Origin of the sequence: Pseudobutyrivibrio sp. MD2005 (genome assembly GCF_000621865.1) — a bacterium.
In the GTDB taxonomy this organism is placed as follows: Bacteria; Bacillota; Clostridia; order Lachnospirales; family Lachnospiraceae; genus Pseudobutyrivibrio.
In genome coordinates this window covers 57,672-115,342 of record NZ_JHXE01000001.1, presented here as the reverse complement: position 1 = coordinate 115,342, position 57,671 = coordinate 57,672, and the positions used below count along the sequence as shown (strand labels likewise).

Sequence of the window (57,671 nt, the reverse complement as noted above, 5' to 3'; positions counted from 1 at the left end):
TTCACTCCTATCTGCTTTTTTCTTATGAAAGCGCCTCTGCACCAGCGATAATCTCGGTCAATTCCTGAGTAATTGATCCCTGGCGGGCACGATTGTATTTTAATGATAGATCACTAATGATTTCCTCAGCATTATTTGTAGCTGAATCCATTGCCTGCATACGAGCACCGTTTTCTGAAGCAACCGCTTCAACAAGTGCGCCGTAAACAAGTGAGGTAACATATTTTGGAATGATTAACTCCAATGCCTCTTCTTCATTTGGCTCGAAATTCATCATAGCCTCTGCAGAAGTAGACTTTACAGCTGCAACATCCTCTTCTGAAACCTCTGCTGGAAGTAGCTTCATCATCTTTGGAATCTGGCTTACTGTATTTTTGAAGTGTGTGTACACAAGGTAAATCTGTCCGATTTCCCCGCTTGAATATGCTTCAAGGACATCCTTGCAAATAGCCATAGCATCTGCATAGGTTGGCGCTTCCATAACTGGAGAGTAATCCTTTTCCACAGTGTAACCCTTGTGGGCAAGGCTATCGCCACCTTTATGTCCTATTACGTAAAGCTTTACATCCTCGGCCTTCATTTCAGAACCAGTTATCATCTTTACAATATTTGAATTGTAACCACCTGCAAGACCACGGTTAGATGTGATGACGATTACGCCAATCTTATCTGAACCATTGTCTCTAAGGTATTTATTGTTAACTGCTCCGGCCTTGGCAAGCATGCTACAAATCGTATTGTACATTGCGTCAAAATACGGTGTAGTCTGCTCTGCCTTGGAACGAGCCTTCTGGAGCTTTACTGTAGATACAAGCTTCATGGCCTTAGTGATCTGCTGAGTGCTACTAACACTCTGTTTTCTTCTTTTTATGTCTCTCATTGAGGCCATAACAGATCACCCTCCTTACTTGTATGTCTTTTTACACTCCTCAATAGCTTCGATAAGCTTCTTCTCCATATCATCCTCGAGAACTTTTGTTGTCTTAATAGACTCTGGGATTTCTGGATACTTTGTATCAACAAGATCAAACAGTGCCTTTTCAAAAGCCTGAATATCTGCTGTAGGAATATCAAGCAAGTACTTCTTTGTTGCTGCGTAGATAATCATAATCTGATACTCTACTGGCATTGGTGCGTACTGTGGCTGCTTTAACATTTCCTTGATACGCTCACCTTGTGCAAGCTTTTCAGCTGTATCAGCATCAAGTTCTGAACCGAACTGTGCGAAAGCTGCAAGCTCTCGATACTGAGCAAGCTCTACACGGATAGGAGCTGCGATTTTCTTCATAGCCTTAATCTGAGCAGAACCACCTACACGGGATACTGAAAGACCTGCGTTAACGGCTGGTCTGAAACCTGCGTTGAAAGCTTCTGTCTCAAGATAAATCTGACCATCAGTGATTGAGATAACGTTTGTAGGGATGTATGCAGATACATCGCCTGCCTGTGTCTCAATGATTGGAAGTGCTGTAAGAGAACCTCCGCCCAGCTTATCTGATAATCTAGCTGCACGCTCAAGAAGTCTTGAGTGTAAGTAGAATACATCACCTGGGTAAGCCTCACGTCCTGGTGGACGACGAAGAAGTAATGAGAGTGTACGGTATGCAGTAGCATGCTTACTCAAATCATCATAGATGATGAGAACGTCCTCTCCATTCTCCATCCACTCCTCACCGATAGCACATCCTGAGTAAGGAGCGATATACTGAAGTGGTGCAAGCTCTGATGCTGTAGCTGCAACTACTGTTGTCCAGCTCATAGCACCATATTCTTCTAATGTCTTAACAAGGGCTGCAACTGTAGAAGCCTTCTGGCCAATTGCAACGTAAATACATTTTACGCCCTGTCCCTTCTGGTTAATGATTGTATCGATTGCGATAGCAGTCTTACCTGTCTGTCTATCACCGATAATAAGCTCACGCTGTCCACGTCCGATAGGAATCATGGAATCGATAGCTTTAATACCTGTCTGCAATGGTGTATCAACGGATTTACGTGAGATAACGCCTGATGCGACACGCTCGATTGGACGGAACTTTGTAGTATCGATTGGTCCCTTGCCATCGATAGGCTGACCAAGTGCATTTACTACACGTCCGAGCATTGCGTCTCCTACTGGAACCTCAACAACACGACCAGTTGTCTTAACTGTATCGCCTTCATTGATGTTTTTATCGTTACCTAAAAGAACGCAACCAACGTTGTCCTCCTCAAGGTTAAGGACCATGCCGTAAACTTCGCCAGGGAACTCTAAAAGTTCACCCTGCATAGCATTCTGTAATCCGTGAATACGTGCAATTCCATCGGCAACCTGAATGACGGTTCCAACGTCCGACACATCAAGCTGCGCTGCATAGCGTTTCATCTGCTCTTTAATAACCGAGCTAATCTCTTCTGGTTTTAAATTCATGGAGCGCATTCACCTACTTTCAATTGAATATTTGATAACTCGTGAGTTAACTTAGTAATCTGAGTTTTGATAGAACTATCAACAACTCTGTCCTTAATGCGAATTACCATACCCCCGATTAATTCAGGGTCTACCTTATATGTCATTACAAATGAACTATAATCGGTAGTTTGAAGTAAACGCTTCTCGACGTCTGCTTTCTGTGCGTCGGTAAGCTCTATTGGAGTTGAAACAGTAGCTTTACCGATTTTCTTGAAATCGTAAACTCTTTCGATGAAGTAGCTTAGCACTGCTTCGATATCCTTTACATGGTCTTTCTCCTCCAGCATTCGAAGGAGTCCTACCATCTCATCACTTACACGACCTTTGAATACGTCGTCGATGATTTGAAGCTTTTCTTCTTTATTAATTTTTGGATGATTCATCATCTGAGAAAAGCCATCATTATTTTTGACTGTATCAATGACGCCTTCAGCCTCATTTAAAAAGTCATCAACTTTTCCTGATTCCACGGCTAGCTCAAACAATGCATCACCATATACGTTTGAGACTAATTTAGCCATGTTCCTTCACCCATTTCCTTAAGAGTCTGCTCAACTAAGGTATTCTGGATTGTTGTGTCGATATTAGCAGCAACGACCTTGCTAGCCATAACAGCTGCAACACTAATCATTTCCTGCTTAACCTCATCAGCAACCTTCTTCTTCTCAAGCTCAGCTTCCTCGTTAGCACGAGCGATAATAGCTGCCGCTTCTTCCTTAGCGTCGCTAATAATCTTGGTTTCATTCTTCAAGGCCTTTTGTCTTGCTTCAGCTAGGATTTCATCACGCTCTTTGTTGATATCCTTAAGCTTTGCTTCGTACTCTGCCTTTAGCTTTTCTGCCTCTTCCTTATCATTCTTTGCATCTGCGATGTCCCTTGCAATGCCATCTTTTCTATCCTGTAAGAGCTTTCTCGCAGGATTGAATAACATGTTTGACATTATAAGGAATAGGAAGAATACTGCTATGGCTAAAAGTACAGCATCATTTAGCAATTGAAAGTCCAAGTCAAATAGTCTTTCCAACTTTTAGCCCCTCCTTTATTTTTTATTTCTTCCTAGTGTCAATTAACCAACCAGTGGCTGTACAAAGAGTAACAGAAGGGCGATAACTAAGCCGTAAAGACCTGTTGTCTCGGCAACGGCCTGTCCAAGTAACATAGTAGACATGATCTGTCCCTGTGCTCCTGGGTTACGTCCAACGGCTGCTGCACCGTGACCTGCTGCAATACCCTGGCCGATACCAGGACCAATACCAGCGATAACTGCAAGACCAGCACCAATTGCTGAACAAGCTTTAATTAAATCTGTACCTGAAATGTTCATAGAATGTTTCCTCCTAAAAGTAAATTTTGATTTGGATAACCGTTAGCTATCCCCATAACTCTGAGTAATGTACGTCATTGTCAACATACAGAATACGTAGGTCTGGATTGCACCTGAGAAAATATCGAAATATACATGCAATGCTGCAGGCCATATGAGGGCGAACTTTCCTAGCAATCCATATACAAGACCCATAATGATTGTTCCTGAAAGAACGTTTGCAAATAAACGTAGTGACATTGAAATAGGCACCGCAATATCAGAAATAACATTGATAGGTAGCCAAATTGGCAACCATGGTGGCAATGGAGAACACTTGTCAATCCAAATGTCTTTTGCACTCTGATGCCTTACCTTTACTACATGAATGCAAACAAAGGTAATTAATGCTAACGCCAGTGTCGTACCGTAATCGGCTGTTGGTGGTCTTAGGCCAACTAAACCAGATAAGTTCGATACCAAGATGAAACAGAATATGGTACATATCCAGTTTGCAAACACTGGTGCGTGCTTACCCATACTTCCTTCCACGATTCCATCTAACAGCCCAACAATAAGCTCTAAGATGTTTTGGAAGGTATCAGGAACTTCAGTGGCATGTTTCAGCTTGCGATTGGCAATGATCGAAAAGATCACCAATGAAAGCCACACGATTAATATGCAAACATGAGATGTGGTGAGCCACACTTCCTGTCCAAACACTTCGTATTTGTACAAGCCTTTTATCATGTCCACAGTATCGCTAGAGGCCAGCAAAATTCCTTCTGTCACATTTTCACCTCCTTTAAAGTATTTAGTTTTCTTCTTTTACCTCGGTTATATGTGAAACGTTATTACCGAGAAATTTATTTAGCAAAGGCTGTGCATACGCACTAACCTTGAGCCCAAAGATACCGATGAGTGCTGTAAACATGTTTCCAAGTTTAAACACCATCATTAAAATCATTACTGTACATACGATTAGATACCGCATTACAGATTTGAAGGACAGATATTTCTCATGTCCTTGTCCAATTCGAACTGATTCCTCAATTATCATAGCGATATGTATCGCCGTGAAAATCGCGCAGCCTACACCAAAAAGTAGACCACTGGTGTACCGTATCTTATCCGCCACGAACCAGACACCAATCAGCTCTACTAAAAAACCGTATATAATTATTCCTAAAACCAAGCCTGGCAAAGCTTGATTTAATCTTTTCATCCAATTAATCATGCTTTTCCTTTGACTCGAATCGTTTGAGATATCCTTTAAGATAGCGATAAGCCCCATTGCAAGCTGCAACTACACCTATAAGAATGCCTCCTATAGTGAACCCCTTCGAACCAAAATGATTGGCCAGTGCAGCTCCTACCACTGTGCATAAAAGAATCGGCACCATTACATTTATTCCGAGTTGTAGCACCATCACTAAGGAATTTGCTACATCTCCTCTCGCCTTTTTCTTGTCCTTCAATGCTTGCTCCTATCTGGCTTTATCTACCTCAGTAGCTTAAACCTCAAATGTAATCTCTCTACCAGTGTGTTTGTACTGATAAAATTCTACTCCAGCTGCTCTAAGCATGCGCTTAGACGCAATAACTGAAGGTGTATTTTCGTATTTATCACTATCATAGATGATAGTTTTAATGCCCGACTGAATAATAGCCTTGGCACATTCATTACATGGAAAAAGTGACACGTAAAGCTTTGAGCCTTCTAATGAACCTCCTCTGTAGTTCAAGATGGCATTCAATTCGCTGTGTGTTGTATAGAAATATTTATTCTCAAGAGGGTCCCCAACTCTTGCCCATGGGAACTCATCGTCCGAACAACCATTTGGAAAACCATTGTAGCCCATTGAAAGTATTTTATTATCCTGGCTAACAATGCAAGCTCCAACTTGTGTGTTTGGGTCTTTAGATCTCATACCCGATAATACTGCAACGCCCATAAAGTATTCATCCCAGCTAATGTAATCAAGTCTCTTGTCACTCATGGTCTTCTCCTCCAATACCTGTGTGTGAATTTATGTTATGCCTGTAATACCCTCATTAACTTTTCAATTGAAGCTTTTAATACCTCGTAACACAAACCATAGGTCTGCACCGAGTTGCCATATGGATCCATCACCTCAAGCTCGTCCCCCACAAGCTCGTTTAAAAGGCGCGTGTTTTGATCATTGGCTGCCTCATATTCATTTATTATCTTTTGCCTTTGGACTTCCTCCATGGTAATCACCAGTGTGTCTTCGGTAAAATCCGATTCCTCCAGCTGTTTGGAAGAATAGTCCTTAAGCTCGATACCATTACTAATAAGAATTGCTTCCGCCTTTTGGTTCAAAGGCTCCGGAAACTGAACAATCAGACCTCTCGCCTCGCAATCTATTGGACGAGAGTGTTCCGTTGTACGGAAGATGGCTGCCGCCATAGGCGCTCTTGATGTGCCACTTCCTGAAGCAAAAATCACCCTATTTATATTTTCCATCTTATTCTCCTAGTCTAGACATTATACCTCGATTGTCTTTTGCCCCGCTGCTTTAAGCAATCTGTTCATAATCGCCTGCCCCATCTTTGGTGTTGCAAAGCTTTCTGAAAAAATAATGTCGACATCTAATTCATCAAACTGTCGTAGTATATCATAAAGATTATGTGCAATGCTACCCTCGTCTGATCTATTTCCAATGATAAGCACCTCTCCAGCCGTGTATTTACCTGCTGTTTCAGATGTAGAAATAATGCCTACCTTAGAACCTTTTTCAATTGCTTCGGCTGCCATTTTATTGATAGTCGAAATAACTGCATCCTCATCACCGGAGATAATTGTCAAATCTCCTTTTGGTGCGTAATGCTTGTAGCGCATACCCGGCGCTTTAGGCTTTGCACCTGAAGTGGTGCCTTTGTCGTTGTAGACAATGCCTGGGTCCATTCTGACTTCACCAACTACCTCTTTTAGCATATCCATGTTGATGTAGCCTGGACGTAGAATAGTAACAACATCTTCTGTAAGGTCTACGATGGTGGATTCCAATCCGATATCTACTGGGCCTCCATCAAGTATTGCCTCTATCTTGCCTGACAAATCCTCGTACACGTGGCTTGCTTTTGTAGGGCTAGGCCTACCTGATGTATTAGCACTAGGTGCTGCAATCATGCATCCACTTTCGTTAATAAGCGCTAGTGCTACGGGATTGTTTGGCATTCTGACTGCCACTGTATCAAGACCACCGGTGGTCTCGTATGGCACGACTTCGTTTTTGTTAACCACCATTGTCAGTGGTCCTGGCCAAAAGGCATCCGCTAGCTTTTTGGCTGTCTCAGGTAATCCTGAGGATATGGCTTCTAACTGAGAAAATTCAGAAATATGCACTATCAGCGGATTATCTGATGGTCGCCCCTTTGCTGCATAAATCTTTCGTGAAGCTTCTTTATCAGTTGCATCACCGCCAAGTCCATAAACTGTTTCCGTAGGAAAGGCTACCAAACCGCCTTTCTTTAGTATCTCTGAAGCCTCCTTGATACATTCCTCATCAAGTGGCTCGCTGGATACATCCAAAATCCTAGTAATCATACTCAAAATTATATCACTTTTGCTTTATAACACAATGACTTTGAACTGTTACAAAACCCATAAAACCGTGATTTTTTTGTGTCTTACAGGCCCTTTCACCTAATTAAAGGTACTTTGCAATTACATTCCAAGCAGCTGTGTTATCAAACCCTTTCTTCCAAAATGCTGCCCCAGCCAATCCATAATTATCCATAACCTTTAACTTCTCCTCGAGAGACTGTTCATCTTCAACCCATACTTTGTATGTTGTGTTGCCCTTGATTGTCTCACCGTAATTCTGTCCTAATGTCTTATCCCATGAAACTGTGATTTCATTTGTCTTAAGGAATGTCTGAATAGCATCAAGACCGTATGCACTACTTGAAATGCTACCATCTTCAGCTATCTCCCAAGCTCTGCAATAAAATGGCATTCCAAGGATTACCTGCTCTGCTGGAACCTCCTCAAGCGTATCCTTTACACCCTGCTCAACCCAGCCGATTGATGCCACAGAGCCAGCTTCTTCGCTTCCTGCATAGTGCTCATCATATCCCATGATGATGACATAATCAGCATATTTTGCTTGCTCTGTTCTGTTATATCCAACCGATGATGCAGTTGGAACGTAGTTATCTACTGAAAGAATGATGTCATTCTTTTCGCATTTGATTGAAAGCTCCTTGATGAACTGTATATAACCATCAGAAGCTTCGCCTGAAAGCTGTTCAATATCTACGTTAATTCCGTCTAAACCATAAGTGATTGCCTGTGCAATCAGGTTGTTAACAAGTGCATCACGTGATGATGTTGTGTTAAGTACTGCAGTTGTATCTGCGTTTTCATCCTCTAAATTGCTAACAAGACCCCATACCTGAACCCCTGCTGCATGACATGTGTTTACATAATTGCTGCTTGCAATTGAAGCGATTCCACCCTTGCTATCATTAAGATAGAACCATGTTGGTGAAATAACATCGATTCCATTTGAGCTAGAAAGTACATTTGCAATATCAGCATTTGCAGCCTGAGCTGTCACCTGATGCCAAATAAGCGAAATATCTGAACCTGCTGAAATATGGTTGTAGGTACGCTCTGGCAATGTAGCCTCAACTGTCTGGGCTGTCTGGTCCGAAATCTTGTTGTTCTTCATGTAGCCCATTACGCCGTTTTCAGAAACAACAAAGCTCCATTTACCTGTATCTCTTACAACTGTAATGGCCTCACCCTTTGTAACATCCTCTAAAATAGGGCTCTTTGGGCCATTCAATACTCTAATCTGAGTCTTACCCTTTGCTGTGGCAGTCTGCTTTTCAAATCCAGCTGTCTCAATAAATACGCGGTCAGGCTCAGGATAATAATTATACTGAAAATCTGTAAGGAGCTGTAGGTATTCTACCGAAACATAAATAGCGTCATCCTCTGCAATTACCACATTAGAAGACAGTGAATTGTTGGACTTATCTATGAGATAAGTGTTGCTTCCAAGGTTTGCTGTGTAAATCTCGGTATCAGTTGCATATCTAAGGGTAATCTCAGATGGGTCGTAAACATATCCATCATCAATATATTCCTTAACAAAACCAAGCTCCAAATATACCTGGCCATTGTTTATAGTGGCATAGCCATGGCCTTCATCAGCAAGAGGCTCGATGTATTCGCAGTTAAGCACCACCGCCGCCTGATTGTCGTATGTATATGTAAAATAGTCTGTAAGCTCTGCATGCTCTTTTGTAGGCTTGTACTTCTTGATTGCAACAATCGTGATAATTAGTAGCGCAAGAAGTATTAATCCCACCCCGATGTATATATAGCCTCTAGGTATTCTGTATCTCTTTTTTCTTTTTCTATGTCTAGTGTAGCTCATAAGCTTCTCCCTTTTTTATCTATATTCCGTTAAAGTATAACAAAAGCCTACTGTAAATTCCACTTTGTACCCGAAAAAGAGAGCGTTTCCGCTCTCTTAATCAATATAAATTCCTTTATTTTTTGTCTTTTTTAATCAATAGATAATACAAGATGTCCAATTGACAACACTGGCATCTCTTACAATCTTAACTTTTTCGCAGCTACAAAATCATTTTCGCAAGAGGTTCAAAGTCCTCTTCCTTAATAGAAAATGGATTTTCTATGATAGGCAATGATTCGATGTTGCACTTGTAGGCCTTCATAAAGTCTGTTTTTTCGTTTTTTAAATTTCCAATATTATAATATTTTTGACTATCATGCATCCCCGAATGCATGCCTTCCCCTCCTTTCAATTTATTCATTAAATTATAATAGTCCACGCGGCACCAGGGCTTCATTGAACCTATCACTATTTGTCTGTCACATCGGTTGAAAATCTCACTTGTTTTCCCAGAATAATTTTGTATGTCCACGATGATATATGCGTCTCGCTCATTTAATAGCTTCATTGCATCCTCTACGCTACATGCAAGCACATAGGTAACACCCATATATTTAAATGCAAGCATGTCATGTATGTAGATTTGCTTTTCACCTACTAATTCAAGCAAACTGCTTTCCTCTGCGAGTTCAATGTAAATAACCTTTTTCTTCAAAGCAGAGTGCAAAAAATTAGCTAAACACAAACTCATATGTGTCACACCGAGCTTTCTGGAAGCTCCAATAAAAGAAATGTTCTTTGTTGTGTTTTTCAAATTTTTAAATTGTTTTGTTGACATTCTCTTCCAATGTTTAAAACTAAAAATCCTTTTCATTTTGCAATATAGTTGAAAAAATCCTTTCTTCCTCTTTTTGTAATCTTTTGATGCTTTTCAATATTGGATACATATAAACTTTCTTGTGTAAGGACTTTGAAAGCTTTATGCATTCCAATTTAGATGTGAAATTGCTGATTAGATAAACAGATTCGCTGGCTATCCAATCTGGAATTATCTTTTCCTTAAATGGTGCACTGCTTGTAACAAAGATTACTATGTCGCTTTCTAGCGCCATATCTAAATTAGTTCCACAATCATTTATTTGTATCCCCTTAGGAGGCATGTATTTTTCAATGGCTTCTCCATAATCTATGATGCCCTTGAAGTATTCGTGGTATAAAACACCTTCCTTTATTTTTGCATCTTTGAGGTTACTAATCAGATTTTGTACGGTATCTCCTTCAACATCCTTGTAATATGCGTCCATTTTCCTTTTATTCAGATATCTACACATATTAATTGCAATCAAGGTAGTTCCAGCTGAATGGCTGCTTCCAACCACAGCTATCTTTTTATCGAGATTACCTTTTTCCGAGATATTATTAAGTTTGACATTTTGTAAGTCACACAATTGTTTTTTCAGATTTGTAATAGAATCTATTCTTTTATTTACATCTGTATTTATAGCCTGACTCACTAGCTTCTTAAGTCTAAAATCATCTTTTGCATAACTGTTATTCTGCATAAACTCTATAATCTTACCAACGCTATAAATATCACAGCGCTCGTCCAAAAAGCTTCCATTCAATTGCTCTGGTGCAGCCCAATTTTTTGTGCCTAGGGGCCTCGCCTTTGCTGCTTCAGATTTCCTAATAGATATGCCAAAGTCAATCAGTCTTACCACATCACCTTGCAAAATAATATGCTCAGGTTTCATATCTCTATAAATCACTGGTCCGTCTTTTGCATTATGCAGTGCTTCTACGACTTCGCACAGACTTATGGCTAGCTTTAAAAGCTCTGTTTTCGTTAGTTTAGTGTCTAGCAGATACTCCCGTAGAGTTTGTCCCTCTACAAATTCCTCAACTAGGTAGTACATCTCATTTGTATCTTCTACACTATAAATGGTGGGTATTTGGGATGATTGAATCCCTTGTAAAAGATGTGCTTCGGATAGGATGCTGAACGCATCAGGATGGGCTCTGTGAATTGCCTTAAGAATCCTTAATGCTCCTATCGTTTTGTAATTGACAAGTAATACTGCTGTAGCTGCTGTCTCTCGCAGTACCGAAACGATGTCGTACCTGTCTTCAATACCATCAGGTATCATATTACATCAGCTCCTTCCTTTCGGAAAGGCATCTCGCAGATAAGTTTATAACACAGATAAAATTATATTGCAACCCCTATTTTGAAATTCATTAAAAATCTATAACGCACAAATTTAGAAAAATTTAATACTTTTATCACGATTTATATGGTATCTTTCCTTTACTTTCCGATATAATATATATATAATAGTCGAACAAGAAATGTTCTAGCATCTTTTTCGATTCGGGAGGTGATTTTATGAAGATTGAAAAAATCAACGAGAACCAGATCAGATGCACTCTATCAAGAGAAGATTTAATCAGCCGTCACATCAAGCTTTCTGAACTAGCTTACGGCTCTGCCAAGGCTAGAGAGTTATTTAGAGAACTTATGGAGCAGGCTTCATACCAATACGGATTCGAAGCAGAAGATATTCCGCTTATGATAGAAGCTATACCACTTTCATCAGAGTCAATTGTCCTTTTAGTTACAAAGGTTGAAAGTCCAGATGAACTAGACACTAGATTTTCTAGATTTTCTGAGGAGGACGATGAATACGATGATGACGACATGGATATGAACGAAGCACCTGTAAAGCCATTCAACGAATCGGCTGCAGATGACATTCTAAACATATTCAACAGTTTACTTGAAAAAGCTCAGAAGGCTATCGAAGCATCTCCTGAGGATGCAGCGAAAAAGGGATTACCTGTAGACATCACAAAGATGTTTGTATTTGATAATCTCGATGATGTGCTTAGATTATCAGGAATTCTTGCCACATTCTACAATGGAAAGAATTCTCTCTATAAGAGTCCATTTGATGACAAATACTATTTAGTAGTCAGCAAATCAAACGATTCTGCTGAAACATACAACAAGGTTTGCAATATTCTTTCAGAATACAGCAATCAGCAGAACTACGTAGTTGGCACTGATCAATACATGTCAGAGCACTACGAAATAATGGCTGAGGGTGATGCAATCCAAAAGTTGGCCACAATTTAATTTAAAGCAAATAAAAAGAACCAGAAAAATCTGGTTCTTTTTATTTGCATATTAAGCCTTTGAATCTAAGAATGTGTTGATTTCTTCTACAAGATCGTCAGCATCGATACCGTGTACCATAGCCGCCTCCTCGATAGTTTCCATCTGAGATGATGGACATCCGAGACAGTGCATGCCGATATTAAGTAAAATAGGAGCTACATCAGCATCAATCTGAAGAAGCTCGCCAATCATAGTTGCCTTTGATACTCTTGCCATTGCAAATTCCTTCCTTTCATTAAACTGCTTCTGATAATAACACGGTTTTTGGTTTTGCGCAACCATTTTGCTTTTCACAATAATATTCACTTTATATAATAAAAATTGATAATTATTATTAAGCGATTTGTGTACACAATTCTAATTCATGTTAGCCTAAATCAACAGGAGTTAGTTTGTGTGAACCGCGGTAAGCCTTGATTTTACATGGTTTTCAAAAAATACAATATTTGTTCTTGCTTTAGACACAATTTAGGTGTATTATACATTCATCAGTTATGATATTGATAAATATTATTAATAAGATTTTAAGGAGGAATTTATTATGGCATACGTAATTTCTGATTCATGCGTTTCTTGTGGAACATGCGAGCCTGAGTGTCCAGTAGGAGCTATCTCACAGGGCGATTCACAGTTCAACATCGACGCTGACGCTTGTGTTGAGTGTGGTACATGTGCAGGTGTTTGCCCAACAGGAGCAATCGCTCAGGGCTAATAGCTTTTTTAAGAAAACCGGTTAAAAAGAGCATCGCTTTCGCGATGCTCTTTTTTTATTCTTCTCTATTTGAATATTGACTATGATCTCTATTGGCAAATCTGGTGTATTCTGGTAACCATGTAAGCTCAATAGTTCCGATAGGACCGTTACGTTGCTTAGCAACGATAATCTCTGATACGCCCTTAAGTTCAGTATCGTGATTGTAATAATCGTCACGGTAGATAAACATTACAACGTCGGCATCCTGCTCGATGGCTCCCGACTCACGCAAATCGGACATCATAGGTCTGTGGTCTGGACGCTGCTCAACGGCTCGGGAAAGCTGTGACAGTGCAATAACAGGAACATTTAGCTCACGGGCCAAAGCCTTAAGAGAACGTGAAATTTCTGAAATTTCCTGCTGTCTACTTTCTGATTTTCCAGAACCGGTCATCAACTGTAAGTAGTCAATGATGATAATATTAAGTCCAAATTCCATCTTGAACTTTCTACATTTACTTCTCATCTGGCTGATTGAAATACCCGGCGTATCATCAATGATAAGCTTTGATTCTCCGATTCTGCCGGCACCTTCAATAAGACTTTCCCAGTCAGCTTCCTGAAGGTTACCTGTACGAAGCTTCTGGGCATCTACTCTGGCTTCAAGAGCAAATAGACGGTTTACTAATTGCTCCTTTGACATTTCCAGTGAGAATATAGCTGCACATAAATGTTCATGAATGGTAATATGCTGTGCAAGGTTAAGTACAAAGGCTGTTTTACCCATTGATGGACGGGCTGCAATCAGAATAAGATCTGATGGCTGTAAACCTGCTGTCTGCCTATCCAAATCAATAAAGCCCGTTGGGATACCTGTAACTGCTCCCTTCTGCTTGGATGCCTGGTCGATTTTGGCGATGGCATTCATAACAACCTGCTTGATTGGCACGTAATCAGTCTCACCTCTATTTTGAACCAGTGAAAATATATCCTTTTCTGTCTGATTCAAAATGGTATCGACTTCTTCAGTGCCTTCAAAGCACATGTTTTCAATATTTTGGTTTACTTTGATTATGTTTCTAAGTAATGCCTTATCTTTTACGATATTGGCATAACTTTTAGCGTTGACTGTGGTTGGTACCCCAAGTACCAATTCCTGAATAAACTCAAGTGATGCAAATTCCGGTGGAACGCCTTTTTCTTTAAGTTTATTCTGCAATGTAACCTCATCCACGGGATCGCCGGCATTGTAAAGCTCTACTATAGCTTCAAAAAGCATGCCATATTGCTGATGATAGAAATCTTCTTTTAGAAGAATTTCAGAACATTCAACTATGACATCTCTATCTACTATCATGGAACCTATAACAGACTGCTCAGCTTCCAACGAGTTAGGCATTTGTCTTTTAATAACGTCTTCCATTAATAACTCTTCCCCTAAATTACTGTTCTGAAACATGAACCCTTAAAGTAGCTGTTACCTTTGGGTGAAGCTTTACCTTAACTTCGTATGTGCCAAGGGCTCTGATTGGATCTTCAAGTACAATTTTCTTTTTATCGATTTCCTTGCCATACTGCTTCTTTGCTGCTTCTGCAATTTCTTTAGTAGAAACGGAACCAAATGTACGTCCGCCTTCACCAGTCTTTATCTTAGTTTCAACTTTCCACTCTTCTAATTCTTTAGCGAATGCCTGAGCTGCTTCTAAGTTTTCCTGAGCAACCTTTTCGTCATGTTTATTCTGAAGCTTGAGGTCGTTGAGGGCAGCATTTGTTGCCTCCTTACCAAGCTTCTTTTTGAAAAGCATGTTTCTAGCATATCCCTCGCTAACTTCTACAATCTCGCCCTTCTTTCCAAGGGATTTAACATCTGCAAGTAAAATTACTTTCATAGCTTTATTTCTCCTTCTTCTAGCATTATATCTATTATGTTTTCAAGGTCCTCGCGAACCTCATCTAATGTTCTGTTTTGAACCTGTGCGCCTGCAATATTTACATGACCACCACCGCCAAGGCGTGTCATGATGCTCTGTACATCGATTTCATCGATAGAACGAGAGCTAATGTAAATTCTATCGTTGTATTTTGTAAGGACAAATGAAGCCTTGATTCCAACGATATTAAGAAGCTCGTTTGCTGCCTGTGCACCTACTACTGTAGGGCTTTCGATTGTGCCATCTGACTCGCATTCAGAAATCGCAAATGCATCGCGATATACTCTGGCATTTCTAACGATTTCAGCACGTGCTTTATATGTCTCCATGTTTTCACGAAGCATCTTACGAACTCTTGTAACCTCTGCTCCGTTTCTACGCAAGAAGGCTGCCGCCTCAAATGTACGGACACCTGTCTTTGTCATAAAGTTGTTTGTATCAATTAATATTCCGGCATAAATACAATCCGCTTCTGTAGGATTGATATTAATCTTATCAGCGAAGTACTGAAGCACCTCTGCTATCATTTCGCTGGCAGATGATGCATAAGGCTCGATGTAGGAAAGAATTGGATTCTCAATAATCTCCTCCACCTGTCTGTGGTGATCGATAACGACAATATTTTTATTCTTGTAAAGAAGACCTGGACACTCAACGTAGCTTGGCCTATTTGTATCAACAACCATGATAAGTGTATTGTCGTTGCAAAGGTTAAGTGCCTGCTCACTTGTGATAAACATATCGTCAGGATACTCTGACTTTTCTGTAAAGGATTCAACCACTGGTCGCATAGAGCTTGTGATTGTATCGATTACGATATTAACTGGCTTGCCAATCTCTCGGCCTGCACAGTAAACACCAACAGATGCGCCGAGACAATCGGCATCTGAAAGGTTGTGTCCCATTACGATAATTCGGTCCCTTGTCTCCATGATTTCGCGGAGGGCCTGGGCCTTAACTCTGGCTTTAACTCGTGTGGTACGCTCCACTTCCTTACCGTGTGTTCCGTAGTAGGAAACGTGCTGCCCATTCTTAACAACTGTCTGGCAACCGCCACGGGCGAGGGCAAGGTCGATAGCCATGTGTGAATATTCAGCCTTCTGTGTATAGCTTTCACTTCCTAGACCGATACCAAGACTGACTGTGATATCCTTATCATTTCCCATCTTTATAGTAGTAATGTCTTCCACTATAGAGAATTTGTCATCCTCAAACTGAGAAAGGAACTTCTTCTGGAACATAATAAGGTATTTATCTTTTTCAAGACGTCTAACGATTGCATCAGCTTCACCAAAGTATTTATTAATCTTTCTATCAAGTAATGCAAGAAGCATTGAGCGCTTTGCGTTTTCTACCTGGTCGAAAACTTCATCGTAGTTATCAATATAAAGAAGGGCCATAACCATCGCCTGGTCGTTGATTTTGGCTTTGGTTGCCTGAATGTCTGTCTCATCGAAAAGAATGATTGCAACTAAACCATCTGATGTGTCGTCCATTTCTGCAACAAGAGGGCTGCCGGTAAGTGGCTCAGTCACATCTAATCTCTGTAAGCATGCTAAATATTTTCTTTCATTATATTCAACATGGATGTCAAAGTTATCTTCTTTTGCGTGTTCTATGCCTTCACGTGTAATTTCAGAAAAGATACTGGTGATAGACTTATTGAGAATCTTGCTCTTATCAACAATAGTGCTGAATTCTTCGTTCATCCACATGATTCTTCCAGTGGAATCCAAAAGAACATATGGCAATCTGAAGTTCTTGATGAGCTCCTTTTGAACTGTTCCATAATGAATAGCATATTCAATTATAGTGTTTTTGAAGGATTTGAGATTCACTCTGTAATAAGCGAAACATAAGATTCCATACAAGGCAACGAAGCCCGTCATAATCCCCGCAACTCTTTTATCGACGAAGCTTACTGCGATACATCCTATTAAAAAAATAATAAGCATGTACAGTGGAAACCTGAGATATCTCCTCAAGCGATTTCTATACTTTACTGCTTCCATAATCTAAATCTCCCAATTATAAATAATAGTAAGAACACTATCCCATTTGGACATCATTATAACACATGACAAGTACTTTATTAATGTTTTCTAGCAAACTCTGTTTTGTTGTAGAATAACTGCTCAAAAACTATTTCTGTTTTTTGTGCACCTTTAACATAGGGTTGTCAAAATACCGAAAGGTTTTTGTATTTTTTGGTTATTCTAACATTGTTCACAATTAGGTCATTTTCTATAATCGTAGATAGTTAAGGGAGATTCCCAAATAGATAATAAAGAGAGGATTTTTACAATGGCAGACATTCAATTAAAAAACATTAACAAAAAGTATCCTAATGGCTTCCACGCTGTTAAGGATTTCAATCTTGATATCAAAGATCAGGAATTCATCATCTTCGTAGGACCTTCTGGTTGTGGTAAATCTACAACACTTCGTATGATCGCTGGTCTTGAAGAGATTTCATCTGGTGAGCTTCTCATCGATGGAAAGCTTATGAACGACGTAGAGCCAAAGGACAGAGATATCGCAATGGTATTCCAGAACTACGCTCTTTATCCACACATGACAGTTTACGATAACATGGCATTCGGTCTTAAGTTACGTAAGGTACCAAAGGACGAAATCGATAAGAAGGTTCGCGAGGCAGCTAGAATCCTTGATCTTGAGAAGCTTCTTGACAGAAAGCCAAAGGCTCTTTCAGGTGGTCAGAGACAGCGTGTTGCTATGGGTCGTGCAATCGTTCGTAATCCTAAGGTATTCCTTATGGATGAGCCTCTTTCAAACCTTGATGCAAAGCTTCGTGTTCAGATGAGAACAGAGATTTCTAAGCTTCATGATTCACTTGGAGCAACAATGATCTACGTTACACACGATCAGACAGAGGCTATGACACTTGGTACTCGTATCGTAGTTATGAAGGACGGTGTTGTTCAGCAGATCGATACACCAGCTAACCTTTACCAGAAGCCATGCAACCTCTTCGTTGCTGGATTCATTGGTTCACCACAGATGAACTTCCTTGATGGTACACTTAATGCTGATTGCACAGCTATCCAGGTTAATGGCGCTAGCCTTCAGATTCCACCAGCTAAGACAAAGGCTCTTATGGAAGCTGGATATGCTTCAAAGCAGGTTATCCTTGGTATCCGTCCAGAAGATATTCATGATTCACAGATCTTCGTTGATACACAGGCTTCATCAGTTATCGAAGCTACAATCTCTGTATACGAGCTTCTCGGTGCTGAAGTTTACTTATACTTCGATTATGCTGGAACTCAGGTTACAGCTAGAGTTGATCCTCGTACAACAGCAAGAGGCGGCGACACAGTTAAGTTCGCTCTTGATATGGAGAAGGCTCACTTCTTTGATAAGGACACAGAGGTTACAATTGCAAACTAATACTTATCTAAATTACTTAAACTGGATGCACTTCGCATCCAGTTTTTTTATGCCTAAAAGCAATGCCTGTGCTATAATGGGAATATCTTTTTGTGAGGTATGATTTATGAACTACGATGAGAAAAAAGAAAAATTACTAGAACAGTTATCAAAAGCTACTGGTATCAACTTTCAAATATCAGATTCCGAGCTATCCGATGAAGAAACTATAAATAAACTTAAAGAAATGGTTGTGAGATTCAATGTGCTTGATTCAAAAAGCTCATTTTACAGGGCCTTTCTAATAAAAGAGCTTTCTTATTCTGATGCTGCAGGCTACATTCACCGTTTTCACATCAACGAAGATATGCCTCGCATGCTTTTCTATCTAGAAAGTCAGGGAGATTATTCAAAAGAGGTTGTCTCTCTTTTAAAAAGCCTTCTTCCAGATTCTCAAGATGCTCTAGTGCAAATTGATTCTAAGCATATAGCACTAATTGTACATTTTGAAACTATTCCTACTGAAGAAGAAATCATCCAAACTGCCAATGAATATTTGGACATGCTAGAATCAGAAGCATTCATTTCATTTAAGGTGGCTTACGATTTACCAGTGCACAGATTCACTGATTTACCTAAGGCCTACAAGGATACGGTTCTTGCTATGCACATAGGAAATATTTTCAAAGGGACTGATCACATTTATTCCTACAGCACCTTAGGCTTAGGCAGATTGCTCTACAATATCCCTGCAGATGAAGTAGAAACATACCTAAATAACCATATTAATATCGACCTTTTAGCTGGACTTGACGCGGAAACATTAAACCTTTTAGAAGCATTTTTCGACAACGATTTGTCACTTGCCGAAACTAGTCGAAAGATGTTTATCCATCGTAATACTCTTATCTATCGATTGGATAAATTCGCCGATTTGACTGGATATGACGTTAGAAAATTCTCAGATGCAATTACGGTAAAGCTATCGCTTATGCTTTACAATTACATAAGAGCCACCAAATAATGGTGGCTCTTTGCTTACATAAACATCAGCATGAAGATTGGCATAGAAATAATTTTTCCTGCCTGCCCTATATTAACTGATGCCATTTTATAGCCTTTATTTAATTGTTTGTTATTCTCTAGTATATTTTTTAAAGAATTTGCCTGCTTTCTTCCGGCTTTAATCTCTATAGGGAGAATTTCATCGCTTCTCATAATGACAAATTCAATTTCACTTGTATTCTTTTCATGTTTGTAAAAAAACAGTTTATCATAGCCTCTTTTGTGCAGCATATCAGCAGCTAACGCTTCATATAAAGCTCCTTTTGCTGTTCCTAATATTAAACCATTTGCTTTCTCTTCTATGTTATTATCTTCAAGTAAAGCTTTCTTTAATCCTTCATCAAACATTCCTACTAAAATTCCAATGTCTGTAGGATAAATCCTAAAATTAGTCTCATCTGCAAATGATTCTAGAGGAAACTCTATTCTTTTTAAATTCTGAACTTCTATTGTCAGCAACTGATTATTTAGCCATGCAATACTTGTACCAAATTTAGTGGCTGTTGCTTTTGACTCTACATATGAGTACTGAAATTTATGATTTTCTTTTGTCAATTGATATGGTATTGATTCATAGCATTTCTGTGCCTTAATTCTCATGTTTGCATCTGCAAACCTGGCTATATCAGTTTTATAATCCCTAATTAATCTTCTTTGTATTTCATCTACAGCATGCAAATCATCTGTCTCTATATAGGTAGATACAACCTCTGGCATTCCACCTACTACCATATATTTACGAAGATATTTGGTCATAGTCTCAATTAATGAGGCCGGCATTTTTTCTATATTTTCAAAGTATTTCCTTACGCCTTCAATTACGTCCTTATCCATTCCTAATGCCCATAGAAATTCTTCAAAATCAAGGGAATGCATAGATAGATATTCTACTTTTCCTACTGGATATGATATATCACTCATATAATTCATACCAAGCGATGAGCCCATACCTATAACATCATATCTTCCATCCTCAGTCCAAAACTTAAGTGATGCGATAGCATTAGGACATTCCTGTATTTCATCCAGTAATATCAATGTATTACCTTCTAAAAATTTTGTTCCTGGCCTTCTTGCGGAAATATTTAACTTTAATGTGTTTACATCTAAATCACCCGCAAACTCGCCTATCATAGATGGCTCTTCAATGAAATTTATATAAATATAAGACTCATAATCCTTTGAAAACATCTGATCTACAGCATAGGTCTTTCCTACCTGACGCTGGCCTGTGACTATCAAACTCTTATGGCCTTTTCTTTTTCTCCACTCTCTCAGATTGTAAAGTATCTTTCTTTCTAACATATCGATACCTCCTCTGATATTATTCTATAGAAAAATATACTCGTTGTAAATATTTTTCTATAGAGAAATCGTTATGCAGTAGATATTTTTCCATAGTAATTCAAAAGAAATAGAAGCCGAAGCTTCTATTTCTTATTATTGTGCTTTATTAATTTCACGATACCAAATGTTACCAACACAAAAGGTGTGATGTATCCTAATGTATATGCCATAGATACCTCCTATGCAATTCTTTTTGCGCCGTCGCCTATGTCTACAACATAGAACTCAGCGTCTAAATTATACTTTTCTTTGTATGCCTTGCCAACAACTTCTTTGAAGTTTTCTACAGCGTCGTTTTCTACTATGGCTACTGTGCAGCCTCCGAAACCGCCACCTGTGATGCGGGCACCGATAACGCCTGGTACTGACCACTCTTTCTCTACAAGGAAATCTACCTCTTCACAAGATACTTCATAATCATCACGAAGTGATACGTGGCTAGCGTTCATGAGCTTACCGAAAGTTTCTATGTCATTTGCATTAAGAGCTTCCACAGCTTTGATAGTGCGTTGATTCTCTGCTACAGCATGCTTTGCTCTTCGATAACATACCTCATCCTTGATGGCCGAACCGTATTTTTCGAATTCCTCATCGGTAAGCTCTCCAAGTGTGCTGATACCACATACTGTCTGAAGATCTGCAAGTGCCTGAGCACTTTCTTTTCTTCTATCGTTGTATGCGCTGTCTACAAGTGAGTGCTTTACCTTTGAATTTGTGATTACAATCTTGGCATTTGGCAATTTTACGCTGGCATATTTATAGGATAAATCTGCACAGTCAAGGAAAATGGCGTGGTCTTTTTGTCCCATTGCAACCGCAAATTGGTCCATTATGCCACAGTTACAACCATTGAAATTGTTCTCTGAATACTGTCCAATAAGGGCTAATTCTGTCATTGTCTTTCCTAAATCAAACATATCTGTGAGAACTGTGCCTGTAAGCACCTCAAGTGATGCTGATGATGAAAGGCCAGAACCGTTGGGAATATTGCCCCAAACACACATTTCAAATCCTGATTTAATTTCAGAGCCTTTCTCTTTAAGGGCCCAAACTACGCCAAGTGGATAGTTTGCCCAGTGATATTCGTCCTTATTTGTAAGATCATCAAGTGAACTCTCGATTACTCCTACGCTTTCAATATTTGCTGAGTAAAGTTTGATTACTCTATCATCGCGCTTCCTTGCTACAGCATATGTGCCTATTGTAAGTGCACATGGAAATACGTGTCCACCGTTGTAATCAGTGTGCTCTCCTATTAGATTTACGCGGCCTGGAGCGAAATATGTGCGGATATCGCCGCCCTGGCCAAATTTTTCCTCAAATACATTTTTTAATTCTTGGATGTTCATGTTATTCTCCTTGTAAACCTGTAGTTGTGTGTCATGCCCTCATACCCTCTGCCCTCATCAGTCAGCTTCGCTGACAGCTTCTCCCAAAGGGAGAAGCCTTTTTTTTGGGAAGGCTTTATAGGTATATGTCGCGTTTGTTGTAGCGCTTCATTGCATTAAGCAATTCCTCTGAAGGATTGAATATTACTTTGAAATCGTTGCCTTTTGCCTCGCTGTGAGCCACTAAAATGTAATCTTTCACTTCATCATTATGAGCTGAACAATCATAAGTCTTGAGCTGTACATGATCAAATTTAAGTGATTCGTTTGTTCCAACTGCTGCAACCATCTTTAACTCACTAGATTCAACTGTAACTACTTTTTTTCTCTTTTCGTTATTGATGATTTTGGCAATTTCAAGGCTACCATTTGTGTAGTCATATTCATATTCAATGTTCTTGTTACCTAATATGATATAGGTTAAAATTGCAAAAATCATAAACAAAACGACTGAAATTATTTTAAAAACGCCCCAAGTAAGCAGTGTTCCCAATAAAAAAATAATTGTAGCAATGATACAGGCTATTTTTTGTGTTTTCTCAGATGATGTTTCCTTTGATTTTACTGCCTCTTCGATAAATGTGTCATTTGTTTCAAACATAATATAAAACCCTTTCTTATCCTAAAATAGAAATGCCGGCTGCTTAATAGCCGCCGACATCTATTATAGCCTATATTCCCCTAAAGCTAAAGGAAATCTCCATAGCCTTAGTGTTATCAAGCATGAACTCTGGGTGAGTTTTTGCACCCCAAGTATCATCTCCTGCAACACCCATCTGCTTACCAATTCTTACATGAGTGAAATGAACTGGTGGAAGCTCTGTTGGATGCAATGCCTCATCAATCTCATGGACTGTGTATGGCAAAGCCGATAATCCATTGCAATTTGCCAGGAATAGTACGCCATCACCTCTATCATCTGTTAGGCTTGCATATCTTACATCCTCATGATTGCCACATTCCTGTGGAACAAGATATTTAGCCATGTTATCGGCCACCTTGTTTCGGAAGATACCAAGCTTTGCATGACATTTGTCATTGTAAGTCTCTTCTGGGCCTCTTCCATACCATTCCAGATTATCAAGGCTTGAGTCCAAGCAAAATGCCATAGATAACTCTGGAAGCTCTCCTATTTCATCTGACTTTGGAAGTTTCAGGCTACAATCCACTAATCCATCTGCGTGAACTGTGTATTCTACCTGGCACTCTCCTGCTGGTCTTGTTGGAAGATGATAGGTAAATGTTACTTTTACTTTATCTTCCTCTACCTCAAGTTTTGGAGCTTCGTTTATCTTGTCATCCATCACATTTGTTGCAAGATATTTGCTTGCCAATTTCCATTGACCAGCTCTAAATGGCAGCTGATTTGCTATGTCATTTTCTGTCATTGGACGCCAGAAATTTGGTAAAACAAATCGCTTTAGCAATTCCTTGTTGTGATACTTATATGAGCTTAATCCCTTTGCGCTTGTGAATAGCACCTCAAAATCATCGCCTCTGACTCCAATATTGTGGAAGCCCTGAGTAACTGTAAGCTTTTGCTTTTGACCCCGTTCAAAAGTAAATCGGCCTACTGTTGTCTGCCCAAATGCTACCTCGTGACCTTTTTTGGCCCACATTGTGTCCTCTGAAAGCACAAATGAAAGTGTTACTACGTATTCATCATCTTTTGGTAAATCAAGCTCTATTTCGTATTCTGTAGTCTCTAGAGGTGGACAATCAATTGTCAACTCCTCTTCTGCAATCAAATCTCCCAATCTTTCAACTGTAAGAATTGCAGTGTACTCGTTTGTGTTTGTAAATAAATTGCGGTTTTCAATGATTGCCTTGCCATTTTCAAATGTAATTTTGATGTTTTGGTAATCATGTTTTACCTCTTGCATCTTAGGGCTTGGCTCTCTATTTTTGCTGTAGCAAATGCCGTCTCCTGAGAAACTGCCGTCGTTTGGTCTATCATCGAAATCTCCACCGTAGCCTTCAAATTCTACCCCATGGTTATCTTTTTTGGTGATAGCCTGATCAATGTAATCCCAGATAAATCCGCCTTGGAACAGTGGCTCCTCATAAGCAAGTTCTGTGTACTTGCTCATGGCGCCACAGCTATTTCCCATAGCATGCATGTATTCGCAGTTGATATAAGGCTTTTCCCTATGGTCTTTAAGCCACTCTTTAATAGCTTTTACTGGCGCATACATGGTAGATTCCATATCAGATAAATCCACTCGTCTATCGTTAAATACTCCCTCATAATGAACTAGTCGCGTGTTATCCCATTCGTGGAATTTATCCTGCATCTTTCGTAGATTGCTTCCGCCGTAGCTTTCATTTCCAAGAGACCAGATAAGAATACATGGATGATTCTTATCACGCTCAAACATGCTACGTGCTCTATCTACCACATTTTCCGCATATTCCGGTCTATCACCTGGAACTGCGTAGCTGTTATCTTTCTGCTTTAAAATCTGGATTGGCACCTGCCATGTTCCGTGAGTTTCAAGGTTTGTCTCATCGATTACATACAGGCCAAATATATCGCACAATCTGTAGAAATAAGTCTGGTTTGGATAATGACTTGTTCTGATTGCGTTTATATTATTCTTCTTGATTGTGATTATATCCTTTAAGATATCCTCCTCAGAAAGAACTCGTCCTGTTGATGAAGAAAACTCGTGGCGATTGACACCTTTAAAGACAATGCGCTTACCGTTGATGTGCATCATGCCATCCTTCATCTCAAAGCGTCTGAAGCCAACCTTTTCTTTGATGACTTCGCTTAGTCTTCCTGTTTCTCCAAATACATTTAACTGTAAATCAAAGAGATATGGATGTTCTGCACTCCAAAGCTTTGGTGTGCGAACATGTACCTCCATATGATTCTTACCTTCATTTACTGCAACTTTGTGCAAAATATCTTCTTCATCATCAGAAAGAGTCATCTGCACCAGGCCTGAGCCTACAACATCCATATCAATTACAAGTGTTGCATCTTTATAATCATCATCAACAAGAGTCTGTATTCTCAAATCTCTGATGTGAGTCTGTGGCACTGTGTAAAGATAAACCTCTCTAAAGATTCCTGAGAATCTAAAGAAATCCTGATCTTCACACCAGCTTCCTGTTGTCCACTTGAAAACCTGCACAGCAAGCTTATTCTCCCCCTCCTTAACATAAGGAGTAAGGTCAAATTCGCTAGGTGTAAATGAATCCTCGCTATAGCCAACATATTTGCCGTTTAACCATAAAGCAAAGCCACTTTCAACACCCTGAAAAGAGATGTATACCGGCTTGTCTTTCATAAATGCAGGCAATGTAAAATACTTTACATAGTTTCCAACTGGATTCTCGACTGTTGGAACCTCACCTGGCTGCAAATCCTCGTGCCCATCCCATGGATACTGAGTGTTGACATACATTATCTTGTCGTAGCCCTCAAGCTGAATATGAGCAGGCACCTTAATATCATTCCATGAACGACAATCTCTATCTTCCTCATAGAAGTCTTTGTCACAGCATTCATAATTCTTTGCATATTCAAACTTCCATGTTCCGTTTAAGGAATACTTAAAGTTAGATTTTTCTCCATAAGCATGGGCTTCATTATCGTAAAATTCATGATCTGAATGTGGTTCTAATCTGTTTTGCTGAAAAACCCTCGGGTCTTTAACAATTTCATAATCGAATTGATTCATATTATTTTACCGATCCTGTAATTCCTTCTGCAAACTGCTTCTGAAGTACGAAGAATACTATCATTGTAGGAAGTGAGCAGAATAATACGCCAAGCATTGTCATACCATAATCAACTGTGTAACCGCTTGAAATGTTTGCTATAAACATAGGCATTGTCTGAGCTCTGTTATCACTCATAACTACCTTTGGCCACATATATGCGTTCCATGCGTTCATGAAAGTGATAACTGCGGCTGCTGCATAGATTGATTTCTGAATAGGAACATACATCTTGAAAAAGATTTTCCATTCAGGAAGACCATCGATTCTTGCTGCTTCCATGATGTCAGGTGGGAAATTACGAGAATTCTGTCTGAACATCATAATCATAAATGGTGTTGAAATACCAGGAAGGATGAAAGCCCAAACTGAGTTAAGTAAGTTTGCCTTTGAAATTAATCCATACAAAGGAACCATTGTTGCTACTGCTGGTACCATCATTGCAAGAAGAAGAATTCCAAAAAGCTTATCCTTGCCCTTATCGTGGTAAAGCTCAAAACCATATCCTGCTATTGAACATACAAAAAGTGTAAATATTGTCTGTACTATTGAGTAAAGGAATGAATTTCCCATACTAGTCCACAGTGTTCCCTGAACTGCGGCCTTAAGGTGGTCAAAATTCACCATCAACTGATTGCCAAATGCGATTGAGCCTCTAGCAACATTTAAAGATGAGTTTGTAGCTGCTGCAAACATCCAGTAAAGTGGAAATACTGAGATGAATGAGCAAATGATTAAGAAAATATATGTAGGAATTAGCCTACGCTGAATCATTGATTTATTCTTTTTAGTCACGTGTATCACCTACTTTCAAGCTAATAAATGCCAATATACCAACCAAGATAAATACCAGGAATGACATTGCAGATGTGTAACCAAGTGCGCCTACGCCCTTTCCAAATGCCTGGTTGTAAATGTAGTGTGACATTGTGATTGTTGAATTTGCAGGTCCACCACTTGTCAAGTTCATTGACTCGTCGAAGAGCTGTAATGTACCGTTTATTGACATGATTGCTGTCATTACGATTGTTGGCTTAAGAAGTGGAACTGTAATGCTCCAGAATGTCTCCCAGCCGTTTGCGCCGTCAATCTTCGCTGCTTCATATACTGAATATTCGATATTCTGAAGACCAGCTAAATAGAATACCATGTTGTAGCCTGTCCATCTCCAGATTAAGGCAATGATGATTACGGCCTTTGCTGTTGCTGGTGTACCAAGCCAATTAACATTTTCTGAAATAAGTCCAATCTTCATTAAAACTGAATTGATAAGACCCTGGGTTGCAAACATTGACTTAAAAATCAAAGAATAAGAAACAAGCGAAGTAGCACATGGTAGGAAGATGCAAGTTCTGAAGATTCCTTTGAATTTTAAGTCTTTGTTGTTTAGCAACTGTGCCAATAAAATGGCGAGAATTAACATGATTGGAACTTGTATTATTAAATAAAGGAAAGTATTTTTCATGGATGTCATGAAAATATTATCCTGTAGCATTCGAGTGTAATTGTAGTTTAATGGGTTGGCAAAGGCCATGTTTACACCCTTACCTGTTTTTAATGATGTTATAAAAGCTTGAATAATTGGATAAAAGCTCATTATGAAAATGAGTATTGTTGCTGGTGTAAGAAATAACCAGCCGGCTGCCAATTGCTTATTTGCAAGTGTCATTCCTTTTTTCTTTTTTTCCATTTTGGCAATCCCCTTTTTCTTTGTAAAAAAGGGAAGTGGGCTCGCCACTTCCCCATTATTGTTTCAAGTCGTTAAGTTTAGTCTAATTCCATTTCAAATCTGAGCTGCTGCTCTGCATTTGCAAGTGCTGCTTCAACATCCTCCCCGTTTGTAAGAACATCCTGAAGTGCTGTTGCAAGCTGCTCACGTGCTGAGTAGTGATAATCTGACTGCTCAACTGTTGGTACGTGCTGTGTGTACTCTACGATGTCAGCATAGATTGGCTGATCATTAAAGAATTCAACACCCTGCTGGTAAACATCTGACTCTGCAGCTGCTGCACATGTTCCGATAACACCACCATTTGTAAGTGCCTCATCATATGTGATTGACTGTCCGTCTTCTGCAGAACGTCCACCAAATGTGTAAGCTAAGAAGTCCTTAGCAAGGTCTGTCTTCTTGCAGTTTGCTGTGATGTAAAGTGAAGATCCACCGTTTGAAGCATATCCCTCAGCACCTGTAAGTGTAGGAGCTGTTGTGATTTCCCACTTACCAGCGTTGTCTTTAACCTGCTCGATTGTTGGGATAATCCAGTTACCATTGTAAACACCTGCTACCATGTCGCCCTGGATTGCCTGATCTGTGTAATCAGACCAATCGTTTGCAAGGTAAAGAACATTGTCCTGAGCAAGCTTTACAACTACGTTAAAGATTTCTACAAGCTTTTCGTTCTCTGTGAAATATGGCTCGCCATCCTTGAACTGTGAAGCTCCTTCTGCCTGAAGCATCATGTAGAATAAGTCATTTCCGTCACCATCCATGCAAAGGAGGTATTTACCTGTCTTGTTGTATACATCAACACCAATCTTATCAAACTCATCCCATGTGATTCCTGTCACATCATCCATTGTGTATCCAGCTTCTTCAAGAAGGTCTGTTCTATAAGCAAAGATTGCTGTACCAGCATCAACTGGGAATCCATAGTGCTTACCGTTAACTGTTGAGTATGAAAGCTTTTCAGCTCCAAGTCCATCCCAATCACAATCTGCATCGTCAACATCCTGCCATGCATCTGGATAGTTTGTTACGTACTGCTGAATGTAGTGATCCTGGAAAAGTACGATATCTGGTAATGTGCTGTAGTCACCAGCTTCTGCTGCAAGTGTTACAGCGCTTTCTACATCTGAAGACTGAGACTGTGTAATAATCTCAAGATGGAAATCTGGGTTAACTTCCTGATAATCCTTCTCAGCTGCCTGAAGGGCTGGAATGTTGAAGTTCTCGTCCCAAGCGTAAACTGTAAGTGTGTTCTCGTCATCTGACTGAACTGCTGCTGTAGCAGCTCCATCTGCACCTTCCCCTGATGCATTGTCTGTTGAGCTTGCGCCGCCACATGCTACCATTGAAGCAGCCATTGTGCCTACAAGCATAAGTGATAGTAATTTTCTCTTCATCATCCGTTCTCCTTATTGTTAGAAATATTTGAGCGATATTTGTGCATCATGCACAATTTATAACCCAATACTCGCTCCTCATATAGTCATAATACTAGTATCAACTTTTTTATGTCTCATAGAATCGCTCCAAAAATGTGCAAATATGACTATTTGACTTTGTTAAATAATTGTTTTTCGCTGATATTTTGACAGAAACATGAAAAAAAGATGGTAATTTTGCGTAGGCAAAACTACCATCCTTTTTTAGCACTTATTTGATAATTCTTTTTTGATATTCCTAAATGATTTCCTTCTTTCTTCCACTGGTAAGGGGTCTTACCGGTGAGCTTTTTGAAGTTACGATTAAATGTGGAAGGGGTCTGATATCCTACTCTAAATCCCACTTCCTCCATGGCATAATCCTTGTTTTGTATGATTTCGCAAGCTTTGTCTATACGAATCATATTCAGATAATCTAAAGGCTTCATGCTCATGCTCTCTTCGAAGATTCTTCTGAAGTGACTCTCTGAAAGGCCGCATTCATAAGCTACATCTGACATTTTTATATCTTCTGCATAATGCTCTGCGATATAGTTAACGCTCTTTTCGATATAGCTGTTCAGTCGCTTCTCCTCAAGGGTAAGTGATGAACTCATATCCTCGTTGATTCTAAGCAGCTCCACCACAAATGCCCTTAAGTAGCCCTTTACCGCCTCTTTGTAGTACGGCTTTTTCTCTCTATATTCCTCGATAATGTTTTTGACTATGGAAGTTAAAACCCTATTTTGATTCCACTGAATTACATAGCCTTGTTTGTTTAATCGTTTAGTTACTTCCTCCGGAAGCATACGCTTAAACTGCATCTCATTTCTGATAAAACTGTTAATATCAATATAAAGATACTCCCATTTGCAGATTCCCTGATTGATGCTTTTAGTCTCATGCGGAATATTTTCCGGGATTATTGTTATGATACCACCCTTGTAGCTCAGGTTTGAATCCTCGATAGTGAGCATTCCATTTCCCCAGTAGCAGTATCCTATTTCCATGTAATTATGAAAATGTAAAAGATTAGCCTGCTCCGCTCCGTAGTTTCTTACCCAAGCATCACCTAAAAGGGCCATTACATAATGCCCATCAGGGATTTCATAATATCTGTATTCAATCTGCTTCTTTTGTTTTGCCATTTGTTACCTTATTGTCTTCGATCATTATTTGCTGTATGGAACCTGGCTTTATCGCTGTACATAAGCTTATCAGCATTACTTACCATTTCTTCTACAGCCTCAGCATTTTCATGCCATAATGCACCCATTGCCATAGATACTTTTTTATTCTTTTTTCTAAACTTTTCTACAAGCTCTTCGAAATGCTCTTTATCAATCTGCGGTACAATCGCTACGAATTCATCTCCACCGATTCTATAACAATATTTTTTCTTGAACACAGATGCTATGGTGTTGGCTGCTTCAATTATTAGTTTATCTCCAGCCTCATGGCCTTCGTTATCGTTGACCTCTTTGAGACCATTGATGTCCATAAAGCATATGCCAACATGCACATCCATTCCTTCAAGCATATTTATTGTTGAATTGAATGAAGATCTGTTGCCCAAATCTGTGAGAGCATCATGTGAACTCATGTATGTCATTTCTTTTGCAAGGTTATAGTTTCTGAGCTCTTCTGATACGAATATAGCTACAGATTCCATAACTTCGCGCAGATTGATATCTAGGTTCAGAACGAAATTATCTACCATGAGATAACCGATAATGTCTTTTTTGTCATTAAGTGTGGCAATGCAATATCGATTAATGTTACCTGATAATACATCGTCGTACACTTCCTGATTTCTCTTTTGGATGTAGGAAATATCATCAATGACTACAACATTGTTACCATCTAGCTGCCTGTTCCACATTGTAAAGAAATCATATTTATCAAAATCCTTACGTGAAGGCAAGCCTCTACCACTATGAACATTAATCCATTCATAGATTTCCCCAGCTGAGCCATCTTTACATTCTACTATATAAACTCTATCTGCTTTAAGTTCTGTTCCAAGCTTCTTTAGGGCGGATTTAATGCCCTTCTTGAAATCATTTGCTGAAAGAACTTTGGCACACTCAATAATTATGTTGTTAGAATTAGTGATGATTTCTCTTGTCTCTTCTTTGCGCTTTTCTGCTGTTACATCATGGATTATAAATGCGCAAAAGCCCTTTTTATAGACTGGAACAGCCCAGAATTCAAACCACTTATTATAATTGGTGTTATATGTTCTGTTGATTACAGACTGACGCATCAATGCTGCCTGATAACTAAGTCTAATCCAATCCTCATCCCTATTTGATACAGTCTTATAATAGGTCGAACCTATCAGCTCAGCCGTTGGCTTTCCTACTAAAGATGCATATTTTTCATTTACAAATAAAAACTGCATATCCCTGACAGTGCCGAATGGATCTGTTAATACTTTAAACACGCAGCATGCGTCAGGAAGGTCTTTTATCATATGCAGAATATCATTTGCATTATAATCTGCATACTCATCAGTTCTTACCCCAAAAACGTCAGACATTATGCCTTCCTCCCCAAATACAAATTTTACCCTATTTATAATATATTATTAAAGCCCAGTAATTACAAGAAGCTTCCCCTACTTCTCATTAATAATCATTGCTCGTAAAAATCCCGAGAGACCGTAGTCTCTTTTACCGCTTCCCATACCTACTTTTTCAATTACAAATTCTTTTGGAAGCTTGTGGCTTGTTCTAAGTGCTGCCACAGCCGCTGCGCCTGTTGGCGTAACCAATTCCCCATTTACATTGATTATTTCAACGGCAATCTTATGCTCTTGAACTATGTTTGTTACAGCTGGCACAGGCACAGGTAAAATGCCATGCTGACATCTAACTGTTCCCTGGCCCTCGTATAGTTTTGGCACAATTACTTCAGTGATTCCAAGATTATCAATACATACTGCTATTGATATGATATCTACTATTGAATCAACGGCTCCAACCTCATGAAAATGAACCTCTTCAACAGGTACGCCATGAGCCTTTGACTCTGCAATAGCTAGGATTTCAAATATCTTTTTGGCTATACTTCTTGCATTATCAGTCAAAGCTGCACTATCTAATATTTCTGTAATCTCTTTCATTCCACGGTGAATATGATGGTGATGTCCATGGTCATGATCGTGATCGTGGTCATGATGATGATCATCATGTTCCTCATGGCTATGGGTGTGACAATCATGGCTTTCTTCATGTAAATGGCCATATAAATAATCCATATCGTGATCGTGACCATCATGCTCTTCATCCAAGATTACATCGAAATCCATGCAATCTAAGCCTGCCCGCTTAACTCTTGTAATAGCGATTTGAAAGCCCTCGGCCTTTACTGTGCTTAGCACATCTTCCAAATGCTTTGCATCTGCCCCCAAATCAAGTAAGGCACCTACTGTCATATCTCCACTGATGCCTGAATTACATTCTAAATACAAAGTTTTTCCCATAGAATTCACCTCTAGATTTTAGTCTCCTTCAATAATTGCCAAGATTAGAATTCCCGCAATAACCATAAACAAGAATAGATATTGCTTTGCTGTAAGCTTTTCCTTTAAGAAAATTCTTGAAAGAAGTAATGAAACAACACAAACTGATGAAAGAATTGGCGCTGCTATCTTACCATTTCCACTCATTGCGTACACGTAAGTGAACTGGCCTGCAGTCTCACACAAACCTGCTAAAACTTTATCGCGCTGCTTAGGAAGATTGAATTTTTCTCCTTTAATCTTTAAGAAAATCAAAAAGACTATGGCAACGATAAAGAATGTGAATTCGTAAGATGTGTTGGCAACAGCTTCGATTGTTTCTTCGTTTACATTAACGAGTGGGCTGGTTTCCATCTCTAGGAAATAGATATCTAAGAAGCTGCCTAGAGCATCAAGTGTCGCGTAGCAAAATGGCATTGCAAAGGCTATTATTGCCATCTTCTTTCCAAGCTTTTTCTTTCTATCTGTATCACCGTTGTTGTCCAAAAATCCAAGTCCTAAGATACCAATTACGATGAGCACGATAGCTGCTATTGAGCCCATTGCTATGCTTTCACCTAATATGATGACACACAATACAGATACTATTGCACCTGATGTGTTCTCGATTGGATCTGAAATTGACTCCTCGATGAATCTCATTCCAAAGAATGAAAAGGCCATCGATACAATATAACAAAGAGATACTGGCATATACTTTATGAAGTTGATTGGGTCGTAGCCAATATTCTGTGTAAGCAGTATAAATACTGCGTGTATACCCATTATGATACCTACTGAAATGCATATCTTTAAATGAGCGTACTTTTCGTCAGGATTTGCTCCCTTCTTATAAAATAATTCTGCAAGACCCCATATAAAGGTGGTCGCAAGTGCACAAAATAACCACATATTATTTAACCTTTCTAATAGTTTCTCACTTTAAATATATCGAAAAATTATATTTTACACAATAGAATATAATATAAAAAGGCTGATTTCTCAGCCTTTTTACTCACTTGGAATATCAATTTTTATTTCTATATCAATCTCAGTTTTCTTCAGCTTGTCCTTGTTAATTTTCCTTTTGGCGGCATGAAGCCTTTCTCGAATTTTTTCCAAATCATCATAGGCCTCTTCTGATGAATAAGGCTTATCTTCGTTTTCATAATTAAAATCCATGCTTCCACCACCTTCACTGTGGAAACAGTGTAACAAATTAATTTGAAAAAATAATGACCTTTTACAGGACAAACCATGAAACTACTGTGTCTCACTTAGTTTTGATTCAAGGATTCCAAAGCCTCTACTAATGGTTCATCTGCATCAAAGGAATAAACATAACCATGTAAAGACTTAGCTTTTTGCATAAGATTCTTAGAGTGTTTCCAAACGAAAATGGTAGAACGTCCTTTTCCGTTTTTAGCTTCCTGGATTAGATTGGCTCCAGCGCTATTTCCGTCAAAAGCAACTACTGCAGATGGGCGTCGCTCGAATATTTCGTAGTTAAAACTCTTATATATTCCCATACCCTCAGACTCTGTGGATACTCTAACCTTTACCCCTGCAGCCTTAATCTTTTCTGCTTCTTTTTTGGTAATTAGCGATGGTACAAATGAATACACTCTAAAGCCCTTAGTGTTGTGATCTAAAATGTATTTTTCATAGCCTGAAATCTTATGACCAATTACAAAGCATACTTCCTCTGGATTAAAGTATTCTAGCAGATCATCTATCTGCTTAGTAGCGTTAGCGCTTAGCTTGGTATTTCGGCTTTCTGTGTTAAAGCTTCCTCCTAATACAACCACCGGAAGCTTATCCCATGTGATTTCCTCAATCTGCTCTTTAAGCTCTGTGTTGGCATCAAGCTTGGCAACAGCTTTTCCTGAATTTTTGGAAATCTTAACAGCCTGCATCTTATCAAGTAAAACATCTTCCATTTCGTTTTTGCCGATAAGCTTTGCAAAGGCTGCTTTCTTTTCAGAATATGCCTGCTGGCTGCTTTCGATGATGTCTGTTTCTGCATCTTTCATCATCTGAAGCTCACTTGTTGTAAGGCCAATCATCTTTTCCAATGAAAGCTGCTCGTCGATTGAATTGGTGCCGTATAATGCTGCTCCATCTGTTCCCTGAACGCACTTTATTCCCTGCTTTAGATACTGCTTCAAAGGATGTGTCTCAAGGGAATTAAGATTATTAAGTCTAACGTTACTTGTTATCTGGAACTCAAGCACAACATTATTATCTTTTAATTGCTTTAATGTCTCTTTGCCCTTCTTTGAAGTAAGGCTATAACTATATAGACCATGGCCAAGGCGCATCTTTGGCATAGCCTGACCTGGCTCTAAAGAATCTCTTACGCAGGCAATGGAATGAGCGATATTATCTTTCTGACTGTCATTTTCACCGGCATGAACCCTGATTACAAATGATGGGTCTGCCTTTGCTATCTTTACTATCTCTTTGAAAGCTGGCTTGAGATTGATGATATCGTTAATCTCCTCACCTACAAAATCACAACCTGCTACATATGGATCTAATGCTGTAGCTTTTAGCACCTCAAGATTCTGCTCGAGATAGTTGGCTGGTGTAACCGCGTCCTTTACGATTGTAAGAGGAATACGTCGCATCGCAGCTAAGAATCTTATCATTACCCCTGTCTCATTGTAAATGCTAGGCATGACTTCATGGACCTGTCTAAGCATTTCCAAGGATTCATATTTCTTAACGAGGGTAGTATCACTGATTTCTGCGTAGCAGATGCCCTGTTTTTTATAGCTTCTTGCAATCCAAAGAAGCTTATCCTGGAAAATGGTATTATGGCTATAAACTGGATTTTCCTTATCTCTAAGCATCTGTCTAAGAGTATTTCTTACATCCACATCAGGGATAGAATCTACCTTTGTCAGGTCAATCTTTTCCTCGCTCTCCTTGCCTTTACAGAAAACATAGCGGTACAAATATACTTTTTCGAGATTGGTAAATACCGCCTGACCATCCTTAATTACTGCAAGGGAATTTCTTATTTTTACGATATTTAGCTCTGCATTGTCTAAGTTATTTAGAATTAAATCTGCAAAGTTAATAAAGGTATTATCATTAATTCTTCTGTCCAGATACTTGCCCTGAAGCCCAGAGCTTACAAACTGTCTGGCTACCTTCTCACGGCTGGCATTGACTTTTTCCCACTGAGCATCTGTCATTTCAAGCTCTAGCTTTTTAACATAATACAGTGGATATCTGATCTGATGAGCTATACCAAGAGCAATCAACACATCACCTGTAAGATTTCCATTCATGTGAGTATGCAAATCTGCTCTGAATTTCAAATCCTTTTGAATGAAGGTCTTAAAAATTGTTTTATCTATTGGGAGCTTGAAATCCTTGGTCTGACTCATTAATGTCTTTGCTATGGCTGGGATTGTTGCCTTTACATCTACCCTTCCATCAGGATAAATGCTGGCAATCTCTGTGTCTCCAAGCTTAAATATATAGCTTTCCTGATTAGAGCCATCAATAAAGCATGGCACTTCATCAGTGATAATAAGCATTCCATTTTCATCTTTAGATAATTGCAAATTACATGTCTTTGCAAGATTTCTGATGAGATTACCAGTGCTATGATTTGGTGTGGTAAGCACGTAGTAGATCTTGTCTAAATCCTTGTAAAGATTTACAATTATATCCTTTTCATTGTCTAGAAAAAAACATGTTAGATATGTCATAGATTTTTCCTTCCACCTTTAATTTACAGTTATCTACTTGCACTGCTTATCTACTAATAGCAATGCTAATATATGTGTAGCCTGAGGGAATTCCCCAGATTCAATCATATTATCTATTTCTTTTCTTGTATGTAAATGTACATTCAAGAATTCTGTTTCGTCAAGATTCTGGCCGCTGACTTTTTTACAATTCTTAGCAAGGAAGATGTTAGCGTAATTATCCGCCATTGTAGCATTTGATGGTACTGATAACAGGAACTTCCAATCATCACTTTCGTAGCCTGTCTCTTCCATAAGCTCGCGCTTCGCTGCTGAAAGAGCATCCTCTGCACTACTTTCGTCTATGTGATTGCCATATTCCTTGCCATCAGTCCTCTCGATTCCTCCGGCGCAGAATTCTGTGGTTACTCGCTTGATTCCATGGCGATATTGCTTTACACAGATAAAATTATCATCTTCATCTGTTGCAACGATTACAACATAGTCTCTTCGGCTGTAGCTATAATACGGCTCAAAAGTTCTTCCATCCGGAAATCTATAAGCGCTTTTTCTAAAATCAATCCATTCATCATTTACAATATGCTCGCAAGATATCTCTTCCCATTCAAGCTTTTCATTCTCGCTCATCTTCTTGCTCCTTAAATTAATTTCTGCTTAAAGTATATTATACCGACCACCTGTAAAACCAATATCAGCGGCATTCCTATCACAAAATACCAGTGCTTTGTTTTATGATGGAACAGGTACATTCCTGCCCAAGTTCCAACACTTCCACCAATTACACTAAACAAAAAAAGCGTCTTTTCTGGGATACGCCAAGCCCCTTTAATTGCTTTTCTTTTATCAATACCCATAATGGCTAGGCCTGCTACATTTGCAATAAGCAGGTAAATAAGTGCTATTTTATACATTATTCTCTATCCCTTTATAAAAAAATTACAACTAGTGTATCACAAAATACTCTGCTTTTTCCACTATAACTTTGAATACTAAGATGACATAAGAGCCATCGCAAGTTCCCTACGATGGCTCTCAAACAATTCCTTATTAACTATTAAAAGTATTAGTGTCTATCATCTTCTCACTCTTGGCAACTATTGTTGTAACTACAGCGTCACCTGTTACGTTTGCCATTGTCTGCATCATTGAGATTAATGGATACAAACCAATTACAAGGCTTATTGCCTCAGCTGGAACACCAATCTGTGGAATCAAAAGTGTTAAGCATACAAGGTTTCCACCTGGTACTCCAGGAGAACCTACTGATAATACGATGATAGCGATGAATAACTGAACTAACATAGTACTTGTTGTTGGTAATCCATATATTTTAGCAAAGAATAGCGCTGATATAATCAATGTGATACAGCTACCATCCATATTGATTGTTGCTCCAAGTGGTAATGAGAATGAATAAATCTTCTCTGAAACACCAAGCTTCTTGCACTGTCTAATTGAAGATGGTAATGCAGCATTACTAGATGACAATGTGTATGCTGCGATCATAGCTGGATAATACTTGCCAATAAATTTGAATGGATTAAGGCCAACAAAGAACAATAACAGCAAGTAAACAACTACCATCAGGACATCGCCAAAGTATACAACTGGAATCCATTTGATTACATGTATAAATGAGCTTAGATCCATTGTGGCCATCATCTTAGCCATTGCACAAAATACAAGTACAGGCATGAAGGATACAATTACTTCTGTAATCTTTGAAAATACCTTATCCATTGCATTTACAAAATCTTTTGCCGCTGGTACAGCCTTTGTAAGTGCTGCAGTTGCAAGTCCCAAACATACTGCCATAAAGATAATCTGTAGCATATTGGATGTCTGGAATGGTGTGATAATATCTGTTGGCACGATTCCTACAAGTGTATCCTTGATGGAAATTGTTGCAGATTCGCCCTTTGCAATTGTTTCAACTGCTGCTTCTGCATCTACAGCTGCTGCAAGCCCTGTATTTCCAATTGGGAATAATGTATAAGTGAATAAACCTACACAAATAGCCAATACAGATGTAAATACATAAATACCTACAATCTTTAAAGCTATACGTCCCAATGCTTTGATATCAGAAAAGCTTGCGATACTATTTCCAATAGCAAAGAATACAAGTGGTGCTACTACCATTTTCAAGGAATTAATCAAAACAGTGTAGATTGGAACAAATATACTCTTTGTCATGAATGTAGCAACTTCTTCAGATGCATATTTCTGAATGAACAGACCACATAAAATACCAAGTATAAGAGCGGTTATTGTTACAATCAATGACTTATAAGGAGACTTCTCAACCTGCTGAGTAACAGAAATCTTACCCTTTTCACATCTGATGTTAAGATTTGAGCCAAAGAGCTTTTCGAGCAATCCACCCATTGCCTCATTAGCTCTGTCATCTGTTGCTGTTTCTCCAGAGAACAATAATTTCTGCTCAATATCAGCAACTGTAAATTCCCCACCTTTTGCGCTGTATTTAATTTTAAGATCACTAAACAGGCCACTTATGCCTACAATTATATCTGTGCCTTCTTCAGCAACCTCACAAATTTTCCCCAAAATCTCTTCAGCTGCAAGCAAAGATTTTACCAAATTCTTACGATTTGTCTTCTTTTCGTTAAGTTTTTCCCGGATAAAATCTAGCGCATCAGGTATTCGGCCCTTATCGGCCTCAAAAACGAATTCTTTCATTTTGTCACCTTTTATCCTTCTCCATTCAATCTACAGTAACAAAATTATTATAACACCTGATTTTCCTATCTTATGGTTTTTACCACACTCTTAACAAAATAATCATTATTTGTTCATAATTTTCTTTATCAATCCAATCTATCTACTTCGCCTTTTAGGAAAACATTTTCCTTCCAGCCTGGTTTCAGTGGAGATAGTGATTCATTCTTTACCCAGTATGATAGATTCTGCCTTGTGCAACCAAGTCGTTCACAAGCTTCTGTCGTATTAATAACACTATGCTCTATGAATTTATGAAAAACATTTGCGTAAATAGGTAATACTACTCCATTATCAATTAATATGCTCTTGCTAATCAAAACAGAATCATTGAAAACAACGCCATAGCCTCCGACATCCACCTTAATGGTGTTAATAACTCTTTCTTTTCCAATGATAGTAGAAAGCTTAGGAACAGCTTCTAAGCACTTTTTCAAATCAACTTCTAAAGCATTATCATTAAAAAGCAGTACTATTATGCGCTCATCATCCAAAGGAAAACATTCATCAATATTGCTATTTTGTCTTTCCAATACCCAGTCTGGCAAATTATTTTTATCAATTTCTTTAATATAGCAAGCGTCTTGAGATGATCTTGCTTGTGATAAAAACAACAGCTTCCCTTCGCTATAGGCTGACAATTTTGCATTTTTGAGAATCTCGCCAATATTTTGACGACCACTTGGGATAACTCTATCATCCACCCATAATTTAGCAAAATCTTTTGGGATAGTATATATTCCTTTTTTTACTAGTGAGGAGTATAAAAGTGGTGCAGTCCATTCCGTTAAATCATCTCTCAATTCAATAATAAAACTTTCGGTACGGTCATAATATAGCAGAAAACCTATTTCATCTTTTCTATCTAAATCCTCATCATAAATTGCAAAGGCTCTCATAATAGCACCACCTCGAATAAAGCATCTCCCATATTTTCTCCATATGCGCAACAGTAATCACGTCGTCTAAATCCTTAATTAATTTTTCATGATGTTCAGGCAACAGTTTATCATGAAAAATACTATTCTTATCTTTGATTAGACATAAATTATCTAACGTTGAACGCCCACCAATAAAGTTTTGACATGGTAAATCCTTATTGATATCAAAAGCTTCTATTTCCTCTTTTGACATGCACGAACATAAAAAAGATAAACCATGGTCAAATAAAGGCGCTATCCTAAGTGTTTTCTTTCTAGCATTTCTAAGCACTTCTATATTAGCTCCGTGTCTATCGCGATTCATAATCAAATAATCCACAGCTAACATCGTATCTACGTATCTCTGCCAGCCATTTCTTACACAGAAATCATAGCGGGATTCTCCAGATAATGAATTCACTTGATAAAATCCATCTAGAGCATTTTTATTCTCACCCGGCTGTTTGAAATCTTCCGATGCACAAACCCACGTTTCAAATACTCGCCCATTAATTTCAACATCAGCATGTATCAATTGATAATGCAAATGTTCAACCCCAAGAATTTCTAATAATCTATCTACTATTATTTCATTTACACATTCATGACCGATTATTCCCTTTTCGCTGTCGTACATAGATAGCTTATAGTAAATCTTTTTTCCATCTACTAGCTCCTGAGACTTGAGGAACGTGCCTGCTGTCCCACTAGTATTTCTCGTATGTGACCATTTTAAATGTGTTAAGTCTTGCTTTTCTTTGATAACAACACCAGAAATCATTTTTATTCCTCCTGATGTCATTATAAGATGTTATTTGACGTGCGTCAAATAACATCTTATATTTACTTCCTTTAAACTTTAACAAACAAAAAGAGCACTACCCAATGAATAGTAATGCTCTATTATATCAATTTACATTTCTAAAAAAGTAGCTACGTTTATAATTCTTGGATCTTCAACCGCTGCTTCTAAAAAATCCTTATCGCCTGTCAAGAATAAGTCCGCATGTGCATTTAGTGCTGCTCTAAGTATTGGTCTATCCTTAACATCTCGTATTTTTAATTCTGCTGCATTCATTTTTTTTGGAGTTTTGACAACTTTTATCGACTGTAAAGCAACATACAAAAACGCCTCTAGTTCCACTAATCTATCTGGAAATTTTTCTTGAAACTTTCTATGAAGTTCATCAACAACATAGTCACAAGTTATAGGTTGATATGGATAAGTTAGTGCCTTTCTCAATGCCTGAGCTACTTTCCCATTAGGAAATAACGCTGCTGAAATAAAAATGTTTGTATCAATCATCACTCTCACTCAGCATTTTCCTCCCGTCGTGATGCAGTAATCCAGTTTGCAACATCGTCCTCAGATAATAATCCCGCCTTTGAAGCTTCACCCTTCATTTGCTCTTGGAACTTTTTTAAAGCATATACGGCAGAATTAACAACTTTAACTTCATTTCCTTCAACTATAAATGTCACCCTATCTCCAGTCTCTATACCCAACACTGCTCTTACATTCTTAGGTATAGTGACCTGCCCTTTCGACATTACCTTTGCGTCATTTACAAATAATGTACTTGCCATATTAACACCTCCTTTAAAAAGTAGGGAAATCCTACTTTTATTATAACTTGATATTAGGGTACTTACAATCTATTTTTTTAATAGCTTTATCTGCTCTAATGCATTCTTTCCAGGTTCTTGTAATTTATATGTCCTCCATTTGCAGCATTTTTAAAGTCATTTTTAACCATTTTAAAAAAAAGACGGGCGTCCTGCCCGTCAATCTAAAATAATATTAGCCAAAATAGCCTTATTGAGTTCTTATAATCCCATTATCATCAATTTCCACATTAACAGATATATTTTCTAGCCTGTCATACAACTCCCGCTGCTTTTCTTTATCCTCAACATATACTGTCCTGCAGTTCGTTTGCAATGCAGGTGTAATTATCACATCTATGTTATCTTCATTACCATCCCCATAGCAATGCAGGGTTACAAGCATTGAATCTAGCGTCTTTTCGTTGAACCAATAGTTTCCAAGACTATAGACAATAGGTACATCCTTATAATATTCAAATCCTTGAAGGCAATGGGTATGCGCGCCGATTATTGCATCTGCACCTGCATCTATGTATTCGTGGGCCGTTTGAGGCTGAACAGTTTCTAACTCTGTGGAATATTCTGTGCCCCAATGAGGCAATGCCACCACAATATCAGCATTTGCATCTGCTTCTTTAATCTCTTCATCAAAAAGAGTGGTGTCATAGCACCTAAGTATGCCTGGCTCTGTATCAGTTGCCTGTGGTGTCATCTTATTTTTCTCAGCCCTTGAGGCTGCTACAAAAGCTATAGTCTTGCCCTGAATTTCCATATAAACAGGTTCACTGGCTTCATTTAGGGTATGACCTGCGCCTACATAAGGTATTTCTGCCTTATCAAGGGTATCCATAGTATCAAGCAAGGCTTCTTTCCCGTAATCATATACATGATTATTTGCAAGACCAACTATATCTACTCCAAGCAGTTTCAAATTCTCCACCCTATCTGGATTTGTCCTGAATGTATAGGCCTTTCCTGGCAACGGTTGTCCACGGTCACTGTAGGTGAACTCATTGTTTATCCACATTATATCCGCCTGCTGCATGGCACTTATCAACTCCGGTGAAATGCAATCAATTATTCCGTTTTCGCAGGTATTAAGGTACTGTGTTGTAGCCCAGTTTTCATCAAAATTAATATCACCAGCAAAACACAAGGTGAAATCGTAGGCACCGCTGTCTTCAACTACAACTTCCTCCATCTGAGCCTTTGGAACATCTTCCTCCTGCTGGATCTGTGTTTCTTCAAGTGCTGATTCTTTTATGCCGCAGGCTTGGAATGTAAGACATGTGAGTATGAATATAGATAGTTTCTTTTTCATAGTGTTATTCATCCATTTTATAAAAGAAAAGGACTCTGGGCCCTCCGCTATCCAGCAGTGGGTCGAGTCCGACTTCCTTAATATTATCATTATTAATTTTAATTTCAAGCGTTCTGTCTATTATAATTTATAAATACTATTGACTTTTTCTGTTCTCCCACCCTAACTACTTTCGTAAGTTGATTTGGTTAAATAGTGTGCTCCTCTAGCTCAAACCTATTTCAATTATCCATTTTAAATTTAAAAGCTGTAAAAAGTTAATTCTTTAAAATTTTTTTCAAATAGTATTAATCAATTGCTGTAACTTATTTATACATAATTACTCAAAATTAACCAATTTAACCAATCCAATCCCCTTAATTTCGCATATTTGCGCTAGAAAATGGTCTATGCTATTGGTTACGATTGGTTAAATATTTTATTTTAAAATCCAATTAGCCAATCGCTTATTGTATGAATCTGTCATTATTAATTCCTCATTTGCAAGTGCATGTAGCATGCTCTTAATCTAAGATTCCTTTTGCCCATCTGTAAGGCCTTCTGGTAATTTATCCCATAAAAGGTGTTCTTTACAATATCCTCCTTCTTAGGCTCTGGCTTAATAGCTGCCTTCTTCTCCTTTAAGCCCTTTAATACTGCGCCATTCTCAGCAAGCTTATCTTCCTTAGCTGCCTCTCTTTCCGCAGATCTTGCGTCAAACTTTTCTGCTAACTCAAAGACATTATCCTGTGAATCAAAGTGATATACAGAATATGAAAGCACATCCTCAGGCAATACCTCTGTTGAATTGACCTGCTTAACCATATCCATCAGTACTGAGGCATCCATCTCTCCTCTATCTGGCACAATAATGACCTCGTGGATACTCGATGGGAGCACATAAAAGTCTCCATCTAACTTATCTGCAACATCTTCAAGAAAGTTTGGATAAGCAATTACGCCTACACCATGTACCTTGTCCTCTACTGTTGCTACATAAATCTGACTTTCTGGACCATCAGCAGGAATAAACTGAAGCATCATATCCGCATCTGGACCAAGCATCTCCGCAAGTGTATCCCTCATTATTTTAATCTCAGCCGGTCTAACCTCTGGCGCATTCGCCATCGCATCATTGTGAAGCTGTTCCGGTGTGATGTTCATTGCCTCCAGCATATTGTTTGTAACTAAGATAGTCTGGACACCGCTATCATCACTTCCCATGACAAAGCGATAAACAATGGCCATGTTCTCCATATCCTTATGGGGAATCTTCTCAAGTAGCGATGCATTCTTTTCTGCTCCAACAAGCTCAATTGTAAGCTTGTCCTTCATCTGCTCATAATCTGTAAGAGCCTTTGAATCAACAAATGGAGCATTCTCTAAGCCATTCTCAATTCTTTTTGCAACAGCATCTACAAGACTATCGTAATTGCCTCTATTCTCATACTCCTCCGCAATCTTTGTGAAATTTAGGCTCACACCTAATGTTGATCCATCCGGTCTAACTGTTAGTGCATCATAGCTCTGATTGAGCTTTTCATTTGGCTGGATGGTAATCTCAACATTCTCAATGCCTTTCTTTGCTAACTTCCTTGTTACGTCCTCTTTAAAGTTTTCCTTGAACTCTTCGTAATTTACCATGTGTACCTTCCTTTTCTTTACTGATTAATTTGTGGTACGAAAAAAGCGCCAGGCTACAACCACTTAATAGTTGCAAGCTGACACTTCATTTCACACCGTATTCTTTTGCAAAAGAAAAGGACTCCCTCAGGAGCTTTTGTTTCGCTCCCTCGTTTGTCCATGATAAATATAACATGCCACAAATAAGAAAAAAAGGTACGGGACCCTTACATAAACCCTACAATTTTCCTACAAGAATATGACAAAACCCATAATCTTTTTGCCCCAAACAAGATTTAAGCCTACACAGAATATCAGTATTGATCCTATTAATGAAAGATAGTCCATGAAAAAAGGCTGCCATCGGCAGCCTATAATACAATATTACAACTCTGTAGAACCAACTTTATCTCCGTTAGCAACATAGTAGATTCTATGTTCTTCAGGCTTAATATAAATGCTGATACCTGTGAGCTCAACGCCCTTGTAGTCTTTCTTGAATTGAGCTTGTGCTTTCTTTAGGCAATCAGCCTCTGTGAATTCAAGTCCCTGATACTGGATTACAGCTAAAGTCTTTACTGTCTTTGTTGATGAAGCAGATGTTGCTATCTTTGGTCTAGCCATTTCTTTTAACCTCCCCGCTATGGAATTAAATGATAGATTGAAATTTTTCATACATCACTTATTTTAGCCATTTGGTTTGAGAAATGCAAAATTAATTCCGACCATGGAAAAATATTTAGTTTTTTATTAGTGTGGTCTATTGTTTATGTTATCGAAATCGAGAATTTCAAATTCTTCTACAGGCATTGGCTTGTAGAAGTAGAAGCCTTGCATTCGTTCACAGTCTATAGCAATAAGAAAATCGGCATGTTCTTTAGTTTCCACGCCTTCAGCAATATATTTATAATTTAGGTTACGAAGCATTTGTAGGATATGCTTGACCACAATTTTGCTTTTCTCAAAGTTCTTAGTGTTTTTTAGGAAAACATAATCAAGTTTAATTCCATCAACTGGAATTTCTGTAAGCATATTTAGAGATGAATAGCCACTGCCAAAGTCATCCATTTCAACTTCAAATCCTATATCCTGTAGCTGAGCAGTTGTCTCTAATAGTAATTCGTTATCTTCAGCATAGGCACTCTCAGTGATTTCTATTCTTAGCTGAGAAGGTTCAATATCGTACTTTTCGATAAGATTCTTGAAGTGCTTTGAGATGTTTTTGTTCTTTTCTATATCAAATCGAGATAGGTTAACTGATATAGAACGTTTAAATCCTTGCTCGTTCCATCTATGAATATCTTTGCAAACTATTTCCCAAACTAGACAATCTAAATCGTAGATGAGACCAGTTTGTTCTAGCATTGGGATAAATTGACCTGGGCTCAACCAACCTAGCTTTTCATGGTTCCATCTACAGAGAGCTTCTGCGCCTATGATTTCACCAGTTCTATAGTTGACTTGAGGTTGATACCAGACTTTTATTTCATTCTGTTTTACAGCAGTAGAAAAATGACCGCAGATATCCGAAAGCAGTCTTCCTGCTTCCCATTGATCTACGTTATATACTTCGTAACCCCCGGTAACAGATAGATGTGCTTTCTTTTCAGCTAATCTAGCACAGTCTAGCATCTTATCAACGTTAATATTTTTATAATCTTCCGGAGTTAAGACATAAAGACCACTGCATATCTGAACTTCATAGTCGTTGCCCTGATTAATATAATATTCTTTGACTGGTTTAAATACGTTTGTTTCCATCGCTTCGAAACCGTTGTCATCAGGTAGGCAGCATAAAACAGCAAATTGATCTGCATAAATTCTGGCCATAGCCTCTTTGTCAGAGAAATACTCCAATGATTTTTCTACCCAGAAGCATAGAAGTTCATCAGCAGAGTTAATTCCCATTTTGTCATTTATGAATTTGAAATTCTTAATATTGTTGTAAGAAATAATATATGGAGTGGAAGGATTTTCCAGTAGTAGTTCTTTTACTTTTTCACGGAATCCGGCCATACTAAGAGCACCAGTAAGTGAGTCATAGTCTATCATTTGGCGAATTTGATTATTGGTTCTTTTCTTTAACTGTTGTTGCTTTGCTAGAAAGTGAAGTGCTACAAGAACAATTACAATTGCACACATGATAAAGACATATCTATCAGCGTAAAGATAGTCCTGTACATCATATTTGTACAGTTTACGAGAAGTATAATCTAAAATAACAGCCTGGCGCTGGGTATCACTAATCATAGCAATACCCTCATTAAGTTTTTCTATAAGCGCCTGATTTTTAGGTGTATCTAAAGCACCAACTCTAAAACCAATTGAAAGCATTGTAGTTGGTTGAACATGCAAATCGATATATGAAGGCTTCTGAAGGACATAACTCCAAACGTAGGAATTATGAAGTAATGCGTCAACTTCGTCTTTACGTAGGGCTTCTACACACTTGGACATATCTTAAACAGTATGACTTCAATATCTGGATATAGGCTTTTTACCGTGTCTGCTATACCAGCTTGAGACTGAAGCATTCCAATTTTTGCACGATTAATGTCTGATACATTATCGCCCTCAGAAGTTACAACAGTGAGAGGAGTTAGCATTAAATCGTCAGAAACGATTGATGACTGTCCAGATGCACTTTCAATTTCGCTTCCTATAGGCATGACTATATCATAGGAGGTATTATCTAGCGCATCCTTTAGTGAAGATTCTTCCATAGCAATAAATTCAACGTTATAACCGATATTCTCACAGGCAATACGAAGTAATTCTGGACCAATTCCAATGATTGCACCATCAGAATCATCTATATAAATCATAGGGCATCTATCCGTTGGAACGCCGACAATGATGGTATTCTCATTGCTTGAAGCAGCAAAAGAAACCCCAGATATAAAAAATGGGATAACCAGAATTAGCGATATAATATTTATAGATATAATTTTTCTCTTAAGACTAAGCCTCATAGGTTGATTCCATTCTTGGACATAATTGTATATAGTCATAATACAATAAAATTGAGGACAATTTATGAACTACTAAAAACTAGGCTTTGAATAAAAAAGTCGATTATTATATTAACCACTTATTTCTTTGCTATATCCTGCAAAATTCAGAAAGCCAGTAATTACAACTCCTATCCCTATATACATAATTTGTGTTTTCAATGCCACTTCTTTGTACTTATCCCAAATAAACAATGACACCACACCACAAGATATTATTCCAAATACAATCCTCGCCACCTTAAAATTCAACTGAAGTACTACTGAAACCAGGATAATTAATCCATAAACACCCCAGCATACTGCTTCGCTATATCCTGCACTTATCATCATCAAAAAAGGTAAGAATCCTACTATCAAGCCATTAACAATGTAAAAATGCCCTAGTAAAAACAGAACAATGCTTATCGCAAACATCGCCAATGTACCAAAGATTCCTATTACTGCTCCAGCCATTTTACCATTATCCATAACTACTCCCCTTTCATTGCATCTGATAGCTTGCTTGCATATACTGCTGCACGAGCTGCTGTTTTAGCAACCTCATTTTTATCCTGATCTACAGTAACTGCTCTATCTATATCCCAAACTAAATTCTTTTCAACTGCATCCTGGAACATTCTACCAAGTCTAGCTCTTACCTGCGCTGCAGACTCAGGATAGCCTGTATTTTCCAGCTTTTTCTCAAGATTCTGGAAAGTAGGAAGCGCATTAAGGCTAAAGTATCCCTTCTGCGCTCTAGCTTCCCTTTTTAAATTTTCAAATTCAACTAATATATCAAACCCATTGTAACCATAGCGTTCCTTAAGAATGCTATATACAAGATTATTAACACTTATTCCCTTATCATCGGCCTCTGCTTTTAAGTCTCCATAAACTGCTTCATTCAACGATAAATTAACTCTTGGCATATAATACCTCCTTCTACATGAGTGTTGTGCAACTATGTTAATTTGTATTATATGAGTGTCGTGCAATCGTGTCAACTATAAACCAGCTGCCATATCATGATTTACTTCTGCTATGTAGTAGCTGCTAATCGTAGTAGGCGCATTAAATAGCATTGTGAGCATATACTTTTTAATATTCTTCACCTTACTGGTAGTGCTTCTAAGTGAATCTACTACGTACTCCACGTGATGAATATTCAACTTCATAAACTTGCTACGAATCAAATTCATTGGATACCTGCTAATTGCGATTACCTTTGCCATAGATTTTCTCCTTTTCTTTGATGATTCATCAACAAAAAACACAAGTTATGGAAGGCTGATTTAGATGTTTAAACAATAAAAAAGCACTCTCTAAGTTTCCTTAGAAAGTGCTTTGTAATCATATCAAGAATTAATCCTGTACGTAAGGCATAAGTGCAACGTGACGAGCACGCTTGATAGCTACTGTAAGAGCTCTCTGGTGCTTAGCACATGTACCTGTGATACGACGTGGAAGAATCTTTCCACGCTCAGAAATGTACTTCTTAAGCTTTGCTGTATCCTTGTAGTCGATAACGTTATCTTTACCACAGAAAACACAGACTTTCTTTCTTCTATGCATTGGTCTTCTTCTCTGCTGACCATCGCCTGTCTTATTAAAAGCCATGATTTAACCTCCTATTGATGTTAGCCAAGGCTTTCATTGCCTTGACTTAGTTAAACGGTAATTCCTCGTCAATTCCATCAGGGATATTCATGAAGCCGTCGCCTGCATCTGAGCTAGGTGTGAAACTTGAGCCACCGTCGAAGCTGTTGTTACCACCGCTCTGAGAATTCTTGCTCTCTGCGAACTCAACATTCTCGCAAACTACATCAGTAGTGTAAACCTTTTGTCCTTCCTTGTTTGTATAAGAGCCAGTCTGAATACGACCCTCTACAACGAACTTTGTGCCCTTACGAGCATACTTCTCAAGGAACTCACCTGTCTTGCCAAAAGCAACACAGTTAATAAAATCAGCTGTCTGCTCATCTCCCTCTCGCTTAAATCTACGATCAACAGCAAGTGAAAATCTTGCAACAGCGCTATTGTTTGCTCCACCGTAACGAACTTCTGGGTCTCTTGTGAGACGTCCCATAAGAATAACTTTATTCATAATTAATCTCCTTGTCTTATACTATTAAGCCTCGTCAGCTCTAACGCATAAGAAACGAAGAACGTTGTCCATGATGCGAACATTCTCTTCGATCTGTGCAGGAACGCCTGCCTCAGCATCGAAATGGATGAAGTAATAGAAACCTTCATTCATCTTCTGAATATCGTAAGCAAGTCTCTTCTTGCCCCAATCATCGACGTCTGTGATCTGGCCACCAAAGCGAGTGATGTACTCCTTTGCCTTTTCAACTGTGGCAGTTCTTGCATCGTCTTCGATCTTCGCATTAACAACGAGTGCTAATTCATACTTGTTCATGCTTTCTACCTCCTTTTGGTCTATTGGCCAAGCTACATTAATGTAACCTAGCAAGGATATAAATGTTTTATACCACGAATTAAGATGATAGCATGAAACTATGCGTTTTTCAAGGCTTAATTGATTTTTTCTTTTATTATTTTAAATTTGACGTCTAATCTATAATTCAATTCCTTGCAGCTTAGCCAATTCAGTGAATACTTCACCTATACGCTCATGAATAATAAGTGTATTTTCAGCTTTTCTTATTGCTAAATCACTTTGATTGATTATAACCAAATACTTTCCTTTGAAATAATTAATAAAGGATGCAGCAGGATACACGGTAAGGGAAGTTCCTCCTATTATCAGCATATCAGCTGAGGATAATGCATTTATTGCACCTTCTACCTGGTCCTCAGGCAAGCCCTCTTCATATAATGTGATATCTGCGCGCACTGTTCCACCACAGTAATCACACTTTGGAATGTCATCCTCGGAATCAAAAATATAATCAACAGGATAGCTTGTACCACAGTTCATGCAGTAGTTTCTGAGAGCACTTCCATGTATCTCATATACTTTCTTACTGCCTGCTTTTTGATGTAGACCATCTATGTTTTGGGTAACTACACCGATTAGCTTCCCTGTTTCTTCTAGCTTAGCTAGATATTTATGAGCATTGTTAGGCTCGATATTTCTAGTGTCCATCTTCTGTCGATGAAACTCAAAATATACCTTTGGCTCCCTAATCAGGCATGAATGGCTAAGCAAGTATTCTGGCTGATATTTATCAAACCTTACATCATGCTGATTGTACAAACCATCTTTGCTTCTGAAATCTGGTATGCCACTTTCCGTGGAAACCCCGGCACCGCCAAAGAATACAATTCTTGATGACTCATCAATCATCTCTTTTAATTTTTTAATGTCTTCGATATTTTCCAATACGCTTCCCCCTTTCTCTACTATATAAACCAATCATTAGAATGGCAAATGATATACAACTATAGCGCAGATAACTCCAATAATTATTCCTGCAATCAGCTCTGGTATTGTGTGACCAAGTTTTTCTTTGAACTTATTGATATCCAAAGGTTGCTTTCCTTGCTCCACACGCTCTTCGTTAAGATTATTAAGCGCTCTACCCTGACGCTGTGTCTCGTATCTAACGCCTCGCGCATCACAGATAACTATTATTCCAAGCACCAGTGCTACCACAAGTTCAAAGCTTCCAGTGCCAAATGTAGCTCCTGTTATAATAATCAATCCTGATACAGTAGCTGCATGAGCGCTTGGCATTCCGCAGCCAGCAACAAGTCTTTCCTTGCGAAATCCAGATTTTGTGGAATCAATTATAATCTTTATGATTTGAGCGATGAGCCACGCTGAAATTGGAGCAATAAATAATTTGTTAGTAAATAAATCTACGATATATTGCATTGTATCCCCCTAGTCTAGTAACGCGTTATAAATGTCACGCTTACTTACACCTCTATCTTTTGCAACTGCTTTCATTGCTTCTTTCTTATCCATCCCCTTGGATAAGTACATATCCATGTGCTCCTCTATGGTCATTTCATCAAAGGCTGCTCTCGCTTCCTCGATTACTTCCGCCTTAGATTTACCAGCAATTACTAAAACATATTCCCCGCGTGGTTCTTTAGTTTCGTATGCCTTTAATGCTTCACCGATTGTAGTCTTCTCTTTTTCTTCGTGCTTTTTGGTAAGCTCCCTACAAAGGGTGATTCCTCTATCTTCTCCAAGTACATCTCTAAGCTCCTTAAGTGTGCCGATTAAATGGTGTGGAGCTTCATAAATGATGATTGTTCTAGTTTCATTCTTTGTCTCTTCCAATACTCTTCGACGTTCTTTTTTATCTTTTGGTAAAAATGCCTCAAAAGCAAAACGTCTACAGGCCTGTCCGGACATTGTTACCGCAGTAATACATGCCGCAGGTCCTGGCACTGAAGTAACCTCTATGCCATTTTCATAGCACATTTTTACAAGCTCTTCACCTGGGTCAGATATTCCTGGCGTTCCTGCATCTGTAATAACTGCTATGTTTTTTCCTTCCTTTAATTTTTCAATTAAAGTGATTGCCTTGTCTACCTTATTGAACTCATGGTAGCTTGTCATTGGCGTATCTATCTCAAAATGATTTAAAAGCTTTATTGAATTTCTGGTATCCTCTGCTGCAATCAAATCCACTTCTTTAAGGATTCGGACTGCTCTAAAAGTCATGTCTTCCAGATTTCCAATTGGAGTAGCCACTAAATATACTGTTCCTGCCATATTTACCCTCTTAATCTATTGCATTATCATGCCATAAATATCGTATATTTCTTTTGTGTATTGTCCCGGAGCATCATAAACAATAAGTGGTGACTCAACAGTGAGCTGAGGCCCTCCGCCTCTAACTCCCTCGATAAGTACCATGTTTGGCTCCTTGTCTACATATGGATAGACTAGTCTCATTCGCTTTGGCTCAAGCTTATACTTTCGCATGCTTTCAAATATTTCCACTAGTCTAAAAGGTCTATGCACAAAATAGCATCTTCCCTTTGGCTTAAGTACTGCTGCTGTCTCGCGCATAACATCTTCAAGTGAGCATAGTAGCTCATGTCTGGCTATTGCCTTGGCATCATTTGGATTTTTTAATCCATGATGATTGGTCATATAAGGTGGGTTGCTAGTAACAACATCCATACATGCCTTGCCAAAAATCTTACTAGCCTCTTTGATATCACCCTCTATTATATCAATTCTATCCTGCAAATTATTAAATAATACCGAGCGCCTTGCCATATCCGCACTCTCTGTTTGGATTTCAAGGCCTGTATAATGCTCTCCCTTATTCTTTGCCTCTAAAAGAATCGGTAAAATTCCGGTGCCTGTTCCAAGATCCAATGCCTTTTCACCTTCGTTCACCTTTGCAAAGTCAGATAGCAAGACAGCATCCATGCCAAAACAAAATTTGTCAGGATGCTGAATTATTTTATATCCATTTATTTGAAGATCATCTACACGCTCACACTCAAGCACAAGATTTTCCATTAATTCTTGTCCTCCAAGTCGGCAAGCTCCTTTGCCTCTTCTTTTGAAACCTGTACTTTACGCTTTCTAGGCTTAAACTTAAGCTCGGTTGTTGGGTAATCCTTAACCTCTTTCAAATCTCCATCCTCGAAAAGTACTCTAACTGTCTGACGAAGTACATTGACAGACTGTACAATTCCTTTGATTCCTTCTGGAGTAGTAACTGTATCATTGATTCCTGGTAAACGGCTGTTAAGATACTCGTATGTCTCCTGCTCATTCTTCAAGCAGCACATAAGTCTTCCGCAAAGTCCTGAAATCTTTGTAGGGTTGAGGGAAAGATTTTGCTCCTTTGCCATCTTGATAGAAACAGGAACGAAATCTCCAAGCCAGCTCTTACAGCAAAGTTCTCTTCCGCAGATACCAATTCCTCCCATGAGTTTAGTCTCATCACGAACTCCGATTTGACGAAGCTCGATACGAGTATGGAATACTGCTGCAAGATCCTTTACAAGCTCTCTAAAATCAATACGTCCATCTGCTGTAAAATAGAAAATAAGCTTATTGTTATCAAAAGTGTATTCTGCGCCAACAAGCTTCATCTCCAGCTCACGCTTTGCGATTTTTTCTTCGCAAATCTTCATGGCCTCTTTTTCTTTTTCAAGATTCTTTTCAGCCTTCTTTACATCCTCTTCTGTAGCCTTACGAATGATTTTCTTGATAGGTCCTGGAACCTCATCATCTGAAATCACCTTATCAACTAACAATACTGTTCCGATTTCAACACCACGAACAGTCTCAACAATAACCTGATCCTCACGCTTGAAATCTACGTTATTTGGATCAAAATAATATACCTTTCCGCCTCCTCTGAAGCGTACTCCTATAACCTTTATCATCTAGTGTTCTCCTTAATCGCATTTATAAGAAGCATAATTGTCAACTCGAAATTGACATTAGCATTAAGTCTGGCTCTAGTTTCTGAGATTGCTTTCACTATCTCATTTAAGCCGTAGTAAGAGCAGTCATTTGCCTGCTCATGTATATCAAAGATATCTTCCTTGAAAAGCAAGAGATTATCGTCTGATGTCGCTTTATATAATAGCACATCTTTAAACCAAAGGGTGATTAAATCTAGCATTTGGTCCATAAATCCCTCAAATTTCTCAGGGTTATCATTCTTTTTATCTGCATCATTTTCTTCTTTTATGGATTTAACCTCGTCAGCAATCTGCAGCTCTTCCATTTTCCCCGCTTTTTTACACAAAGCGATAACTCGATTCTTAACATCATTAAAGTTTGAATCAGTTACAAGGGCTATGGCTTTTCCCACGTTTCCTTGAGCAAATGATGCCACCATGTTTGCCTGATAATCAACTGTTTCATACTTAGTTCTAAGAATTCTAACTATGCTTTCAGTATCTACGGATTTCATTTGGATTAGAACACACCTAGACAGAATTGTCTGAAGGAATGCATTATGATTTGCAGTGAGTAGAATGATAATTGCATATTCTGGCGGCTCTTCGATTGTTTTTAAGATAGCATTCTGAGCCTGTTGATTCATGCGCTCTGCTTCATCCACAATATAGATTTTGTATTTATTGCTATAGGGCTTTATATCAACATCATTTACGATTTTCTCACGTACTACATCAACGCTGATATTAGCCTTCCCCTCTTCTCTAGTTACGTAGATTATATCAGGATTGTTTCTGGATAATGACTGCTTACAGCAATGGCACTGGCCACATGCATCATCAGTTGGATTCTCACACTGAAGCATTGCGGCAAAAGCCTCTGCTAACATCATCTTGCCTGAGCCTTTTTCTCCGCTGAATATATAGGCATGACTATGATTTCCTGTTGTAACGGCACTTCTAAGAAGGTTCTTAGCCTCCTCCTGACCTATAATATCTGCAAAGCTCATCTAACAAAATTCTCCTAATTCTAGGTGATGATATCTAGAAGCAGACCTCTGATTTCATCTACCTTGTTTAATATTGCAATGTGGTCCTTTTCATCTTGGACAAGTGCTGTGGCAAGCTCATCCATCTGCTCGTCCACAAGCTTAATCATACCATATACTCTATGGCGACCACGTCTATCTAAGAAGTTTTCTCTTGAAAACTTATGACTTCGATTAACTACTTCATTTAGAAAGTCCTTTACCAATCCACGATATCGCTTCATGTCTCTAATATCCATGTGCTCAGACAAAAGCTTGCCCTGAGTGGTAATGTCATTTAAAAGATTAGTGAGTTTTTCCTGCAATTCTGCATCATCCACCGCTGCTGCAAGGGTAAACTTAAAAGTATCATCTACTGGCGCAGTTGTCTTTGGAGCTTCTGCAGGCTGGACTTGACTTACATCACTAACTCGAATATCCATACTATCCCCTTCTTTGCTTAATAAATGCAGCTATCTTCTCACAAGTTTCGTTACTATCTTCATCATTGTTGAATACATTTTCTATCTGTGCAGCTTTGATTTTTTCTTCTGAAAAATCCTGCTGATCTGCTAGAAAACGTCTACACATTTCTTCATATTTTGGTTGCTTCTGGCTCTTTTCTCGCTCAAGGGCTCTGGTAAGGCGAATGCCATCATCTACCTCTATATATATCGGCAAAACTTTTTTACTGCCGTAGTAATCTCTGATTTTAACAAAGCTTTCTACTGTTCCAATGACAATGTAATCGTTCTTTGATAAATCAATCTTTTCATCATCCACTGTAAAATAAAACCATGGACCATGAACTGTATCATACTTACGAATCTCTATTACTTTACCAGATTCTAATAATCTATCCTTTTCTTCAAGGTCTACAAAATTGTATTCATCACCTGGCTTTTCGTTACTTCGTATTGGCCTTGTTGTGTATGAAATAATCCTGTTTAGATTTAAATCCTCCCTATTTAGCAAAAGCTTAAATATTGTGTCTTTTCCAGATGAGCTTTTGCCCATTATGCAAAAAATACTTCCCATACTATCCTCTTACAATTTTATTATCTAAAGTATAATTCACGCCGTGCTAATTGACAACGCAGATTCGTCCATTATTTAGACCGGTTACGTGTATACCTTTTTCAAGTGCATCATTAATTACATCAATTGCCTGATTCGTTACCTCTTCTCCTGGAACCACTATTGGTGCACCAGGTGGATATAAACAAATCATTGTTGTGCTTATTTTTCCTTCAGCTTCCGATAAATCTATCTCTTTAAATGGCTCTGTTTTGGCCTGCCATAACTCCATTTTTTTGCTAGGATTTATAGTCTTGGCAACTGGAACTTTTATTTCACCTTTTTGTAACGATTTATCAATTTCCTCTAAAGCAATCTTTAATCGATTAAAACCTTCTTTTGTATCCATGATACTTGTCATTGCAAGCACATAAGAAAAACTTGATAGTTCCGTTTCGATTTTGTATTTTTCTCTTAGGATTCTAGCCAGCTCTATTCCCGTAATGCTTGTGTGTTTTGTAGATATTACAAGCTTTCCCATATCCTTTTTTTGATAGGATTCATTGAGCACTCGTAGATTTCTAAGCTGTCCACTAAAGCTATAAAATTTCTTTAAGTTATCCACATATTTTCTGAATAAATCCTCACTATTTTCAAGGATATCTAGACATTCACTAATAGAATTCATCAAAACGTAGCTTGGTGAACTGGTTTCGAATATGTCTAATGCTTCTCGAATTCTAGTAATGTTGACTTTGTCAGATGAAACAAGCATTGCCGCAGTTTGTGTAAGACATGGTAATGTTTTGTGCAAACTTGTTATTGTAATATCTGCATATCTAGATGTTTGGTTTGGAAACCACTGGTTAAATCCTAAATGAGCTCCATGGGCTTCATCTACTATTAATATGATTTTATTCTTGTGGCAGTATTCACTTATCTTTTCTATTTCACAAAAATAGCCTTCGTAGGTTGGTGAAGTGATCAATACGGCTTTTGGCATTTCGCCTTCTCTTTCTACTGCATCTTTTATATCTTTTAAAGAAGAAGCTTCATATATTCCATTTTCATCAACCTTTGAATATATATATCCTACTCTCAAGTGCCTAAGGGTTGCCCCGTTATATACACTCTTGTGAGAATTTCGCCCTATTAATATCAAATCATTTTCATTTAAAGTCCCATATATGGCAGATAGATTACCAACCGTGGAACCACCTACCAGCATAAATGCTTTATTTACTTTATAAAGCTTGGCTAATCGGTTTTGTTCATCTGCTATGACACCATCAGGATCATGCAAATCATCAACCCCCTCCACTTCTGTCATATCTATTTTGTAGCAACCATCTAACATTCGCTTATGGCCTGGCATGTGAAAGGAATACATTTCACTCTTTGAATATTCTTTTAATGTTTCGTGTAAACTCATATTTCTAACTTTTATTTTTTATTAAGAATCAATATAATGTATTTATTATTTATTACTTGGAGGCAGACATGAACAGAACTCTCGTTATCCTATGTGGCGGTGACAGCTCACGCATGGGTACCAAGAAAGCTCTTTTACCTTTTGAAGATAAGACAATGGTTGAATATATCTATGATAAATTCAAACCTTTTTTCGATAAGATATATCTTTCAGTAAATGAACGTGGCGATTTGACTCACCTTAATCTTGATGCACAAGAGATACCTGATATTTCAAGAAACGCTGGCCCATTTGGTGCGATTCTTTCTTGCCTTACTATGATTTCTGGTGACAGAGCATTTTTTATGTCTGTTGATACACCTTTTATGGATCCTCGTACTGCTGTTTTACTTTACGAGCATTCCACTGAT

Annotated in this window: 63 protein-coding genes (1 of these 63 only partly in view); 5 read left to right on the top strand and 58 right to left on the bottom strand. The window is 38.4% G+C overall.

Annotated features, from left to right (window positions below; all coding sequences use genetic code 11):
• Nucleotides 1-22 precede the first annotated feature (22 nt).
• The 14 genes from atpG to T498_RS0100515 all read right to left on the bottom strand — a co-directional run bounded on the left by atpG (nucleotide 23) and on the right by T498_RS0100515 (nucleotide 11,298).
• A complete protein-coding gene (gene atpG / locus T498_RS0100580) occupies nucleotides 23-889 on the bottom strand; it encodes an ATP synthase F1 subunit gamma (protein ID WP_028234230.1) in 867 nt (288 codons plus the stop codon).
• 15 nt (nucleotides 890-904) lie between these two features.
• Nucleotides 905-2,410, bottom strand: coding sequence for a F0F1 ATP synthase subunit alpha (gene atpA, locus T498_RS0100575; protein WP_028234229.1), 1,506 nt, complete (start codon nucleotides 2,408-2,410; stop codon nucleotides 905-907).
• Nucleotides 2,407-2,973 (bottom strand): ATP synthase F1 subunit delta, encoded by a 567-nt coding sequence (atpH, locus tag T498_RS0100570; RefSeq protein WP_028234228.1) that lies wholly within the window; start codon nucleotides 2,971-2,973, stop codon nucleotides 2,407-2,409. The genes atpA and atpH overlap by 4 nt, the downstream gene beginning before the upstream one ends.
• The gene (atpF, locus tag T498_RS0100565; protein WP_028234227.1) at nucleotides 2,961-3,476 is read right to left on the bottom strand and encodes a F0F1 ATP synthase subunit B; all 516 of its coding nucleotides are present in this window, start codon (nucleotides 3,474-3,476) and stop codon (nucleotides 2,961-2,963) included. The genes atpH and atpF overlap by 13 nt, the downstream gene beginning before the upstream one ends.
• Before the next feature lie 42 nt (nucleotides 3,477-3,518).
• Nucleotides 3,519-3,776 carry an ATP synthase F0 subunit C gene (atpE, locus tag T498_RS0100560; RefSeq protein WP_015550578.1) on the bottom strand — a complete coding sequence of 86 codons (258 nt, stop codon included), beginning with the start codon at nucleotides 3,774-3,776 and terminating at the stop codon, nucleotides 3,519-3,521.
• A gap of 42 nt (nucleotides 3,777-3,818) precedes the next feature.
• Nucleotides 3,819-4,547, bottom strand: a complete 729-nt coding sequence (gene atpB / locus T498_RS0100555) for a F0F1 ATP synthase subunit A (protein ID WP_028234226.1) — start codon at nucleotides 4,545-4,547, stop codon at nucleotides 3,819-3,821.
• A 22-nt stretch (nucleotides 4,548-4,569) separates the two neighbouring features.
• Nucleotides 4,570-4,980, bottom strand: coding sequence for a hypothetical protein (locus T498_RS0100550; protein ID WP_036977627.1), 411 nt, complete (start codon nucleotides 4,978-4,980; stop codon nucleotides 4,570-4,572).
• 4 nt (nucleotides 4,981-4,984) lie between these two features.
• Entirely contained in the window at nucleotides 4,985-5,233 is a 249-nt protein-coding gene (locus tag T498_RS14435; protein ID WP_036977583.1) for an AtpZ/AtpI family protein, read from the bottom strand.
• Between the two features lie 36 nt (nucleotides 5,234-5,269).
• Entirely contained in the window at nucleotides 5,270-5,755 is a 486-nt protein-coding gene (locus T498_RS0100540; RefSeq protein ID WP_028234224.1) for a deoxycytidylate deaminase, read from the bottom strand.
• A gap of 35 nt (nucleotides 5,756-5,790) precedes the next feature.
• A complete protein-coding gene (locus tag T498_RS0100535; RefSeq protein ID WP_028234223.1) occupies nucleotides 5,791-6,243 on the bottom strand; it encodes an arsenate reductase/protein-tyrosine-phosphatase family protein in 453 nt (150 codons plus the stop codon).
• Between the two features lie 21 nt (nucleotides 6,244-6,264).
• A complete protein-coding gene (locus T498_RS0100530) occupies nucleotides 6,265-7,326 on the bottom strand; it encodes an L-threonylcarbamoyladenylate synthase (RefSeq protein WP_028234222.1) in 1,062 nt (353 codons plus the stop codon).
• A 103-nt stretch (nucleotides 7,327-7,429) separates the two neighbouring features.
• Nucleotides 7,430-9,169 (bottom strand): glycosyl hydrolase family 18 protein, encoded by a 1,740-nt coding sequence (locus tag T498_RS0100525; RefSeq protein WP_051524515.1) that lies wholly within the window; start codon nucleotides 9,167-9,169, stop codon nucleotides 7,430-7,432.
• A gap of 202 nt (nucleotides 9,170-9,371) precedes the next feature.
• Nucleotides 9,372-9,989: a hypothetical protein gene (locus T498_RS0100520; RefSeq protein WP_155950993.1), complete on the bottom strand. Its 618-nt coding sequence runs from the start codon at nucleotides 9,987-9,989 to the stop codon at nucleotides 9,372-9,374.
• 19 nt (nucleotides 9,990-10,008) lie between these two features.
• The gene (locus T498_RS0100515) at nucleotides 10,009-11,298 is read right to left on the bottom strand and encodes a serine/threonine protein kinase (protein ID WP_028234219.1); all 1,290 of its coding nucleotides are present in this window, start codon (nucleotides 11,296-11,298) and stop codon (nucleotides 10,009-10,011) included.
• Between the two features lie 239 nt (nucleotides 11,299-11,537).
• Between T498_RS0100515 and T498_RS0100510 the strand changes: the two genes are divergently transcribed.
• Complete coding sequence (locus tag T498_RS0100510) at nucleotides 11,538-12,287, top strand: adaptor protein MecA (RefSeq protein WP_028234218.1); 750 nt, start codon at nucleotides 11,538-11,540, stop codon at nucleotides 12,285-12,287.
• Nucleotides 12,288-12,338: 51 nt separating this feature from the next.
• Here T498_RS0100510 and T498_RS0100505 read toward each other — a convergent pair whose 3' ends face one another.
• Nucleotides 12,339-12,545 carry a DUF1858 domain-containing protein gene (locus T498_RS0100505; protein WP_015550586.1) on the bottom strand — a complete coding sequence of 69 codons (207 nt, stop codon included), beginning with the start codon at nucleotides 12,543-12,545 and terminating at the stop codon, nucleotides 12,339-12,341.
• A gap of 325 nt (nucleotides 12,546-12,870) precedes the next feature.
• Here T498_RS0100505 and T498_RS0100500 point away from each other — a divergent pair, with 325 nt between their 5' ends.
• Nucleotides 12,871-13,041: a DUF362 domain-containing protein gene (locus T498_RS0100500; RefSeq protein WP_028234217.1), complete on the top strand. Its 171-nt coding sequence runs from the start codon at nucleotides 12,871-12,873 to the stop codon at nucleotides 13,039-13,041.
• Between the two features lie 55 nt (nucleotides 13,042-13,096).
• On the opposite strand, the gene dnaB is transcribed toward T498_RS0100500, so the two are convergent.
• The 3 genes from dnaB to T498_RS0100485 are packed head-to-tail and all read right to left on the bottom strand — an operon-like array spanning nucleotide 13,097 to nucleotide 16,966.
• Nucleotides 13,097-14,446 (bottom strand): replicative DNA helicase, encoded by a 1,350-nt coding sequence (gene dnaB, locus T498_RS0100495; protein ID WP_028234216.1) that lies wholly within the window; start codon nucleotides 14,444-14,446, stop codon nucleotides 13,097-13,099.
• Nucleotides 14,447-14,465: 19 nt separating this feature from the next.
• Nucleotides 14,466-14,912: a 50S ribosomal protein L9 gene (rplI, locus tag T498_RS0100490; RefSeq protein ID WP_028234215.1), complete on the bottom strand. Its 447-nt coding sequence runs from the start codon at nucleotides 14,910-14,912 to the stop codon at nucleotides 14,466-14,468.
• A complete protein-coding gene (locus T498_RS0100485; protein WP_028234214.1) occupies nucleotides 14,909-16,966 on the bottom strand; it encodes a DHH family phosphoesterase in 2,058 nt (685 codons plus the stop codon). Before T498_RS0100485 ends, rplI begins: the two co-directional genes overlap by 4 nt.
• Before the next feature lie 292 nt (nucleotides 16,967-17,258).
• On the opposite strand from T498_RS0100485, the gene T498_RS0100480 reads away from it, so the two are divergent.
• Together T498_RS0100480 and T498_RS0100475 are read left to right on the top strand one after the other, a co-directional pair.
• A complete protein-coding gene (locus T498_RS0100480) occupies nucleotides 17,259-18,365 on the top strand; it encodes an ABC transporter ATP-binding protein (RefSeq protein ID WP_028234213.1) in 1,107 nt (368 codons plus the stop codon).
• Nucleotides 18,366-18,471: 106 nt separating this feature from the next.
• Entirely contained in the window at nucleotides 18,472-19,368 is an 897-nt protein-coding gene (locus T498_RS0100475; protein WP_028234212.1) for a PucR family transcriptional regulator, read from the top strand.
• Between the two features lie 14 nt (nucleotides 19,369-19,382).
• On the opposite strand, the gene T498_RS0100470 is transcribed toward T498_RS0100475, so the two are convergent.
• The 40 genes from T498_RS0100470 to T498_RS0100275 form a co-directional block, all read right to left on the bottom strand.
• Nucleotides 19,383-20,714: an ATP-binding protein gene (locus T498_RS0100470; RefSeq protein ID WP_028234211.1), complete on the bottom strand. Its 1,332-nt coding sequence runs from the start codon at nucleotides 20,712-20,714 to the stop codon at nucleotides 19,383-19,385.
• 221 nt (nucleotides 20,715-20,935) lie between these two features.
• Entirely contained in the window at nucleotides 20,936-22,105 is a 1,170-nt protein-coding gene (locus tag T498_RS0100460; RefSeq protein WP_028234210.1) for a galactokinase, read from the bottom strand.
• A 115-nt stretch (nucleotides 22,106-22,220) separates the two neighbouring features.
• The gene (locus tag T498_RS0100455) at nucleotides 22,221-22,745 is read right to left on the bottom strand and encodes a DUF6106 family protein (protein WP_028234209.1); all 525 of its coding nucleotides are present in this window, start codon (nucleotides 22,743-22,745) and stop codon (nucleotides 22,221-22,223) included.
• A 70-nt stretch (nucleotides 22,746-22,815) separates the two neighbouring features.
• A complete protein-coding gene (locus T498_RS0100450; protein WP_028234208.1) occupies nucleotides 22,816-25,833 on the bottom strand; it encodes a glycoside hydrolase family 2 TIM barrel-domain containing protein in 3,018 nt (1,005 codons plus the stop codon).
• A 1-nt stretch (nucleotide 25,834) separates the two neighbouring features.
• Nucleotides 25,835-26,647, bottom strand: coding sequence for a carbohydrate ABC transporter permease (locus T498_RS0100445; RefSeq protein ID WP_028234207.1), 813 nt, complete (start codon nucleotides 26,645-26,647; stop codon nucleotides 25,835-25,837).
• 13 nt (nucleotides 26,648-26,660) lie between these two features.
• A complete protein-coding gene (locus T498_RS0100440) occupies nucleotides 26,661-27,563 on the bottom strand; it encodes a carbohydrate ABC transporter permease (RefSeq protein WP_028234206.1) in 903 nt (300 codons plus the stop codon).
• A 77-nt stretch (nucleotides 27,564-27,640) separates the two neighbouring features.
• Entirely contained in the window at nucleotides 27,641-28,999 is a 1,359-nt protein-coding gene (locus tag T498_RS0100435) for an ABC transporter substrate-binding protein (protein WP_242839189.1), read from the bottom strand.
• A 230-nt stretch (nucleotides 29,000-29,229) separates the two neighbouring features.
• A complete protein-coding gene (locus tag T498_RS0100430) occupies nucleotides 29,230-30,165 on the bottom strand; it encodes an AraC family transcriptional regulator (protein WP_028234204.1) in 936 nt (311 codons plus the stop codon).
• Between the two features lie 8 nt (nucleotides 30,166-30,173).
• Nucleotides 30,174-31,559, bottom strand: coding sequence for a sensor domain-containing diguanylate cyclase (locus T498_RS0100425; protein WP_028234203.1), 1,386 nt, complete (start codon nucleotides 31,557-31,559; stop codon nucleotides 30,174-30,176).
• Nucleotides 31,560-31,637: 78 nt separating this feature from the next.
• Nucleotides 31,638-32,504 (bottom strand): LarC family nickel insertion protein, encoded by an 867-nt coding sequence (locus tag T498_RS14430; protein ID WP_036977580.1) that lies wholly within the window; start codon nucleotides 32,502-32,504, stop codon nucleotides 31,638-31,640.
• A gap of 18 nt (nucleotides 32,505-32,522) precedes the next feature.
• Nucleotides 32,523-33,434 carry a GRP family sugar transporter gene (locus T498_RS0100415; RefSeq protein ID WP_028234202.1) on the bottom strand — a complete coding sequence of 304 codons (912 nt, stop codon included), beginning with the start codon at nucleotides 33,432-33,434 and terminating at the stop codon, nucleotides 32,523-32,525.
• Nucleotides 33,435-33,533: 99 nt separating this feature from the next.
• A complete protein-coding gene (locus T498_RS16650) occupies nucleotides 33,534-33,704 on the bottom strand; it encodes a hypothetical protein (protein WP_155950992.1) in 171 nt (56 codons plus the stop codon).
• A 95-nt stretch (nucleotides 33,705-33,799) separates the two neighbouring features.
• Nucleotides 33,800-36,247, bottom strand: coding sequence for an adenosine deaminase (locus T498_RS14425; protein ID WP_036977578.1), 2,448 nt, complete (start codon nucleotides 36,245-36,247; stop codon nucleotides 33,800-33,802).
• A gap of 33 nt (nucleotides 36,248-36,280) precedes the next feature.
• Nucleotides 36,281-36,874: an NUDIX hydrolase gene (locus T498_RS0100400; RefSeq protein WP_028234201.1), complete on the bottom strand. Its 594-nt coding sequence runs from the start codon at nucleotides 36,872-36,874 to the stop codon at nucleotides 36,281-36,283.
• 11 nt (nucleotides 36,875-36,885) lie between these two features.
• Nucleotides 36,886-37,158: a DUF1294 domain-containing protein gene (locus T498_RS0100395; RefSeq protein WP_028234200.1), complete on the bottom strand. Its 273-nt coding sequence runs from the start codon at nucleotides 37,156-37,158 to the stop codon at nucleotides 36,886-36,888.
• 136 nt (nucleotides 37,159-37,294) lie between these two features.
• Nucleotides 37,295-38,947, bottom strand: coding sequence for a dicarboxylate/amino acid:cation symporter (locus T498_RS0100390; RefSeq protein ID WP_028234199.1), 1,653 nt, complete (start codon nucleotides 38,945-38,947; stop codon nucleotides 37,295-37,297).
• Nucleotides 38,948-39,075: 128 nt separating this feature from the next.
• A complete protein-coding gene (locus tag T498_RS0100385) occupies nucleotides 39,076-39,885 on the bottom strand; it encodes a hypothetical protein (protein WP_028234198.1) in 810 nt (269 codons plus the stop codon).
• A complete protein-coding gene (locus T498_RS0100380; protein WP_036977576.1) occupies nucleotides 39,863-40,687 on the bottom strand; it encodes a hypothetical protein in 825 nt (274 codons plus the stop codon). Before T498_RS0100380 ends, T498_RS0100385 begins: the two co-directional genes overlap by 23 nt.
• Nucleotides 40,688-40,819: 132 nt before the next feature.
• Nucleotides 40,820-41,212, bottom strand: coding sequence for a putative toxin-antitoxin system toxin component, PIN family (locus T498_RS0100375; protein ID WP_242839194.1), 393 nt, complete (start codon nucleotides 41,210-41,212; stop codon nucleotides 40,820-40,822).
• A 5-nt stretch (nucleotides 41,213-41,217) separates the two neighbouring features.
• On the bottom strand, nucleotides 41,218-41,493 hold the full coding sequence (locus tag T498_RS0100370; protein ID WP_028234195.1) for an AbrB/MazE/SpoVT family DNA-binding domain-containing protein: 276 nt from the start codon (nucleotides 41,491-41,493) through the stop codon (nucleotides 41,218-41,220).
• A 229-nt stretch (nucleotides 41,494-41,722) separates the two neighbouring features.
• The gene (locus T498_RS14420; RefSeq protein ID WP_197019886.1) at nucleotides 41,723-42,835 is read right to left on the bottom strand and encodes a CapA family protein; all 1,113 of its coding nucleotides are present in this window, start codon (nucleotides 42,833-42,835) and stop codon (nucleotides 41,723-41,725) included.
• A 468-nt stretch (nucleotides 42,836-43,303) separates the two neighbouring features.
• The gene (locus T498_RS14415) at nucleotides 43,304-44,458 is read right to left on the bottom strand and encodes a DUF5688 family protein (RefSeq protein WP_051524512.1); all 1,155 of its coding nucleotides are present in this window, start codon (nucleotides 44,456-44,458) and stop codon (nucleotides 43,304-43,306) included.
• A gap of 363 nt (nucleotides 44,459-44,821) precedes the next feature.
• Nucleotides 44,822-45,061, bottom strand: coding sequence for a DUF6465 family protein (locus T498_RS0100355; RefSeq protein ID WP_028234194.1), 240 nt, complete (start codon nucleotides 45,059-45,061; stop codon nucleotides 44,822-44,824).
• A 126-nt stretch (nucleotides 45,062-45,187) separates the two neighbouring features.
• On the bottom strand, nucleotides 45,188-46,894 hold the full coding sequence (locus T498_RS14410) for an EAL domain-containing protein (protein WP_155950991.1): 1,707 nt from the start codon (nucleotides 46,892-46,894) through the stop codon (nucleotides 45,188-45,190).
• Nucleotides 46,879-47,409, bottom strand: a complete 531-nt coding sequence (locus T498_RS16645) for a transporter substrate-binding domain-containing protein (RefSeq protein ID WP_197019885.1) — start codon at nucleotides 47,407-47,409, stop codon at nucleotides 46,879-46,881. The genes T498_RS14410 and T498_RS16645 overlap by 16 nt, the downstream gene beginning before the upstream one ends.
• Before the next feature lie 111 nt (nucleotides 47,410-47,520).
• On the bottom strand, nucleotides 47,521-47,919 hold the full coding sequence (locus tag T498_RS0100345; protein ID WP_028234193.1) for a hypothetical protein: 399 nt from the start codon (nucleotides 47,917-47,919) through the stop codon (nucleotides 47,521-47,523).
• Nucleotides 47,920-47,921: 2 nt separating this feature from the next.
• Entirely contained in the window at nucleotides 47,922-48,359 is a 438-nt protein-coding gene (locus tag T498_RS0100340; RefSeq protein ID WP_028234192.1) for a hypothetical protein, read from the bottom strand.
• A 75-nt stretch (nucleotides 48,360-48,434) separates the two neighbouring features.
• On the bottom strand, nucleotides 48,435-48,704 hold the full coding sequence (locus T498_RS0100335) for a DUF6017 domain-containing protein (RefSeq protein ID WP_305809541.1): 270 nt from the start codon (nucleotides 48,702-48,704) through the stop codon (nucleotides 48,435-48,437).
• An 88-nt stretch (nucleotides 48,705-48,792) separates the two neighbouring features.
• Entirely contained in the window at nucleotides 48,793-49,047 is a 255-nt protein-coding gene (gene rpsR / locus T498_RS0100330; protein ID WP_028234190.1) for a 30S ribosomal protein S18, read from the bottom strand.
• Nucleotides 49,048-49,093: 46 nt separating this feature from the next.
• Entirely contained in the window at nucleotides 49,094-49,534 is a 441-nt protein-coding gene (locus T498_RS0100325) for a single-stranded DNA-binding protein (RefSeq protein WP_028234189.1), read from the bottom strand.
• 24 nt (nucleotides 49,535-49,558) lie between these two features.
• Nucleotides 49,559-49,849: a 30S ribosomal protein S6 gene (gene rpsF / locus T498_RS0100320; protein ID WP_028234188.1), complete on the bottom strand. Its 291-nt coding sequence runs from the start codon at nucleotides 49,847-49,849 to the stop codon at nucleotides 49,559-49,561.
• 159 nt (nucleotides 49,850-50,008) lie between these two features.
• Nucleotides 50,009-50,776: an NAD-dependent protein deacylase gene (locus T498_RS0100315; protein ID WP_028234187.1), complete on the bottom strand. Its 768-nt coding sequence runs from the start codon at nucleotides 50,774-50,776 to the stop codon at nucleotides 50,009-50,011.
• Between the two features lie 36 nt (nucleotides 50,777-50,812).
• Entirely contained in the window at nucleotides 50,813-51,271 is a 459-nt protein-coding gene (locus T498_RS0100310; RefSeq protein ID WP_028234186.1) for a divergent PAP2 family protein, read from the bottom strand.
• Between the two features lie 9 nt (nucleotides 51,272-51,280).
• Nucleotides 51,281-52,123 (bottom strand): 16S rRNA (cytidine(1402)-2'-O)-methyltransferase, encoded by an 843-nt coding sequence (gene rsmI / locus T498_RS0100305; RefSeq protein ID WP_028234185.1) that lies wholly within the window; start codon nucleotides 52,121-52,123, stop codon nucleotides 51,281-51,283.
• A 15-nt stretch (nucleotides 52,124-52,138) separates the two neighbouring features.
• Nucleotides 52,139-52,885, bottom strand: coding sequence for a tRNA1(Val) (adenine(37)-N6)-methyltransferase (locus T498_RS0100300; protein ID WP_028234184.1), 747 nt, complete (start codon nucleotides 52,883-52,885; stop codon nucleotides 52,139-52,141).
• Nucleotides 52,885-53,763: a PSP1 domain-containing protein gene (locus T498_RS0100295; RefSeq protein WP_028234183.1), complete on the bottom strand. Its 879-nt coding sequence runs from the start codon at nucleotides 53,761-53,763 to the stop codon at nucleotides 52,885-52,887. The genes T498_RS0100300 and T498_RS0100295 overlap by 1 nt, the downstream gene beginning before the upstream one ends.
• On the bottom strand, nucleotides 53,760-54,794 hold the full coding sequence (locus T498_RS0100290) for a DNA polymerase III subunit (protein WP_028234182.1): 1,035 nt from the start codon (nucleotides 54,792-54,794) through the stop codon (nucleotides 53,760-53,762). Before T498_RS0100290 ends, T498_RS0100295 begins: the two co-directional genes overlap by 4 nt.
• A gap of 20 nt (nucleotides 54,795-54,814) precedes the next feature.
• Entirely contained in the window at nucleotides 54,815-55,255 is a 441-nt protein-coding gene (locus tag T498_RS0100285) for a YaaR family protein (protein ID WP_028234181.1), read from the bottom strand.
• A gap of 1 nt (nucleotide 55,256) precedes the next feature.
• Nucleotides 55,257-55,850, bottom strand: coding sequence for a guanylate kinase (locus T498_RS0100280; RefSeq protein ID WP_028234180.1), 594 nt, complete (start codon nucleotides 55,848-55,850; stop codon nucleotides 55,257-55,259).
• A 46-nt stretch (nucleotides 55,851-55,896) separates the two neighbouring features.
• The gene (locus T498_RS0100275; RefSeq protein WP_036977575.1) at nucleotides 55,897-57,261 is read right to left on the bottom strand and encodes an aminotransferase class I/II-fold pyridoxal phosphate-dependent enzyme; all 1,365 of its coding nucleotides are present in this window, start codon (nucleotides 57,259-57,261) and stop codon (nucleotides 55,897-55,899) included.
• Between the two features lie 68 nt (nucleotides 57,262-57,329).
• Here T498_RS0100275 and mobA point away from each other — a divergent pair, with 68 nt between their 5' ends.
• Nucleotides 57,330-57,671, top strand: the 5' portion of a protein-coding gene (gene mobA / locus T498_RS0100270; RefSeq protein WP_028234178.1) for a molybdenum cofactor guanylyltransferase. It continues 276 nt past the right edge of the window; the window shows 342 of its 618 coding nt (coding positions 1-342); its start codon is at nucleotides 57,330-57,332; its stop codon lies beyond the right edge, outside the window.

Coding starts and splice junctions, on each gene's coding strand:
- T498_RS0100380 (WP_036977576.1), bottom strand. CDS start 40,687: ATGATTTCTGGTGTTGTTATCAAAGAAAAGCAAGACTTAACACATTTA.
- atpA (WP_028234229.1), bottom strand. CDS start 2,410: ATGAATTTAAAACCAGAAGAGATTAGCTCGGTTATTAAAGAGCAGATG.
- T498_RS0100345 (WP_028234193.1), bottom strand. CDS start 47,919: ATGGATAATGGTAAAATGGCTGGAGCAGTAATAGGAATCTTTGGTACA.
- T498_RS16645 (WP_197019885.1), bottom strand. CDS start 47,409: ATGAGGCTTAGTCTTAAGAGAAAAATTATATCTATAAATATTATATCG.
- T498_RS0100445 (WP_028234207.1), bottom strand. CDS start 26,647: ATGATTCAGCGTAGGCTAATTCCTACATATATTTTCTTAATCATTTGC.
- rpsF (WP_028234188.1), bottom strand. CDS start 49,849: ATGAACAAGTATGAATTAGCACTCGTTGTTAATGCGAAGATCGAAGAC.
- rpsR (WP_028234190.1), bottom strand. CDS start 49,047: ATGGCTTTTAATAAGACAGGCGATGGTCAGCAGAGAAGAAGACCAATG.
- T498_RS0100300 (WP_028234184.1), bottom strand. CDS start 52,885: ATGGAAAATCTTGTGCTTGAGTGTGAGCGTGTAGATGATCTTCAAATA.
- T498_RS0100535 (WP_028234223.1), bottom strand. CDS start 6,243: ATGGAAAATATAAATAGGGTGATTTTTGCTTCAGGAAGTGGCACATCA.
- T498_RS0100385 (WP_028234198.1), bottom strand. CDS start 39,885: ATGAGAGCCTTTGCAATTTATGATGAGGATTTAGATAGAAAAGATGAA.
- T498_RS0100325 (WP_028234189.1), bottom strand. CDS start 49,534: ATGAATAAAGTTATTCTTATGGGACGTCTCACAAGAGACCCAGAAGTT.
- T498_RS16650 (WP_155950992.1), bottom strand. CDS start 33,704: ATGGATTTTAATTATGAAAACGAAGATAAGCCTTATTCATCAGAAGAG.
- T498_RS0100395 (WP_028234200.1), bottom strand. CDS start 37,158: ATGTATAAAATAGCACTTATTTACCTGCTTATTGCAAATGTAGCAGGC.
- T498_RS0100435 (WP_242839189.1), bottom strand. CDS start 28,999: ATGATGAAGAGAAAATTACTATCACTTATGCTTGTAGGCACAATGGCT.
- T498_RS0100275 (WP_036977575.1), bottom strand. CDS start 57,261: ATGAGTTTACACGAAACATTAAAAGAATATTCAAAGAGTGAAATGTAT.
- T498_RS0100450 (WP_028234208.1), bottom strand. CDS start 25,833: ATGAATCAATTCGATTATGAAATTGTTAAAGACCCGAGGGTTTTTCAG.
- T498_RS0100480 (WP_028234213.1), top strand. CDS start 17,259: ATGGCAGACATTCAATTAAAAAACATTAACAAAAAGTATCCTAATGGC.
- T498_RS0100340 (WP_028234192.1), bottom strand. CDS start 48,359: ATGCCAAGAGTTAATTTATCGTTGAATGAAGCAGTTTATGGAGACTTA.
- T498_RS0100455 (WP_028234209.1), bottom strand. CDS start 22,745: ATGTTTGAAACAAATGACACATTTATCGAAGAGGCAGTAAAATCAAAG.
- T498_RS0100310 (WP_028234186.1), bottom strand. CDS start 51,271: ATGCAATATATCGTAGATTTATTTACTAACAAATTATTTATTGCTCCA.
- T498_RS0100530 (WP_028234222.1), bottom strand. CDS start 7,326: ATGATTACTAGGATTTTGGATGTATCCAGCGAGCCACTTGATGAGGAA.
- T498_RS0100355 (WP_028234194.1), bottom strand. CDS start 45,061: ATGGCTAGACCAAAGATAGCAACATCTGCTTCATCAACAAAGACAGTA.
- T498_RS0100550 (WP_036977627.1), bottom strand. CDS start 4,980: ATGAAAAGATTAAATCAAGCTTTGCCAGGCTTGGTTTTAGGAATAATT.
- T498_RS0100475 (WP_028234212.1), top strand. CDS start 18,472: ATGAACTACGATGAGAAAAAAGAAAAATTACTAGAACAGTTATCAAAA.
- rplI (WP_028234215.1), bottom strand. CDS start 14,912: ATGAAAGTAATTTTACTTGCAGATGTTAAATCCCTTGGAAAGAAGGGC.
- T498_RS0100370 (WP_028234195.1), bottom strand. CDS start 41,493: ATGGCAAGTACATTATTTGTAAATGACGCAAAGGTAATGTCGAAAGGG.
- T498_RS0100515 (WP_028234219.1), bottom strand. CDS start 11,298: ATGATACCTGATGGTATTGAAGACAGGTACGACATCGTTTCGGTACTG.
- T498_RS0100460 (WP_028234210.1), bottom strand. CDS start 22,105: ATGAACATCCAAGAATTAAAAAATGTATTTGAGGAAAAATTTGGCCAG.
- T498_RS0100415 (WP_028234202.1), bottom strand. CDS start 33,434: ATGTGGTTATTTTGTGCACTTGCGACCACCTTTATATGGGGTCTTGCA.
- T498_RS0100430 (WP_028234204.1), bottom strand. CDS start 30,165: ATGGCAAAACAAAAGAAGCAGATTGAATACAGATATTATGAAATCCCT.
- T498_RS0100540 (WP_028234224.1), bottom strand. CDS start 5,755: ATGAGTGACAAGAGACTTGATTACATTAGCTGGGATGAATACTTTATG.
- T498_RS0100500 (WP_028234217.1), top strand. CDS start 12,871: ATGGCATACGTAATTTCTGATTCATGCGTTTCTTGTGGAACATGCGAG.
- T498_RS0100375 (WP_242839194.1), bottom strand. CDS start 41,212: ATGATTGATACAAACATTTTTATTTCAGCAGCGTTATTTCCTAATGGG.
- T498_RS0100525 (WP_051524515.1), bottom strand. CDS start 9,169: ATGAGCTACACTAGACATAGAAAAAGAAAAAAGAGATACAGAATACCT.
- T498_RS0100390 (WP_028234199.1), bottom strand. CDS start 38,947: ATGAAAGAATTCGTTTTTGAGGCCGATAAGGGCCGAATACCTGATGCG.
- atpE (WP_015550578.1), bottom strand. CDS start 3,776: ATGAACATTTCAGGTACAGATTTAATTAAAGCTTGTTCAGCAATTGGT.
- T498_RS0100470 (WP_028234211.1), bottom strand. CDS start 20,714: ATGTTAGAAAGAAAGATACTTTACAATCTGAGAGAGTGGAGAAAAAGA.
- T498_RS0100295 (WP_028234183.1), bottom strand. CDS start 53,763: ATGATAAAGGTTATAGGAGTACGCTTCAGAGGAGGCGGAAAGGTATAT.
- rsmI (WP_028234185.1), bottom strand. CDS start 52,123: ATGGCAGGAACAGTATATTTAGTGGCTACTCCAATTGGAAATCTGGAA.
- atpH (WP_028234228.1), bottom strand. CDS start 2,973: ATGGCTAAATTAGTCTCAAACGTATATGGTGATGCATTGTTTGAGCTA.
- T498_RS14420 (WP_197019886.1), bottom strand. CDS start 42,835: ATGAAAAAGAAACTATCTATATTCATACTCACATGTCTTACATTCCAA.
- T498_RS0100440 (WP_028234206.1), bottom strand. CDS start 27,563: ATGGAAAAAAAGAAAAAAGGAATGACACTTGCAAATAAGCAATTGGCA.
- T498_RS0100485 (WP_028234214.1), bottom strand. CDS start 16,966: ATGGAAGCAGTAAAGTATAGAAATCGCTTGAGGAGATATCTCAGGTTT.
- T498_RS14410 (WP_155950991.1), bottom strand. CDS start 46,894: ATGTCCAAGTGTGTAGAAGCCCTACGTAAAGACGAAGTTGACGCATTA.
- dnaB (WP_028234216.1), bottom strand. CDS start 14,446: ATGGAAGACGTTATTAAAAGACAAATGCCTAACTCGTTGGAAGCTGAG.
- T498_RS14425 (WP_036977578.1), bottom strand. CDS start 36,247: ATGACATATCTAACATGTTTTTTTCTAGACAATGAAAAGGATATAATT.
- T498_RS14415 (WP_051524512.1), bottom strand. CDS start 44,458: ATGGTAAATTACGAAGAGTTCAAGGAAAACTTTAAAGAGGACGTAACA.
- T498_RS0100400 (WP_028234201.1), bottom strand. CDS start 36,874: ATGAGCGAGAATGAAAAGCTTGAATGGGAAGAGATATCTTGCGAGCAT.
- atpG (WP_028234230.1), bottom strand. CDS start 889: ATGGCCTCAATGAGAGACATAAAAAGAAGAAAACAGAGTGTTAGTAGC.
- T498_RS0100510 (WP_028234218.1), top strand. CDS start 11,538: ATGAAGATTGAAAAAATCAACGAGAACCAGATCAGATGCACTCTATCA.
- T498_RS14430 (WP_036977580.1), bottom strand. CDS start 32,504: ATGGGAAAAACTTTGTATTTAGAATGTAATTCAGGCATCAGTGGAGAT.
- T498_RS0100280 (WP_028234180.1), bottom strand. CDS start 55,850: ATGGGAAGTATTTTTTGCATAATGGGCAAAAGCTCATCTGGAAAAGAC.
- T498_RS0100285 (WP_028234181.1), bottom strand. CDS start 55,255: ATGGATATTCGAGTTAGTGATGTAAGTCAAGTCCAGCCTGCAGAAGCT.
- T498_RS0100505 (WP_015550586.1), bottom strand. CDS start 12,545: ATGGCAAGAGTATCAAAGGCAACTATGATTGGCGAGCTTCTTCAGATT.
- T498_RS0100520 (WP_155950993.1), bottom strand. CDS start 9,989: ATGTCAACAAAACAATTTAAAAATTTGAAAAACACAACAAAGAACATT.
- T498_RS0100290 (WP_028234182.1), bottom strand. CDS start 54,794: ATGAGCTTTGCAGATATTATAGGTCAGGAGGAGGCTAAGAACCTTCTT.
- T498_RS0100425 (WP_028234203.1), bottom strand. CDS start 31,559: ATGTCTGACGTTTTTGGGGTAAGAACTGATGAGTATGCAGATTATAAT.